This is a genomic window from Musicola keenii, from assembly GCF_014855505.1.
Lineage (GTDB): Bacteria > Pseudomonadota > Gammaproteobacteria > Enterobacterales > Enterobacteriaceae > Musicola > Musicola paradisiaca.
Genome location: NZ_JAAWVW010000011.1, coordinates 57,672 through 115,342, shown reverse-complemented (window position 1 = coordinate 115,342; position 57,671 = coordinate 57,672). Strand labels below are relative to the sequence as shown.

Genomic DNA, 57,671 nt, shown 5'->3' with positions numbered 1-57,671 from the left:
ACTGCGCCAGCCCCAGCGACGCCAGCAGCGGCAGTTCGGCGCTGCCGAGACGAACACCGGCTGGAAACACCTGCGCGCCTTGTTGAATGTCCTCGCCGAGGCGACGGATATTTTGGTTTGGCTTCACATCGTGGGTAATGCGGATATGACCGTTACTGTCTGCGGCGGTGTGTTCTTGCATCACGACTGCATCCGCTCCCGGTGGGATCGGCGCGCCGGTCATGATGCGGATGCAGGTACCGACAGGCCACTCGCCGGCAAAGGGAATACCGGCAAACGCCTTCCCGGCGACAGGCATCGGTTCGCCGCGCCAATCGCTGCGACGAATGGCGTAGCCGTCCATCGCCGAATTATCGAAGGGGGGAACATTCACCGGGGACGTGACCGGCACGGCGGTGATACGGCCTGCGGCTTGTGAAAGCGCCACTATTTCAGTCGCAGTAAGAGGGGAAACCTGCGCCTGCATTTTTTGCAGCGCCTGTTCCAGAGAAAGTAAGCCTGAAGTATCCATAACCGCTCCGTGATGTGATTCGGCTATACCTGTCATACGCAAGTCGCCGGCGTGTCGGCGGCATAATTCGGCTTATCGGTGGGGCTGGCGCGTGCGGCTGAAACATTGCATCGTTCAACACACAGGCGTGCGGCCCGGCCGCTCGAATGATTAAGGGTATGTACGGCATAGCACAATCGAATATGCCTGTAATGGTGTCGCATTATGGCAGAGATCGCCCCTTGGGAGAACGCGGCAGGAGATATCTGTGAGGGGAGTTGGCGCGGGTGAATAAAAAAAGCGCGGACGTTGCCGCGCTTCGAGAACCGAACGATCGTGATTAGAACGAGGTGCGTTTGTACTGGCGATACTGCGGGTGCCAGAAGTTGTGGGTAATCCCCTTGTTCAGCGCGTCTTCGGAGGTCAGTTCCGCCACGCCGGCCAATTGCGCCGCTTTGCCAACTTCCAGCGCGATGCGTTTGGAAACATCGTGGATCGTGCCGAGATCCGGCAGTAGCGCGCCTTCGCCATCCGCCGCCAGCGGAGAGCAGTCGGCCAGCGCGCGGCTGGCGGCCATCAGCATGCTGTCGGTAATGCGCTTAGCGCCCGATGCCAGCACACCCAGACCGATACCCGGGAAAATGTAGGAGTTGTTACACTGTGCGATCGGGTACACGCGGTCTTTGTATTTCACCGGGGGGAAGGGGCTGCCGCTGGCGACCAGCGCGGCGCCGTCGGTCCAGCGGATAACGTCTTCCGGACGCGCTTCGACGCGAGAGGTCGGGTTGGACAACGGCATCACGATCGGACGCGGGCAGTGACGGTGCATTTCACGGATGATCTCTTCCGTAAATAGACCCGGTTGGCCGGATACGCCGATCAGAATGGTCGGTTTGGCGTTGCGAATCACATCCATCAGTGAAATAGCGTCGCTGTTTATGTCCCATTTGCTGAGTTTTTCGCTCTTCTGCACCAGTTGGCTCTGGAAATCGAGCAGGTTCGGCAGTTTGTCGGTCAGCAGCCCAAAACGATCCACCATGAATACGCGGGCGCGGGCCTCTTCATCGCTCAGTCCTTCGGATTTCATCTGGGCGATGATCTGTTCGGCGATGCCGCAACCGGCGGAGCCGGCACCCAAGAAGGTGACAGTCTGGTCGCGCAGTTGGCTGCCGGCGGCGCGGCTGGCGGCGATCAAACTCCCCAGCGCCACGGCGGCGGTTCCCTGAATATCATCGTTGAAGCTGCAAATTTCGTCGCGATAGCGCTTCAGCAGCGGCATGGCGTTGCTCTGGGCGAAATCTTCGAACTGCAACAGGACGTTCGGCCAACGGCGTTTCACCGCCTGGATGAAATCATCGACAAACTCGTCATATTCCTCGCCGGTGATACGCGGATGATGCCAACCCATGTAAAGCGGGTCGTTCAGTCGCTGCGGGTTGTTGGTACCGACGTCCAGCACCACCGGCAGCGTATAGGCCGGGCTGATGCCGCCGCACGCGGTATACAGGGACAACTTACCGATAGGAATGCCCATACCGCCGATACCCTGGTCGCCCAGGCCAAGGATACGTTCGCCGTCAGTCACCACAATGACTTTTACATTCTGTTTAGTGGCATTCTGCAGCATGTCGTCGATGTGTTCGCGGTTCGGGTAGGAAATGAACAGACCACGCGCACGACGGTAGATATCAGAAAAGTTTTCGCACGCGGCACCCACTGTCGGCGTATAGATGATGGGCATCATCTCGCTCAGGTGGTTGGCCAGCAGGCGGTAAAACAGAGTTTCGTTGGTGTCCTGGATATTGCGCAGATAGACATGTTTTTCCATGTCGTTCTTAAATGACTCATATTGACGCCAGGCGCGTTCTGCCTGCTCTTCAATGGTCTCTACTGCTTTGGGCAACAGGCCATGAAGGTTGAAATGGTCGCGTTCTTCGTCACTGAAGGCGCTGCCTTTGTTCAGCAGGGGGAATTCGAGCAAAATGGGACCGGCGTAAGGGATATAGAGTGGACGTTTACTTTCGTATTCCAATTCCATGATTTTTTAACTCTTTTAGGTAGCGGAAACCTGTTGGCGAACCAACGCCGTGTATCGGTAGCGCGGATCTTAAAGTACCCAGCTGATATGTACAGGAAATGTTAATTAAAATAATTACACATGACTTGCATATCACGAAAATGTGGAAAGCGTCACAAATATTGCCCATTCCCGGCGGTTTAGCGGCAGGCTGACGGATGAACAACGGCGATCACCATCTTGTGGCGTCGCTATCTTGGGCGATGTTAGGCGGCCTTCCCCTGTTTGCGCACGGCGCAGGGTGAACGCGGCGGTAAGTCTGGCCAAATGGCCGATCGGCAGGCGTCAGCCCGATGTGTTGACCGCGGGCTGACGGGAAAGGCGACGTTACTCCGCCAAAACATGGCGGATGTCCTGACACCCCAACATAGCCAGCAGCGATTGCGTGGCACTCCACTGACTAATGGCGGCGCGGCGCGACTCCACCAGCACGGCCCGTTGTATTGCGTCATGGGACTCGCCGGACAAATTCATCAAATTGAGTGCGGACTGCAATGGCGGCAGGCTGGGATTAAACGCTGCGTTTTCTGCGTAACGCCCGGTATAGATACCACGCTCGCCCTGTAAGGCCACGCCGCTGAACGCCTGGCTATAAGGGGCGTGGCTGCGATTGGCAGCATCAAGCGCCGCGGCGGTCAGCGCATCGGATTCCGGCAGCGTCATGCCACGATCTACGCTATCCATCAGCAGTGTGCTGATGTTCAGATCGCGTGGGCCGAACGCATCGGGCAAATAATGGCCAAGGCTGGCCGGCGAACGGCCTGGAAGGCAAATGTTCAGCGTCGATGCGCTGTTGAGTTCGTTCATGAACTGACGGCAATGCCCGCACGGCGTGTAGTTGACGGTGACGCTCCGTAATGAAGTTTCATTCCGCAGCCAGGCGTGGGCTACCGCGCTTTGTTCGGCGTGCACGGTTTGTTGCAAGGGCGCGCCGGAGAACTCCATATTGGCGCCCCAGTACAATGCGCCGCTGTCCCCGAGCGCCACAGCACCGACCTTGAACGAGGAAATTGGCGTCAACGCACACGCCGCCGCCAAAGGGAGCAGCGCAAACGCCAGCGCATCAACGGTGATCCGGCATCGGCCGCAGAGATGGTTGACTTCGTCTGCGGTCAGCATGGCGGAAAAATCATCCCGCGCCAGCATCGGCGCCAATGTCGACTGTAACGGTTCAGACAGATGGGGGAATGCGCTCTGGAAACGTGCTTGCATGAGAACCCTCTTGGATGGTGACGACTGTGATACGAATGGTAGAAAGCGATTACGCTGTAATGTGTGATTTTTATCACTTTTCAAATGAAATGAGTGAAATGCAGGGAGTAAATGTGTGAAGCATTCCAGTTTTGTGCATCCATTCGTAGCCCCCGCACCGGTATTCCAACTGGCATCCGGCGTGCGGTATCGATAATCCGGCGAATGCCATCGATAAGGTGTGTGGAAACGCCTCTTGCGGGGGCGCTCCACGGTGGAGCATCAACCGAATAGCCGTATCAGCACCGGGAACAGGAAGGGCGCAATCAACGATGTCATGATGCCGCAGATAACCAACGCCAGAGAACTGAATGCGCCTTCCTGATAATCCACTTCTACACACCGCGAAGTGCCGAGGGCGTGCGACGCGGTGCCCATCGCCAGGCCGCGCGCGGCGGCGGTGCGAATATTCACCCGATTAAACAGCGTATGGCCCAGTACGGCGCCGAGAATACCGACGAAAACCACGCAGACTGCGCTGATGGCGGGAATGCCGCCGATGGTGCTGGCGACGGCCATGGCGATCGGCGTAGTGACGGATTTGGGCAGCACCGAAGCGGCGATTTCGCGCGTGGCGCCCAACCACAGCGCAATGGCCGTACCAGACACGATCGCCGCTACGCTACCGATAAAACATACGCTGATAATCGACTTCCAGCGGGCATGGATCTGGTGCAACTGTTCGTACAGGGGAAACGCCAACGCCACCACCGCCGGTTGCAGCAGGCTGTTGAGCACACTGCTGCCGGCGAAATAGTGCGAGTAGGGAATGTGCAGCATCAGCAGGATGGTGATGATCACCAGCATGGAAATCAGCAGCGGATTGAACAACGGCATTTTCAGTGTCATGGCGAGCCGGCGCGCCGCGAAAAACACCACCAGCGTCAACGGCAGCGACCACCAAATATTATTCAGCATGGTTGCTTCCTCCCGGTTTGGTGGATGTGTCAGGAATACGGCGATCGCGTTGCATCATCTGGGTCGTATAGCCGACCACCAGCATGACGATGATGGTGCTGATCAAGCAGGACACCACAATCGGGCCGAACTGACTGAGTAGCAGATCGTAGTAGTTCATCACGCCTACGCCGATGGGGACGAACAGCAGCGCCATATAGCGAATAAACAGATTGCAGCCGGGTTTGACCCAACGGGCCGGCAGGATCTGCGAGGCCAACAAGGCGAACAGTACCAACATGCCGATAATGCTGCCGGGGATGGCAATGGGCAGCAGCGCGGATACCGCGTTGCCGGCAAAAAGACAGAGATAGACCAGCGCGAAAGCGCGCAAATACTGCCAGCAAAGGGTGAATGCATTACGCATAGGACTGAAAACCCTGATTGAGCGAAGGGAAAGTATGATAACGCTACTCCTGTAGGTGTGCTATGCATCACAAAATACTTTCAGCGGATTCATGCAGACGTACAGTGTGTACGGGGGGCGAACGGTGCTCGTGGGCGCCAGGCGCTAGCGCAGTCGTGAGGTATCTCGGCGAGCGGTCTGGAAGGGGAGCAAACGCGCCGTTTGACACTGCCGACGCGCTTGCCCCGGCGTGAGACCCGCGATGCGTTTAAACCAGTGCCCGAAAGCATCTCCGCACGAAAAACCCAGATGAAGGGCGAGTGCATCGTTGTTGTACCCGGCATGTAACTGACGCCAGGCTTCGGATAGCAGCAGACGATCGTGCCATGCGCCAAATGACAAACCGGTCTGGCGCATAAACAGCCTGGACAAGGTACGCGCGGTTGCTCCTGCGTGTTTTCCCCAGCTATCCAGATTATGCCGCAGCGATGGCGTGGCGATCAGCGCATCGGTAATTTTCTTCAACCGCGGGTCGTCAGGTAACGGCAACGACAACGGGCTGGATGGGCTCTCCGCGATTTCTTCAAAAAGCAACTGCAATAACCGCTCGCGTCGCGCATCGGACAGTGCGGGATTGGGCGCAGCAAGCCGCTCGCACAGGCCGATAATCAAACATGACGCATCCATCAACTTCAGCGGGCAGGTTATCGCCTGACATTGGTCAGGCGTGGCATACACCACCAGAAGGTCGGCCTGGTGGGCGGTTTCTCCCCAATGCACCGTTTCCGGCGGGATCCAGATTGCCATCCCGGCCTTCAACAGCCAGCTGCTTTGCGACGAAAACCCCTGCAACAGGCCCTGCCGTACCAAGACGAATTGTCCTTGCGGGTGTCGATGAGGCTGATTCTCGTGCGCCGATAGCGTATCGATCGTTCTTTCCGTCAGCCCGGCGCGTGGGGTGCCGTATAGCGGATGGCTCATGGTTCAGTTCCTGTAGCGCGAATGCCGTCACGGGATGCTGGCATAAAATATCCCGGAATAATACCCAGTAACATCAACCCGGCCAGCAGCAGGAAGCACAGGGTGAAGCTGTATGAGGCGGACGTTTGTTGCTGCACGGCAGCCAGCAGATTGATACCCGCCGCCGACCCCAGATTACGCAGGAACTGGATCATGGAGGTCCAACTACCAAGCCGGTTGACGGGAGCGGCATTCTGGGCGAAAACCAGCGTTACGGTGGCGACCAGTCCAGTCCCGATACCAATAAGAAACAGGGCCGGGATAACAGCGAATAGATTCCCCGCAGATAAGATCGCTGCCAGCATGAGCGCGCCGGTCATCAGCAATACCATCCCGGCGATAGCCAACTTTCGATAACCCTGGGTGGTGAGCAGACGGCCGCACACGATCGAGCCGCATACCCAACTCATCGCGGCCACCATAATCAACAACCCGCCCGAAATGGGGGTGACGGCATGGCGTGCCAACGCCATCGGCAGCAGGGTGACGGTGGCATAAATAGCGGCGCTGGACAGGATCACCAGTACGACGACGGCAAGAAGATCGGCCCGCTGAAAGAAATCCACCGGAAGGGGGCTACGGTGAGGGGTACGCTGTAATTGCCGTTTCATGAGGATCCCGCCCACGCACAGACAGGCCAGCGGCAGCACTTGCGTATGACTGTGGTTTAGCGCTTGCAACACGCCAATCACCCCATATGAAAACATGGCCAGTACCACGTGAGCACCGGCATCGATGGGGTGACGCTGGAGAGGCCGGGCGGGTGCGTTAAGGGTGAAGAGTAACCCGAGGGCGAACAGGCCGATGGGAAGGTTAATCCAGAATACGCTGCGCCAGCCGAACGTTTGCGTCAGCACCCCGCCGATCAACGGGCCACTAATCGCGGCAATACCCCAGACGGCGCTGAGCATCCCTTGCATTTTTCCGCGTTGTTCGGCGCTAAACAGTTGTGCCAGCAAGGTATAGACCAATACGACCAGACCGCCCGCGCCGGCGCCTTGCAGGACGCGAGCGCCGACCAGCCAGTCGAGGTTGGGGCAACGCGCTGCCAAGGCGGATGCGGACAAAAACAGCAACAGAAAACCTTTCAGGGTGGCGGTAATGCCTAAGCGATCCGCATAGGCGCCCGCCAGCGGTGCAATCAGCGCCATGGGCAAGAGGAAACCGGACATCACCCAGGGCCAATTGCCGGAGGCGCCGATATCCAGCCGGATGGCCGGGAGGGCGGTACTGATAATGGTACTGTCCATGGCAGCCAGAAACAGTACCAATACGCTGGCGACGAGCGTTCGTCGGGCAGGGGAAAAAATAACGGCGGGCATAGCAGGAACTCCATAGTCGGTGACAAGACACCTACTATGCTAAATCGCCGGGTAGCGGGACTGAATGCTCGAAAAAGACATGTTCCGTATCAAAACGGACAACATCATAAGAACAGATCCTGATGTTTTGCGGTCACGGCATCGCGGATAGCGTCCGTCAGTTGTTGCAAGGCTTGCGGCGTGATCACAAACGGCGGCATCAGGTAAATCAGTCGACCAAAAGGGCGGATCCACACGCCGCGTTCGACAAAGAAGCGCTGGAGTTGCGCCATATTGACCGGACGATGCGTTTCCACCACGCCGATCGCTCCCAGAACTCGTACATCGGCCACCGTGTCGACGTCCGCCAGCGGCAGCAGCGCCTGTCGCAGTTGTGTTTCAATGGCGGCGACCTGTGCCTGCCAGCGGTTATCCGCTAACAATGACAGGCTGGCATTGGCGGCGGCGCAGGCCAGCGGATTGCCCATAAACGTGGGGCCGTGCATAAAGCAACCCGCTTCGCCGTTGCTGACCGTCTCGGCGACGGTGCGGGTCGTCAGTGTCGCCGATAGCGTCAGATAGCCGCCGGTCAGGGCTTTGCCGAGGCAGAGAATATCCGGCGTGATACCGGCGTGCTCACAGGCGAATAACCGGCCGGTGCGGCCAAACCCGGTGGCGATTTCATCGGCGATCAGCAGGATACCGTCGTGATCGCACAGGCGGCGCGCCTGTTGCAGATACGCCGGATGGTAGACGCGCATACCGCCCGCGCCCTGCACGATCGGCTCCAGGATGACGGCGGCGATATCGCCGCCGTGCTGCGCCAACAGGGTGCGCAACGGTTGGATATCCTGCGGATCCCAGTCAGCGTCGAAGCGGCAGGCTGGCGCGTCGGCGAACAGATGGTCGGGAAGATAGCCCTGATACAGGCGGTGCATCGAATTGTCCGGGTCGCACACCGACATGGCGCCGAAGGTGTCGCCGTGATAACCGTGGCGCAGGGTCAGAAAACGCTGACGCCGTTGCCCTCTGGCCTGCCAGTATTGCAGCGCCATTTTCATCGCCACTTCCACCGCGACGGAGCCGGAATCCGCCAGGAATACGCACTCCAGCGCAGCGGGCGTCATGGCGACCAGCCGACGGCACAGCGCCACCGCCGACGGATGAGTGATGCCGCCGAACATGACGTGGGACATGCGGCTGAGTTGGTCGCTCATCGCCTGATTAATGACCGGATGGTTGTAGCCGTGGATGGCCGCCCACCAGGACGACATACCGTCCACCAGCTGACGGCCATCTGCCAGCGCCAGTTGACAGTCCTTAGCGGCGACCACCGGGTAACAGGGCAGCGGCTGGGTCATGGAGGTATAGGGGTGCCAGATATGGCGCTGGTCGAAGCTCAGATCATCTGAATTCATGCGTTTGTAAACTAAATTGACTGTTATTTGGTTGACAGCATACCCGCGCAAATTACACTGGCAACACTTTTTCACCCGGAGTTGCCATGATGACCGAACGAAAACACTGGACGCTGGAGCAAGCGCAAGCCCTGTTTGATAAGCCCTTTTTGGCGCTGATGTTTGAAGCGCAGCAGGTGCATCGTCAACATTTCGATCCGCAGCAGGTTCAAGTGAGCACGCTGCTTTCCATCAAAACCGGCGCCTGTCCGGAAGACTGTAAATACTGTCCGCAGAGCGCCCGTTACCGCACTGGTATCGAAAACGAGCGCCTGATGCAGGTTGAGCAGGTACTGGATGCCGCCCGCCAGGCGAAAGCGGCGGGCTCGACTCGTTTCTGCATGGGGGCGGCGTGGAAAAATCCGCACGCGCGGGATATGCCCTATCTGGAGGCGATGGTGCGCGGTGTGAAGGCGATGGGGATGGAAACCTGCATGACGCTGGGGACGCTGCACGGCGATCAGGCTGCGCGGCTGGCATCGGCCGGGCTCGATTTCTACAACCACAATCTGGATACCTCGCCGGAGTTCTACGGCAACATCATCACCACCCGCACCTATCAGGAACGCTTGGATACGCTGGACAAAGTGCGCGATGCCGGCATCAAGGTGTGTTCCGGCGGCATCGTCGGGCTGGGTGAGACGGTGCGCGATCGCGCCGGCTTGCTGGTGCAGCTGGCTAACCTCCCCAAACCGCCGGAGAGCGTGCCGATCAACATGCTGGTCAAGGTGAAGGGAACGCCGCTGGAGAATAACGAAGAGGTGGATGCGTTCGACTTTATCCGCACTATCGCCGTGGCGCGTATCATGATGCCGACCTCGTTCGTGCGTTTGTCCGCCGGTCGCGAGCAAATGAGCGAACAGACACAGGCGATGTGCTTTATGGCCGGCGCCAACTCGATTTTTTATGGTTGCAAATTGCTGACGACGCCCAATCCACATGAAGACAAGGATCGGGTGCTATTTCGTAAGTTGGGGATCAACCCGCAGCAGACCGGCACCGAATACGGTGATAACCAACAGCGGCAGCAACTGGCGGAAACGCTACTGCACGCCGATACCGATTTGTACTACAACGCGGCGGTATAAATGGGCTGGCAGCAACGTATCGATCGGGCGCTGGCCCAGCGCCGGGCGGAGGATGCCTACCGCGTCCGGTTGCCGAACCGGGGCGGCGGTGGTCGCTGGCTGGAACATCAGGGGCGGCGCTACCTCAATTTTTCCAGCAATGACTATCTGGGGTTGAGTCACCATCCGGCGGTGATCCGCGCTTGGCAGCAAGGGGCGGAGCGTTACGGCGTCGGCAGCGGCGGCTCAGGACATGTGACCGGTTATACGCAGGCGCATCAGCAGTTGGAGCACCGGCTGGCGGAGTGGCTCGGTTATGAGCAGGCGTTGCTGATGATTTCCGGCTTCGCCGCCAATCAAGCCGTGGTGGCGGCGCTGGCGGGTGAGGGGGATCGCATTCTGGCGGATCGCCTTAGCCATGCATCCTTGCTGGAGGCCGCCACCCTGTCGCCGGCCACGCTGCGACGTTTTCAGCACAATCAGCCGCCATCGCTGGCGCAATTGCTGGAGAAACCGACGGACGGGCAAACGCTGGTGGTGACGGAGGGGATCTTCAGCATGGACGGCGACAGCGCGCCGCTGGCGGCATTGCACCGTCTCTGCTGTGCGCACGGGGCCTGGTTGATGGTGGACGACGCCCACGGCGTCGGGATCGTCGGCGACGAAGGGCGCGGTAGCAGCTGGCAGCAACAGGTGAAGCCGGAGTTGCTGATCGTCACGTTCGGCAAAGCATTCGGCGTCGGCGGCGCTGCGGTACTGTGCAGCCAGTCGGCGGCCGATTACCTGATCCAGTTTGCTCGTCATTTGATTTACAGCACGTCGATGCCGCCGGCGCAGGCTTGCGCGCTTGATGCCGCGCTGGCGGTGGTGCGCTGCGGCGACGATCGGCGTGCGCAGCTGTTGGATAATGTGCAACGTTTCCGCCGCGGTGCGGCGAGTCTGCCGTTGCGCCTGTTGGATGCGCCCGGCGCGATCCAACCGCTGGTGGTGGGCGACAATGCCCACTCGGTGGCGCTGGCGCAGCAGTTGCGCGACGCCGGGCTGTGGGTGAGCGCGATGCGGCCGCCTACCGTGCCGCCGGGTACGGCGCGACTGCGTATTACCTTGACCGCCGACCATCAACCGGAAGATATCGCGCGTTTGCTGGAGGTGTTGCATGACGCAGGTTGATGCGGAGCACAAACAGGCGATCGCCCGCGCATTCGGCCGGGCTGCCGTGGGTTACGATCGTTTTGCCGACGTGCAACGAGCAAGCGGCGAGCGGTTGATGACGCTGGTGGGGATGCGCGACGGCGACGACGTACTGGACGCCGGTTGCGGCACCGGATACTTCGGCCGTTGTTGGCAGTCGCTGGGTAAACGAGTCACCGCGCTGGATTTGTCGGCGGAGATGTTAGCGCAGGCAGAGCGGCAGCAGAGCGCAGCACGCTATGTCTTGGCGGATATCGAGTGTTTACCGTTGCCGTCTTGCTGCATGGATATCAGTTTCAGCAATATGGCGCTGCAGTGGTGTGACGATTTTGCCGGCGCGCTGGCGGAACTGTATCGCGTCACTCGGCCCGGCGGGATTATCGCGTTTTGCACGCTGGTGGACGGGACGCTGGCGGAGTTGGATGCCGCTTGGCGGCAGGTGGATGGTTCCCGTCGGATACGGCAATTTTTGTCGTTGGCGGATATCGTCGACGTGTGTCGTGGTTATCACGCCGAGGTGCGCTGCGAGCCGACGACGTGCTATTTCCCGGATGTGCTGAGTCTGATGCGTTCAGTGAAGGGGGTCGGCGCCACTTGGCGGGCGCAGGGGCGGGCCGCCGGGTACCTGAGCCGCACCCGGCTGACGGCGCTGGCGGCGAACTATTCCCGCCATGAACAGGGCTTTCCGTTGACCTATCAACGTTGTTTCGGCGTCATTCATCGTGACTGAATATTGGTTTGTGACCGGTACTGATACCGACGCGGGCAAAACCGTCGCCAGTGTGGCGTTACTGCAGGCGGCGCGCTGCGCCGGTTATCGCACGGCGGGCTATAAGCCGGTAGCGTCCGGCAGCGAACTCACGCCGCAGGGGGTTCGCAATCGCGATGCGTTGTTGTTGCAGGCCAACAGCAGCGTGACGCTACCTTATGAGGCGGTTAATCCGCTGACATTTATGGCGCCGACGTCGCCGCATATCGTCAGTGTGGAAGAGGGGCGTCCCATACATTTCGGCCGGCTCAGCGCCGGATTGCGGCAACTCGGGCAGCAGGCGGATTGGGTGCTGACCGAGGGGGCAGGGGGCTGGTTCACGCCGTTGTCGGAAACCGCGACGTTTGCCGACTGGGTGAGGCAGGAACAACTGCCGGTGATCTTGGTGGTGGGGGTGAAGCTGGGATGCATCAACCACGCCATGCTGACCGCGCAAGCGGTGGTGCAGGCCGGGTTGCCTCTGGCGGGGTGGATCGCCAACGATGTCGCGCCGCCCGGACGTTATCACCACGCCTATCTACAGACGTTGCAGCAGCGCATTCCTGCCCCTTTTCTGGGGGAAATCCCGCATTTATCCGAACCGGTTCAACAGGATATCGGATGTTACTTAAATATCGCTTTACTGAGCCGCGGATAGTGTTTCGGCGAAGTATCGCCATCTCCGGGGGATAAGTTGATATTGATAGAAAAAACCTGTTTGCAAAACTCAGTTCCTTGCACTGGTCAGTGTTTTTTCTTCTCGCTAAGTCTGTGTCATTTAGCTCTTTTTCTCATAACAATACTGGCTTCAATGGTGGAAATTTTGTCCTTGACTGGGTTGTCCACCGTGCGGGCGTGATCACACCGACTGACGCCAGTTCAGAGAGCGCGGGCGCTTGTGGGAGTTATCCACTATTTCTGTGGATAACTGTGTGCATTAGGGTTAGAAAAAACGCGCTAACCAAGAGCCGGCGCGGCTTGCGACTGGATCGACGTTAATCGATGCTTTTTTACAAAAGCATGTAATATCAATGAATTAATTAAAATCAAGCCGCTTTTTAAACTTCGGCGGCCGGTTGCATAAATTCCCGGCACTGGTACTCCCAGTTAATTTGCGATAGAGAAAATCTGGGGATAAATAACCTATTTTTTTCTGGATAAGTGTGCGGCGCTGTGCTAGCTGATGCGGCCGTTTCCCTGTCCTGGCAATGATAAGAACCCGTTACCTTGCCGTTTAATGAAACGTGGGATGCGGCACCCGTGTGGCGTGATACCGCGATAGGGGGGTAGCGCGCCGCCCGCGAACTGACATGCGCATAACGTGCCGCGGGCGTATATCATCCGATAATGTCTTGATGCTGGAGTTATATCCAGTATCATTTCGCTGGCAAAACCGCGGGGGATTTCCATAATATCCCTGAGCCGTCCGCTGGCGTTCCAGCTTTTCCTGCATCCGGGTATCCGTCATGAGTAAAGTGTTCAAACTGCATTCCGCCTTTCAACCGGCGGGCGATCAGCCTGAAGCCATTCGTCGGCTGGAAGAAGGGCTGGGCGACGGACTGGCGCATCAGACGCTGCTGGGTGTGACCGGTTCCGGCAAGACGTTCACCATCGCCAACGTGATTGCCGATCTCAACCGGCCTGCCATGATTCTGGCGCCCAACAAGACGCTGGCGGCCCAGTTGTACGGTGAGATGAAATCCTTCTTTCCGGAAAATGCGGTGGAGTATTTCGTTTCCTACTACGACTATTACCAACCGGAGGCTTACGTACCCAGTTCCGATACCTTTATCGAGAAGGACGCTTCGGTCAACGAGCATATCGAACAGATGCGGCTGTCGGCCACCAAGGCGCTGCTGGAGCGGCGCGATGTGGTGGTGGTGGCGTCGGTGTCGGCTATCTACGGCCTGGGCGATCCGGATTTGTATCTGAAGATGATGCTGCACCTGACGCAAGGCATGTTGATCGATCAGCGCGCTATCTTGCGGCGGCTGGCGGAATTGCAATACACCCGTAACGATCAGGCTTTCCAGCGCGGTACCTTCCGGGTGCGCGGCGAAGTGATCGATATCTTCCCGGCGGAGTCGGACGAGATTGCGCTGCGCGTCGAACTGTTTGACGAAGAAGTGGAACGCCTGTCGCTGTTCGACCCGCTGACCGGCCAATTAATACAGACGGTGCCGCGTTATACCATCTACCCTAAAACTCACTACGTCACTCCACGCGAGCGCATCCTGCAGGCGATGGAGGATATCAAGGTGGAGCTGGCGGAGCGGCGGCAGGTGCTGCTGGCCAACAACAAGCTGCTGGAAGAGCAACGCCTGGCTCAGCGCACCACTTTCGATCTGGAGATGATGAACGAACTGGGCTACTGCTCCGGCATCGAAAACTATTCCCGCTTTCTCTCCGGCCGCCAGCCGGGCGAGCCGCCGCCGACGCTGTTTGACTATCTGCCGGCGGACGGCCTGCTGGTGATCGACGAATCCCACGTCACCATTCCGCAACTGGGCGGGATGTACCGCGGCGACCGGGCGCGCAAGGAAACGCTGGTGGAGTACGGCTTTCGGCTGCCGTCGGCGCTGGATAACCGCCCAATGCGTTTTGAGGAATTTGAAGCGTTGGCGCCGCAGACCATTTACGTGTCGGCTACGCCGGGCAATTACGAGCTGGAGAAATCCGGCGGCGACGTCATCGACCAGGTGGTGCGCCCCACCGGCCTGCTGGACCCGGTGCTGGAAGTGCGTCCGGTGACGACGCAGGTGGATGATTTGCTATCGGAAATCCGCAAACGCTCGGCCATCAACGAACGGGTGCTGGTGACGACCTTGACCAAACGCATGGCGGAGGATTTGACCGAATATCTGGAGGAGCACGGCGAGCGTGTGCGCTATCTGCATTCGGATATCGATACCGTCGAGCGCATGGAGATTATCCGTGATCTGCGTCTGGGCGAGTTCGATGTGCTGGTGGGCATCAACCTGCTGCGTGAAGGGTTGGATATGCCGGAGGTGTCACTGGTGGCGATCCTGGATGCGGACAAAGAAGGTTTTTTGCGTTCCGAACGTTCGTTGATCCAGACCATCGGCCGCGCGGCGCGCAACCTTAACGGCAAGGCGATTTTGTACGCCGACCGGATTACGCCCTCGATGGAACGGGCAATGAATGAAACCCAACGTCGTCGCGAGAAGCAGCAAGCCTACAACGAGAAACACGGCATCGTGCCGCAAGGGCTTAACAAGAAGGTGACGGACATTTTGCAGATCGGCCAGCCGACCGGTCAGAAAGGCAAAGGCCGCAGCAAGAAAGCCGCCGAACCCGCTGCCGGGTATGCGCAACTGTCGCCCAAGGCGCTGGAGCAGAAGATGCGTGAACTGGAAAACCAGATGCTGGCCCACGCCCAGAATCTGGAGTTTGAGGAGGCCGCCCGTCTGCGCGATGAGCTCCATGCATTAAAAGAGCGGTTTATCGCGGCGTCCTGAGGTTAGCCGGGGGGCCCCGACCGACCCTGACATGTCTGCACATTGATGAACCGAAACCTGTGAGGTAATGATATGACTCCGTCGATTTCCGGTGTCGAAGTGTTGTTTGTGGCGGGCTTCGGCCCGATTGTTTCATCGCTTTCCGCCAGTCGCGCCTGCTATCTGGAATTGCTGAATCTGCCGCTGAAACCGATGCCCGGCAATGAGTCTTACCTGAATGCCGAGGATCTGGCGGGGGTGAAGCATTTCGCGCTATGGCCGCTGGAGCAGGCCAGCCAGTCCTGCTTCGGCAGCGAGCGCTGGCCGGCGGACTACCCGGTGCCGCAAGGTTGGCTGGAGCTGGAAGTGGTTGATCTTGACGCTGCCACGCAAACGCTGAAGCAACGGGGTTATCCGCTGTTGGTGGATAACCGGCTGGAGCCGTGGGGGCAAACCGTCACGCGCTTTCTCAGCCCGGAAGGGTTGTTGCTGGGGGTGACTCATACGCCCTGGCTGAGAGCGTGAACCTTCCCCAGTGACTGTACCGCCTGTTCCAGCGCCGCACGCAACAATGCACGATCGTGATGATGAGGAACGTCGTCGGCCGCCAGCGGGTGTCGCACGATAACGCGCTCCTCGACGCTGCGGGTGTTGACCTGCGGCGCGACCACGACTGCGTCGATAATCCGACGGCCGACGCGGCTTTCCATCATGTCCAGCTTTTGCGCCAGCGTCAGGTGGGTGGCGGCGTGGCTGATTTCAGTGCCCAGATTGCCGATATAGACCATCGGCGCCTGTGCACAGCGCAGCGCCTGGGTGAGATCATCAAGCAGTAGCAGCGGCATCAGGCTGGTTAGGAAACTGCCGGGGCCGATCAGAATCAGGTCGGCTTCAGCGATGGCGTGCAACGCTTCGCGGGTGGTGCGTACAACCGGGTCGAGCTTCAGCGCCTGCGGCAGTGCCGTCAGTTTATCGACTTCCACTTCGCCATACACGGTATTGCCGTGCTGATCGATAGCCGTCAGGTCGACCGATTGTTCCGACATCGGGATAAGAAATGAATCCACGTTGAGCAAATTGCGGATCAGGTTGATGGCTTCCAACGGGCGGACACTCAGGTTATCCATTGCCTTTAGCATCAGATTGCCCAGATTGTGCCCGGCCAGCTCGCCAGTGCCGCCAAAGCGGTACTCAAACATCGCGGAGGCGACGCTGGGGGTGGTGATGAGCTGATTGAGACAGTTACGGGTGTCGCCCCAGGCGATGCCGCCTTCCGCACGCCGGATGCGGCCGGTGGAGCCGCCGTTGTCGGTGGTGGTGACGATGCCGGTCAGGCGGCTGCCGAGAAAAGCCAGAGACGACATCACACGCCCCAGGCCGTGGCCGCCCCCTAACGCGACCACGCGGTCAAGATCCGACAGTGTGCGATTGCGCATAAACATCCTTACTGTTGCCCGAAAAAATAGCCCGAAAGAAATAGCCTGAAAAAAGTAGCGGATATATAGCACAACCAGCCGCACTGTGGCATCAGCACAAACGCAAATTTGCGTTTGCATGACGCACGCCACGATGGTGCAGATGTGTGTCATGCCATTTACGTTGCTGCGAAACGGTTTGATTTTTCGTCGCGTGGCGGTTGCGTTTCGGCGCGACGCGACGCCTTCTCACCGCCCTTAGCGGGCTGGTGATTTTATGGCGCGCTTGACTATAGGGAGTAGCGTCATACCCCTTTATTTCTGCCGGAAATGTGCGTTATTGCATGATATAGCGCAACGTTAACGTGACGCTTTGCGGTATGCTGGACAACGAAAATAGTGAATAAAATCCGATATATATAGTTTTATATAACGGTTTTGAGCTGACGAAGCGCCGTTTTTGGCGATAAACTTTATGCAGCAATCACGGTTGTGCTGTCGGTATGTAGACAGGCAATCAAACTCCTAGCCCTGGCGCCTAAGTTTCGTTGTCGCGAAATAGGGTTCCCCGGCCGTGGCCCACTGAGGCCACCAGGGTGCAAGGTAGAAATGCCGGCATCTCCCGTATTTGGAAAGGTGTTTATGGTGAGTCAACTGACCGATGCGTTTGCGCGCAAGTTTTTCTATTTGCGCCTGTCGATAACAGACGTCTGCAATTTTCGTTGTACCTACTGTCTGCCGAAGGGTTATCAACCCAATGGCAGTGCGTCTTCCCGTTTTTTGTCGCTGGACGAGATCCGCCGAATCAGCCGCGCTTTCGCCGAACTGGGCACCGAAAAAGTGCGCCTGACCGGCGGCGAGCCGTCGCTGCGTCGAGACTTCGTGGAGATCATCGCCGCGATCCGCGAAAACCCGGCTATCCATACGCTAGCGGTCACGACCAATGGTTATCGTCTGGCGCGCGACGTGGCACGTTGGCGCGAAGCGGGTTTGACCTCGCTGAATGTCAGCGTGGACAGTTTGGACGCCCGCCAATTCCACGCCATCACCGGTCAGGACAAATTTCGTCAAGTGATGGACGGTATCGACGCCGCTTTCGACTGCGGTTTCTCGCGGGTCAAAGTCAATACCGTATTAATGCGTGACATTAACGACAGTAGCCTGCACACCTTTCTGGCATGGATCCGCCAGCGCCCGATTCAACTGCGTTTTATTGAACTGATGGAGACCGGTGACGGCGGCGCGCTGTTTCGCCGTCACCACGTTTCCGGCGAGGTCATCCGCGAACGTCTGTTACAGCAGGGCTGGCAGCAGCAACCGCGTTCACGCAGCGACGGCCCGGCGCAGGTGTTCTCTCATCCGGATTATCTGGGGGAGGTGGGGCTGATCATGCCATACGAGAAAGATTTCTGTCAGAGCTGCAACCGGCTGCGGGTTTCCGCTGTGGGACAGCTCCATCTTTGCCTGTTCGGCGAGCAGGGGATCCCGCTGCGCGATTTGCTGCAGGAAGACGGTCAGGTTGAGGCGCTGAAAATGCGTATCGCCGGGGGCCTGACCCGTAAGCGCGAAACGCACTTCCTGCATCAGGGCGATAGCGGCATCACCCAGAATCTGTCTTTTATTGGCGGCTGACGTCGTCAGTCACGCATACGTTTAAGGAGTCAGCAATGAGCAAGGTTAGCAGCGAATTTGTGCCGTTACGGGCGGCGGTGATGACGGTGTCTGCACGCCGTACTGCGGCGGATGACACGTCCGGCGATTATCTGCGTCAGGCATTGCAGGATGCCGGGCATCAGGTGGTGGCCAGCGCCATCGTCAGCGAAAACCTGTATCAGATTCGTGCGCAGGTTTCCGCCTGGATCGCCAGTGATGATATTCATGTGGTGCTGATTAACGGCGGCACCGGTTTTACCGCGGGCGATCAGGTACCGGAAGCGATCCGGGTGCTGTTCGATCGTGAAATCGAGGGGTTCGGCGAGTTATTTCGCATGGTGTCTTATGAGGAAATCGGGACTGCTACCATCCAGTCGCGCGCGATTGCCGGGTTAGCCAATCAGACGGTGATTTTCGCCGTGCCGGGGTCGACCAAAGCCTGCCATACCGCCTGGGAACGCATTATCTGCGAGCAGTTGGATGCGCGCCAGAAACCCTGCAATCTCTATCCCCATTTGAAAAAGTAACCGAGCATGAGCCAACTGACGCATATCAATGCCGCCGGCGAGGCGGAAATGGTGGATGTTTCCGGCAAGAACGACAGCGTGCGCGAAGCTCGCGCCGAAGCCTTTGTCACGATGGCGCCGCAAACGCTGGCGATGATCGTTGAAGGCCGCCATCACAAGGGCGATGTTTTCGCCACCGCACGTATCGCCGGCATTCAGGCCGCTAAACGAACCTGGGAGCTGATCCCGCTGTGCCATCCGCTGTTGTTGAGTAAGGTTGCCGTGGAGTTAGAGGCCCAGCCGGAGCATAACCGGGTACGCATTGAGGCGTTGTGTCGCCTCACCGGCAAGACCGGCGTGGAAATGGAGGCGCTGACGGCGGCTTCCGTCGCGGCGCTGACTATTTACGATATGTGCAAGGCTGTGCAGAAAGATATGGTGATCGGCCCGGTACGTTTGCTGGCGAAGAGCGGCGGCAAATCCGGCGATTTTGTTGCGGAGGCGTCATGATCAATGTGCTGTTTTTCGCCCAGGTGCGGGAGTTGACGGGAACTGACCGGCTGTCGCTGCCGCCGGAGTATGCCGATGTGGCGGCGCTGCGACAGGCGTTGTGCGCCCGTGGTGAACGCTGGGCGCTGGCGCTGGAGGATGGGCGGTTGCTGGCGGCGGTAAACCAGTCGCTGGTGACGATGACGCATCCGCTGGCGGATGGCGACGAAGTGGCATTCTTTCCGCCAGTGACCGGGGGCTGATGGGATGGAAACACGTATTCGGGTAGGCGAGGCCGGGTTCAGCGTCGGTGAAGAATACCAATGGCTGTCGGCCTGTGAATCTGACGGCGCGGTTGTCACCTTTACCGGTAAGGTGCGTAATCACAATCTGGGGGACAGCGTGCAGGCGCTGACGCTGGAGCACTATCCCGGCATGACGGAAAAGGCGCTGGAGGAGATCGTCGCCGAGGCGCGGCAACGCTGGCCCTTACAGCGAGTCAGCCTGATTCACCGGATCGGTGCATTGTACCCTGGCGATGAAATCGTCTTTGTCGGCGTGAGCGGAGCACACCGGCATGCGGCGTTCGCGGCGGCGGAATTCATCATGGACTATCTTAAGACCCGCGCGCCGTTCTGGAAGCAAGAGGCGACGTCGACGGGCGATCGTTGGGTGGATGCTCGTGACAGCGATCGACAGGCTGCCGAACGCTGGTAATTCCCTTCGGCGGCAAATTGATTGCCGCCGCTACTTAATTGCGCTCTCACGTATGAGCAGAGCGATTCCAACGTGTTGTAAATCCAGTATTTCATCAAGAAATTGTTAAGAAATCGTCAGCAAAATCATTAATAAGAATCATTTTTATTTCCATTTTTCGTTCGGGATAATGGTCGCCGTTGATTTGAACCCAACCAATTCACTTTTAATGTCAGATAGTTATAAAAGGATAATGGTATGAAACGGCATATGGCTTCTCTGTTTTCCGTCACGCTGCTGGCGTCTGCTTTGATGATGGGGTTTTCTGGTAATGCGCAGGCGGAAGCTGACGGCATCGTGGTGTATAACGCGCAGCATGAAAATCTGGTCAAATCCTGGGCCGATGCCTTCACCCAGGAAACCGGCATTAAGGTAACGCTGCGCAACGGCGGCGATAGCGAATTGGGGAACCAACTGGTGCAAGAAGGCAGCGCGACGCCGGCGGATGTGTTTCTGACCGAAAACTCGCCGGCCATGGTGCTGGTGGATAACGCCCATCTGTTTGCGCCGGTGGATGCCGAAACACTCCGGCAGGTTGAACCGCAATACCGCCCGTCCCACGGCCGTTGGATCGGTATCGCCGCCCGTTCTACCGTGTTTGTTTACAACCCGGAGAAGATCAGCGAGGCACAGTTGCCGAAATCGCTGATGGATCTTGCTAAACCTGAATGGAAAGGCCGCTGGGCGGCGTCTCCGTCCGGTGCCGATTTTCAGGCTATCGTCAGCGCCATGCTGGCGTTGAAAGGCGAGCAGGAAACGCTGGCGTGGCTGAAGGCGATGAAAACCAACTTCACCGCCTATAAGGGCAACAGTACGGTGATGAAAGCCGTTAATGCCGGCCAGATCGACAGCGGTGTGATCTATCACTACTACCCGTTCGTCGACGGCGCTAAAACCGGCGAGAACAGCAAAAATGTCCGTTTGCACTATTTCAAAAACCAGGATCCGGGCGCCTTCGTCAGTATCTCCGGCGGCGGCGTACTGGCGGCCAGCAAGCACCCGCAGCAGGCTCAAACCTTTATCAAGTGGATCACCGGCAAGCAAGGGCAGGAACTGCTGCGTACCAATACCGCGTTTGAGTATGCCGTGGGCGTGAACGCCGAATCGAACCCAAAACTGGTGCCGCTGAAATCCCTGAACGCGCCGAAAGTGGACGCCGCGCAGTTAAACGGTAAAAAAGTGGTGGAATTGATGACCGAGGCGGGCCTGCTGTAATGACCACATGTCCGACGGGAGGCTCCGTTCGGTATGTCTGACGCGGAGCTGCAGGAAGTGCGCCGGGGGGCGCCGACGGTGCGCCGTCAGTCGCGGCAACGGCCGGAGCGCTGGATCGTAGCGGCTGCATTGGTGCTGTCTCTGCTGGCGCTGTTGCCGCTGGGGTTTGTGGTGGGCGTGACGCTTGAGACCGGCTGGGATAGCGTGCGTGCGCTGGTGTTTCGCCCCCGCGTCGGCGAGCTGGTGGTGAACACGGTGTTGCTGGTGGTGTGTACGTTACCGCTATGCGCGCTGTTGGGCGTGGCGCTGGCGTGGTTGACCGAGCGTACCGCGTTGCCGGGGCGTCAGCTTTGGTCGCTGTTGCTAACGGCGCCGCTGGCGGTGCCTGCTTTTGTACAAAGTTATGCTTGGATCAGCCTGCTGCCGGGAATGAACGGGCTCGCCGCCGGGGTGTTTTTGTCGGTGCTGGCCTATTTCCCGTTTATTTATCTGCCCGTCGCTGCGGTATTACGCCGCCTCGACCCCAGCCTGGAGGATGTCGCCACCTCGTTGGGATCCCGTCCGTGGGCGGTTTTCCGGCGGGTGGTGTTGCCGCAGCTGCGGTTGGCGGTATGGGGCGGGTCGCTATTGATCGCCCTGCACCTGCTGGCGGAGTACGGCCTGTACGCCATGATTCGCTTCGATACCTTCACCACCGCGATTTTCGAACAATACCAATCCACCTTTAACGGCCCGGCGGCCAATATGCTGGCCGGCGTGTTGGTGCTGTGCTGTCTTGGGTTGCTGGTGTTGGAAATGGGCACCCGCGGGCGCGCCCGTTATGCCCGTGTCGGTTCAGGCAGCGCCCGCAGTCAAACGTTGTGGCGGTTGGGGCCGATAACGCTGACATTGGGGCTGCTTTTGCCGCTGATGCTGGTATTGCTGGCGCTGGGCGTGCCTCTGATGACGTTGGGGCGCTGGCTGGCGCGCGGCGGTGCCGCAGTATGGCGTAATCCCGATCTGCTGCCTGCCTTGACGCAGACGCTATGGCTGGCGGTGGTCGGCGCCCTGTTGGTGACGTTGTGCGCCTTGCCGATGGCCTGGTTGTCGGTACGACATCCTTCCGGCGTCTATCGGGTACTGGAAAGCTGTAACTATGTCACCAGTTCGCTGCCCGGTATCGTGGTGGCGCTGGCGTTAGTGACGATGACCATCCATGCGCTGCGTCCTATCTATCAGACGGAAATAACGTTGCTACTGGCCTACGTGCTGATGTTCATGCCGCGTGCGCTGATTTCTCTGCGGGCGGGGATCGCCCAGGCGCCGGTGGAGCTAGAGAACGTAGCCCGTAGCCTGGGGTGTTCACCATCGCGGGCGCTGTGGCGCACTACGCTGCGCTTGGCCGCACCCGGCGCGGCCTCGGGCGCGGCGCTGGTCTTTCTGGCAGTGACTAATGAGCTGACGGCGACGTTGCTGTTGGCACCCAACGGCACCCGGACGCTGGCGACCGGCTTCTGGGCGCTGACCAGCGAGATCGATTACATGGCGGCGGCGCCTTACGCCTTGATTATGGTGGTGTTGTCATTGCCATTGACCTGGCTGTTTTATTCGCAATCCAAACGCACGGCAGGACTATGAATACTCTGGAACTTTTCGGTATCGGTAAATCGTTTGGCGCTACCCGTGTGCTGGACGCCATCGACCTGCGCGTCGCGCCCGGCAGTCGGACGGCGGTGGTGGGGCCGTCCGGTTCCGGCAAAACCACGCTGCTGCGTATTATCGCCGGGTTCGAAGCGCCGGATTGCGGCCGGCTTCGGTTGCAGGGCCGCATACTGGCGGACGATGCTGTCTGGGTGCCGGCGCATGAGCGCGGCATCGGTTTTGTGCCGCAGGATGGCGCGCTGTTTCCGCATTTTACCGTGGCGCAGAATATCAGCTTTGGGCTTGGCGGCAGCCGCCGGGAGAAACAGCGTCGGGTCGATGAGCTGATGGAGCGGGTTTCTCTTGATCGTCAACTGGCATCTCTGTGGCCGCATCAACTCTCCGGCGGACAACAGCAGCGGGTGGCGCTGGCGCGAGCACTCTCACAACGGCCGGCGTTGATGCTGTTGGATGAACCGTTTTCCGCGCTGGACACCGGGTTGCGCGCCGCCATGCGTCAATCGGTCGCGGCGCTGCTGGCGGAGTCGGACATCGCGTCCATTCTGGTGACGCACGATCAGGCGGAGGCATTGTCGTTTGCCGATCAGGTGGCGGTGATGCGACAGGGGCGTCTGGTTCAGGTCGGTTCGCCGCAGTGGCTCTATCAACAGCCGGCCGATGAAGAGACGGCGGCGTTTCTCGGCGATACATTGGTGGTGTCTGCCGAATTACAGAATGGCCTGGCAGCTTGTGTACTGGGCGACGTCCGCGTGAGCGACCGCTTACGCCGTGGCCCGGCACGCATCATGCTGCGGCCGGAACAGATAGACATTATGCCCGCGCCGCCGTTGACTCAGCCTCAGGCCGTGGTGACTGCCGTGGATTTCGCCGGTTTTGTGTCCACGCTGCGTGTGAGGGTGGCGCACAGCCAGCAGGAAATCGACATTAAAACCCGCAGTCGCGAGGGTATCGGCGTGGGGGCGCCGGTATGTCTGAATGTGGTGGGGCTGGCGCATATTCTTGATTGAGTGTCTGGGCGACAAGGCGCGTGGTCTGTGCGACGGTCAGCGTGTCGAATGCGCGTTTTGTGTTAAGCTGAACAACAGGCGGGCTGCGGCCCTTCTTCATATACACAACCCAACATACTCAACACAAAGGTAGCATCATGGATCGATTTTCACGTTCCAGCGGTTCCATCGTTCAGCAGGCCGGTACCAGCGTGCAGGCATTTATGGCGCAAGTGTACGGCTGGATGGCCTGCGGTCTGCTTCTGACGGCGTTTGTCGCCTGGTATGCCCCCCAGAACAGCGCGATTATGCAACTGGTGTTCGGCAGCAAGTTCACCTTTTTCGGTCTGGTGATTGTGCAACTCGGTCTGGTGTTTGTGCTGTCCGGCATGGTGCACCGGCTGAGCGGCGGTGTCGCTACCACGTTGTTCATGCTCTATTCGGCGCTGACCGGGCTGACGATTTCCAGCATTTTCCTGGTTTATACCGGTGACTCTATTGCCAGCACCTTCGTGATTACCGCCGGTACGTTCGGTGCGATGAGTGTGTATGGGTATACCACTAAACGCGATCTCACCGGGTTGGGCAGCATGCTGTTCATGGCATTGATCGGTATTCTGCTGGCAACGCTGGTGAATTTCTGGCTGAAGAGTTCCGGCCTGGCGCTGGCCATCAACTATATCGGCGTGCTGGTGTTTGTCGGGCTGACCGCCTATGACACCCAAAAGCTGAAATATCTGGGCGAGTCCTTGTCTCCTGACGATCGCGAAAACTTCCGCCGCTACTCGATTGTCGGCGCGCTGGATTTGTATCTGGACTTTATCAACCTGTTCCTGATGCTGTTGCGTCTGTTCGGCAACCGCCGCTAAGGCTCTACTTCCCTTACTGCACAAAAGCCCGTTGCGACGGGCTTTTGTTGATCTGATGGCTTTCCGTTTCTGACGTTCCTTTCCCATTTTCTCTGCGGCGTGTATATCCTTTTCCGGCTAAAGCTGCATGGTCGTCAGCAGCGTGGTGATGGTCAGGATACTGATCATAATGGATAGGGAATTGGCGAAGCTGGCCACCACCGCCAGATTACCGTTGAAGCGCGCAGTAAACAGCGGTGATAGCGATGACAGCGGCGCAAATACCACGACGGCCAGCACCTGACGAATCTCCAGCGGCAGCGGGGTGAAAAAATAGAACAGCGAGGCGAAGGCCGCCGCCGAGGTATAACGCAGCAGCAGAACGGTCAGCACATGCTTCAGTTGCGAACGGTCGATGTTGACTTCCAGCAGCATACCGATAATCAGCATCGCCACGAACGGGTTGGCGTTGCCGAGGGTGGAGACCAGCAGCGTAATCTGCGAGGGGAGATGCCATCCCATCAGCGCGGCGATCATCAGTAACACATAAACATCAAACGGCACCGATGAAAACAGCCGTTTAACGATGTTGAGCCAGCCTGAGCTTTTTCCCGTCGCGGCGGATGCCACGGCGAAACTGCCGCCAGTGCAGATCACCGAGTTGCCAGCGTCGAACAGACAGGTGGCGACAATACCGACCGGGCCGAGAAAACTCTGCACATACGGCAGGGTAAAACAGCCGATGTTGTAGCCGGGCGAGTTGATCATATAAAACGCTTTCAGCCCTTCAGGACGGCGGCGTCCGATAAGGTACCCCACGCCCAGCAGTACCAGATTGCACCCTAATCCCAACGCCACCAGGATCAGCAGCGAGTGATCGACTTTAAAACTGGCGAATCCGGTAATCACGGCGGCAGGCAGGGTGAAGTTCATCATCAGTTTGGAGAGTGCGCTGGCGCTTTGCTGTTGCAGAATGCCCCGCTGTTTAAGCTGATAGCCAATGACAATGACCAGAATGAATGAAAGCGCTTTTATAAGAACATCGACCATCATAACTCCCTGAAAAACACCACACTGTGTTTGCCCACGTTGTTTGGCTCAACGACAGCGATGCCGCTAACAGTACCACTCTCTGCCGTCAACGTAATGACAGATATCATGATAACCGCCCCTCCGGCGCAATCAATGCCCGCCATGACAGGAGGGAACCGTATGGGCCAGACATGGCGTGCGTCAGTGATTCACCCCGTTCGCGGCAACCCGGCATGTAGGGAACAGGGCACGGTTCGGTGGGGGGAGGCAAACAGCGGCGAATTTCAGTCGGTTCCAACATGGCCGGTACTACTGCGGCGGCTCCGGGATATCAATTTTTGTCAATTGGGGCGTATGGGCGGGCAGCCAACCGGCCAGCGCCGGGAAACGGCGCAGAAAATGAAATACCGCCACGTTCACCAGCAGCCGCCAGCCGTTTTTGCGCGGCACTTGCTGTTCTTCGACCCGCCGACTCTCTTCCTGTATCAATTGCCACAGGTTGTCGCGTAACTGTTGGTTGAAATCGCGATCATGGATAACCAGATTCGCTTCCAGATTCAGCGCCAGGCTGAGCGGATCCAGATTACTGGAGCCGACGGTGGCCCAGTAGTCGTCTTGCAGCGCTACTTTGCCGTGTAACGGTCGTTGCCGGTATTCGTAGACTTCAACGCCGGCGTCCACCAGATAGCGGTACAGCAGCCGGGCGCCGAAAAGAACGATGGGGATATCCGGTTGCCCCTGAATGATCAGCCGTACCTGCACGTTGCGCCGCACCGCGTTACGCATGGCGCGCAATAGCCGGTAGCCGGGGAAAAAATAGGCATTGGCGATAATGACCTCGTGCTTTGCCCGGCGCAGCATCTGCAGGTAGTGCTTTTCGATGTCGTGGCGGTGGGTGCGATTATCGCGCCAGATGAACAGCGCTTGCGCATTGCCGGGGGGTGGCAGCGTGGGGCGATGAAAACGGGGACGCCACCAGCGACGGGGTTCCTCGTCGCTGGCCAGCGCGGCCAGCACGTAACGATAGATATCGTCCACCACCGGGCCGCGTACTTTAACGGCATAATCCTGCTTGGCTGCGTTGCCGTAGCTGAGCAGGTGATCGGCAGAATAGTTGATGCCGCCGATCCAGGCGGTATCGCCATCGACGACCAGAATTTTGCGGTGCAGGCGGCGGAACAGATTCGTGCGCATGCCCAGTAGCCGCGGCCGCGGATCGTAGAAATGAAAACGCACGCCGGCTTTGATCAGCGGGCGCAGAAACTCTGTCGTCAAATCGTGGGAGCCGTAACCATCGGCGGTGACATCAATACTGACGCCGCGCTGCGCGGCGGCCAGCAGGGCGGCGTGCAGCCCCCATCCCACCTCATCCTCGAACAGAATGAATGTTTCCAGCACCACCCGGCTATGCGCCTGTCGAATCGCGTCGAAGGCGCTGGGGTAAAAATTGTCGCCGTTGACCAGCAGCTCGATTTGATTACCGTCACGCCATTCAGTTTTCACACATGGATCTCCACCGCCAGCGGTGCATGGTCGGAAAGGTGCGACCAGGGTTTGGGGCCTAACAGGGTTGGGGCGCTGGTGCGTACATTGCGCACATAAATCCGATCCAGCCGCAACAGCGGGAACCGGGCGGGAAAGGTGCGCGCCGGCTTGCCGTAGTGCTGGCTGAAGACTTCTTCCAGACTGGCGTAGCGGTTTAAGTCGGGGGTGGCTTGTTGCAGCCAGTCATTGAAGTCGCCCGCTACCACCAGCGGTACGTCCGGCGGGATGGTGTCCAGCAGGGTATGCAGCAGTTCCATCTGTTGACGCTGGCGGTGCGGTGACATGCCTAGATGGACGCAAACCACATGGAGGTGCAAATCGCGGTTCGGCACTTTCAGGACGCAATAGAGCAGGCCGCGTCGCTCATGCTCGGACAGCGAGATATCCAGATTGCGGTAGCTGAAAATGGGAAATCGCGACAACACCGCGTTGCCGTGGTCGCCTTCCGGGTACACCGCATTGCGGCCATAGGCGTAATCACTCCACATGGTTTCCGCCAGAAATTCGTAGTGCGGCGTATCGGGCCAGCTCTCCACATGTAGCGGATGGGTTTCGTGCCGCCCCTGAACTTCCTGCAAAAATACGACGTCGGCGGAGACTGAGCGCACCGCGTCACGCAACTCTGGCAGGATAAAACGGCGATTAAATGGGCTGAAGCCTTTATGCGTATTGATGGTCAGTACCGTGAAGGAGAAATCCGGTGCCTGTTCAGACATAGCGTCGTTCCTCGCTGTCAGTGTTATCGGGCTGGCTTCCTGAATGTCAGGTGGCCGCCTGGTTTTGTTGTTGAGCGATATTACAAGCGAACAGCTGTGCTATCCCGAAGGGGGTGACATGTCTTCCGGCGCGTCGAACTGACTTGGGCTAATCCCGTAAACCGCCAGACATGGCTTAAGTATAGCCTTGTCTGGGTAAAGATAAGCCTGACGAGCGGCGCTCATGCAGGGGGAATCATCACGGAGGGCGGCATTGCGCTGCGCGGTCATGCTGACCGGTTAAGCCCCTGCGCAAACGGGGCGGCAGGGATGGCGCCTTTCCGGACGCCGGAGTTTCCCCGCCGAACCCGGCTTAATGGCGCGGCATTACGCGCCAGGTGGCGGTTATCAGCCGATTTTGCGGCGAAACATGGCATAGGCGGCGCTGCCGGTAGTGGCGGTAATCACCAGCAGTGGCCACAGCCCTTGCCAGACCACGGCCAGGCCGGCGTCCTTCAGGTAAATCTGCTTGGTGATGGCGGTGAAATGGCGTACCGGATTGACCCACGTCAGGTCTTGCAACCATTCCGGCATGTTTTCCACCGGCGAGACATAACCGGAGAGCAAGATAGCCGGCATCACGAACACAAACACGCCGATAAAGGCCTGCTGCTGAGTGGCGCAAAGCGCGGAAATCAACAGCCCGAACCCGACCAGCGAGAAGCCGTAGATCAGCATGCTGAGATAGAACAGCAGCAGTGATCCGGAAAACGGGATGCGGTAGACGAAGATGCCGGCGGCCAGCACGATGGAGGCTTGTACCGTGGCGACAATCTGTGCGGGTACCGCCTTGCCGATAAAAATCTGCCAGGTGGCGAGCGGCGAAACCAACAGTTGTTCCAGCGTGCCCTGTTCCCGCTCTCTGGCTACCGACAACGAGGTCACGATCAATACGCCGATGGTGGTGATCAACGCCACCAGCGACGGCACCACAAACCACTTATAGTCGAGATTCGGGTTGTACCAGTGCCGTATCAACAGTTCGCTGGGGTTGCCGGCATCGCCGGTCAGTTCCTGCTGGTAGGTTTGCACGATCTGTTGTACGTAGTTGGCGGCGATCTGGGCGCTGTTGGAGTGCCGCCCGTCGAGAATCAGTTGCAATGATGTGGCGTCGCCGCGCGCCAGGTTGCGTGAAAACGCCGGCGGAAAACGGATCAGCAACAGGGCGCGCTGGTTGTCCAGCGTCGGGGCGATTTCCTGTGGGCTGTGCAGCCGTCGTACCTCGGAAAACGCACTGGCGCTGGCGAAGCGTTGGGTCAGTTCCACCGACGCCGGGCCGTTGTCTTCGCTGTAAACGGCGATGCGGGCGTGGGTGACTTCCAGCGTAGCGGCAAAGGGAAACAGCGTTACCTGAATCAGCACCGGTAGTACCAGAATGGCGCGTGTTTGCGGCTCTCGCAGCAGTGATTGCAGTTCCTTGCGGATGAGCGTCCAGAGTCGATACCACATGATCATTCCCTTTAATCCAGGCGTCGCCGTGTTTTCCAGGCCGTCAGGCCGATGAAAAACACCGCGGACACGATCAAAAACAGCAGGTTGATCAACAGCACGCTGCCGATGTTACCCGCCAGAAACAGCGTTTGTAGCGTGCTGACGAAATAACGGGCCGGGATCAGGTAGGATACCGCCTGCACCAGTGCCGGCATGCTGTTGATTTCAAAAATGAAGCCGGAAAGCATGACCGCTGGCAGGAACGCGGCGTTGAGGGCCACCATTGCGGCATTGAATTGGTTGCGGGTCAGGGTGGAGATCAATAACCCCATGCCGAGCGTACAGGCCAGAAACAGGCTGCTAAAACCGAACAGTAACCACAGCGAGCCGCGATAGGGGACATGCAGCACGAATACCGCTACCGCGACGCACAATACCATGGCGATCATGCCCAGCACATAGTAGGGGATCAGCTTGGTCAGCAGCAGTTCGGTGCGCGTCACCTGGGTGGACAGCAAGGCTTCCATGGTGCCGCGCTCCCATTCTCGGGCGATCACCAGCGAGGTCAGGATGGCGCCGATCACCGTCATGATGATGGTGATGGCGCCGGGAATGATGAAATGCTGGCTGATGGCGGCGGCGTTGAACCAGTAACGCGATTGCACGTCAATCAATTGGCTGAAATTCTCCCCGCGTTCCCGGGCCCGTTCCTGTTGCCAGACCAGCCATACCCCTTGCGCGTAGCCTTTGACGAAATTCGCGGTGTTGGGCTCGCTACCGTCGGTGATCACCTGGATTGGCGCGTTGTCCTCCGGGCGCGCCATGCGTGCGGCGAAGTCCGGCGGGATCACGATCAGGCCGCGGATCCGTCCTTCCTGCATCATGGCGATCAGTGCCGGGCGATTATCGCTGATGACCGGTTGGAGAAACGGCGATCCGGAAAAAGCCCGCGCCAGGCTGTTGGCGTCGTCGCTGCGTTGTTCCAGCAGCACGCCAACATGCAAACGGCTAGAGTCGAGATTGATGCCGTAACCGAAGATGAACAGCAGCAACAGCGGGATGACGAATGCGATCAACGCACTGCTGGGGTCGCGCAGAATCTGGCGCGTCTCTTTCAGGCATAGCGCACGCAACCGACGCCAGGAAAAACGGGTGCTATCCGGTGACATCCTGTTGCTCCTTATCATAGGCCTGCACCAGCGAGATGAAGGCTTGCTCCATGGTGGGATCCGGATGGTCTGCGTCGGCCGCTTGTTGTTTCAGGTCATCCGGCGTGCCGCTGGCGATAAGCCGGCCGCGGTACACCAGCCCGATCCGATCGCAGTATTCCGCTTCGTCCATGAAATGGGTCGTCACCATGACGGTGACGCCTTTGTCCACCATGCCATTGATGTGCTGCCAGAATTCCCGGCGGGTTAAGGGATCGACGCCGGAGGTCGGTTCATCCAGAAACAGGATATCCGGCTCGTGCATCAGGGCACAGGCTAACGCCAGACGCTGCTTGAAGCCGAGCGGTAGCGAATCGGGCGTTTGGCGATAGATGGGGGTGAAGTTGAACGCCTGCGTCATGCCCGCTATCTTTTGCTGCTGACGCTGCCCGGCGAGCCCATACACCCCGGAAAAGAAGCGCAGATTCTGTTCCACCGTCAGGTTGCCGTACAGTGAAAATTTCTGCGCCATATAGCCGAGATGCTGCCGCGCTTTGCCGGAGCTGGTTTTCAGATCCATGCCCAACACTAGCGCCTGCCCGGAGGTTGGCACCAACAAACCACACATCATGCGGAAGGTGGTGGACTTCCCGGCGCCGTTCGGCCCCAGCAGGCCGAAAATTTCCCCGCGTCGTACCTGAAAATTCACCTGATCGGTGGCGGCGAAGTCGCCGAATTTTTTGGTCAGATCGCGGGCTTCGATCACCGTCTCACCGCTGTGGGTATCGATTTGCGGCATGATTTTCGCCAGCGACGAGGCCTGCGTCGGCCCGCCGCCCAGCAGATCGATAAAAGCGTCTTCGAAACTCGGTTCAGTATCCCGTACCTGTGTCGGCGACAGGCCCAACGCCGACAGCAGGGCGGCGCGATCGGCGTCCGGCCGCAGAATCAGCCGGACATAACGCCCCTGAATCACGCCATCGCTGACTTGGGGTTGTCGCAGCGCCTGTTGCAACAACCGACGATGGCTACCGTCGGCATGGTCTATCAGTAGGCAGCGGCCGGCCATGCGACGGGTCAGGTCGGCGGGCGCGCCGCGATACAGCAGAGAGCCCTCGTTGAGCAGCAGGACATCGCGGCACTGCTCTGCTTCGTCCAGATAGGAGGTACTCCACAGGATCAGCATGCCGTCATTCGCCAACTCATGCACCATGCGCCACAGCTCACGGCGGGAGATGGGGTCGACGCCGACGCCCGGTTCATCCAGTAGCAGCACATCGGGTTGCCCCAGCAGGGTACAGGCCAGCCCCAGTTTCTGCTTCATGCCGCCAGAAAGTTTGCCGGCCAGCCGGCGGGTGAAACGGGTGAGATCGGTAAAGGCCAGCAGCCGCTCGAACGTGGCCTGCCGCAATGCGCCGGTAATGCCGCGTAAATCGGCATATAGCGTCAGGTTTTCCATCACCGTTAAATCTTCGTACAACCCGAATTTTTGCGGCATGTAGCCCAGGCGGGCATGCAGTTGGCGATCGTCGGCGATAGGATCCAGCCCCAACACCCGAAGACTGCCGGCGCTAGGCGTCAGCAACCCGGCCAGCATACGCATCAGCGTGGTCTTGCCGGCGCCGTCCGGGCCGACCAGACCCGTTACCGCGCCGCCGTGGATCTCGGCGGTCAGCCGGGCTACGGCGGGTCTCTCCATGCCGGTGAACCGTTTTTCCAGCGCCTCCAGTAGAATCAGCGCGCGGTCATTGCCCATGCGACGCGGTGTCCTGTGCCAGACGTAGCGTGACCGGCATACCTTGCCGCAGGCCGTCGTCTGCATCGCCGACGATAATTCGCAGCCGGTAGACCAGATCAGTACGCAGATCTTCGGTTTCCACGTTTTTGGGCGTGAATTCGGCGCTGGGCGAGACAAAACCGATTTTGCCGTGGTAGGGATGTGCGGGGCGTCCGTCGGTAAAGATCAATACCTCGTTGCCAGGGGCGGTGCGCCCCAGATTTTTTTCACTGACGTAAGCGCGGATCCAGACCGGATGGGTGAGTGAGAGGGTAAAAACGGTGCCGCCGGCGCTCAACATGCTGCCCGCCTCGGCGGCGCGGGTCAGAATGACGCCGGCCGAAGGGGCATGTAGCGCCGTATCCTGGAGATTCAGTTCAGCCTGTGCTTCGGCGGCCTGCGTCTGCGCCAGCGACGCTTCGGCGGCGGCGATTTCCTGCGGCCGGTTGCCGCGCTGGTACTGGGTGAATTTTTCTTTGGCGGCGTTCAGCGTAGCCAGCGCCTGATCCCGCGTGGCTTTGGCGTCTTCCAGTGTGTTGGCGGCGACGGTGCGCTGTTGCCACAGCCCCTGTTGGCGTTGGTAGAAGCGGTTGGCATAGTCATAGGCGGCTTGTGCCTGCGCCATCTGCGAGCGCACCTGTTCGATTTCCTCGCTGCGATAGCCTTCCCGCAGCAACGCCAGTTGAGCCTGTGCGCTGGCGACGTTGGCCTGCGCCTGCCGCAGCGCGTTTCGGTATGGCGCGTCATCCAGTTGGGCTAACGCCTGCCCCGGTTGGATGGTATCCCCCTCGTCTACATTGAGTGTCGCCAGACGCCCGCCGACGCGAAACCCCAAATGGACGCTGCGGATATCTACGTTACCGTACAGCGTCAGCGGCGTATCCTGCTGTCGTCGGTATTCCGTTACGCCATAACCGACAGCGGCGACGGCCAACAATGCAAGTGCCGTCAATAGCCCTGTTTTTTTGTTCATAGCTCTCCCGAATGTGTGTCGCGATAACGTTCCTGTTTTTGGGTTCCTGTTTTTGAAAAGGATAACTCGTTATGCACAATCCGCCGCATCATTCGTGCTGTCCGTGGCCCTGACGGCGGTGATGTATACCCGTCAGTCAAGTTGCAGGTGTGTTGGCTGTGTTACTCGGTCTATCAAAGGGCCAACGCTTGGCGTTGTTCAACACGCCAGCGTGTTGTCCTGCAACTCGAATTATTGGGGGTATAACGGCGGTTTTCTCCATCAAACAACAACATACTGATATGTATAGTAATGCCGGCCATTCTGCCGCATAAAGCGGCAAAGAAAATGTGATGCATAGATAAAAATTCCTCAAACAAGGGGTTTTCTGTTACTATCGCGGGCAGTTGATACTGTGCAGTTGGTGCCCATTCATCTGGGTTGGTGTGTTGTCTGGCAAACCGTCGGCAACGGCGTCGAACCCATCTGTTTTCGCCCTGAAAACCGCATACGCGGATAGCTGTTCAGGGCTGATCTGGAGTAGTTCTCTATTATGTCTTTTGAATCTCTCGGCCTGAGTGCCGATATTTTGCGCGCCGTGGAAGAGCAGGGGTACCGTGAGCCGACGCCGGTCCAGCGCCAGGCGATTCCCGTCGTGCTGGAAGGGCGTGACTTGATGGCCAGCGCCCAAACCGGAACCGGCAAGACCGCCGGCTTTACACTGCCGTTGCTGCAATTGTTGAACGATAACCCGCCGCAGACCAAAGGCCGTCGGCCGGTGCGGGCGCTGATCCTGACGCCGACGCGCGAACTGGCGGCGCAGATCGGTGAAAACGTGGAGGCGTACAGCCAATATCTGCGTCTGCGTTCGCTGGTGGTGTTCGGCGGCGTCAGCATTAACCCGCAGATGATGAAGCTGCGCGGCGGCGTCGATATCCTGATTGCTACGCCGGGCCGTCTGTTGGATCTGGAGCACCAGAACGCGGTCGATCTGTCGCATGTAAAAATACTGGTGCTGGATGAAGCCGATCGCATGCTGGACATGGGCTTTATCCACGATATTCGCCGGGTGCTGGCGAAACTGCCGGCCAAGCGGCAGAACCTGCTGTTTTCCGCCACCTTCTCCGACGAAATTAAAGAACTGGCCGGGAAGCTGCTGACCAATCCGGCATCCGTGGAAGTGGTGCGCCGCAATACGCCGTCGGAGCTGGTGACGCAGCATGTGCATCTGGTGGACAAAAAACGCAAGCGTGAACTGCTGTCGCACCTGATCGGCAAACACGACTGGCGGCAGGTGCTGGTTTTTACCCGTACTAAACACGGTGCCAACCATCTGGCGGAACAGTTGAATAAAGACGGTATTACCGCCGCCGCCATCCATGGCAACAAAAGCCAGGGAGCGCGTACCCGGGCGCTGGCCAATTTCAAGGATGGCGAAATCCGCGTGCTGGTCGCGACGGATATCGCGGCGCGCGGGCTGGATATCGACCAGTTGCCGCATGTGGTGAACTATGAGCTGCCGAACGTGCCGGAGGATTACGTCCATCGTATCGGTCGAACCGGGCGTGCCGCCTCCACCGGTGAGGCGCTATCGCTGGTCTGCGTGGATGAGCATAAATTGCTGCGGGATATCGAACGGTTGTTGAAGCGCGAGATTCCGCGCATAGCTATCCCTGGCTATGAGCCCGATCCCAGCATCAAGGCCGAACCGATCCAGAACGGTCGTCAAGGCGGACGGGGCGGACGCGGTGGAGCTCCGCGTCAAGGCGGGCGTTCGCAGGATGAGGGGGCACAGAGTCGGCCGCAAGGTGATCGTACTCGTCATCCGCGACGTGAAGGTTCGGTACGTCCGGCAGGCCAGCGTCCCGATGGGCAAACTGCCCGTCGTCGCCCGCCGCGTAAGCCAACCAGCGGCCAGTAACCCGCCATCGCCGTTCCGGCCACGACGCATGAGCGTGGAACGTGGCCGGAGCGGTCGAATCGCCGAAAGCGGCGTGGTCTTAGTGCTGTTCGACCACCTTAGCGATCGGTTGTGGTCGGTAAAACATCACCGCATTACCCACCAGAATCAATACCAGCCCCGCCACGGCATTGAGATGCCATTCATACCCCTCGTACAACGTGGATACCGACAGCGCCACCAGCGGAAACAGCAGGGTTGAATAGGCCGCCTGACTGGCGCCGATGCGGCCAACCAGGATGAAATAGGCGCCGAAGCCAATTATCGAGCCGAACACCGCCAGATAGAACAGCGAACCGAGATAGCGCAATGAGGTTTCCGGTTGAAAGTTGTAGCCCAGCGACCAGGCAAGCGCGCCCATCGCCAACGTGCTGTACAACATCCCCCAGCCGTTAGTGGTCATGACATCGCGGCCGAGTTGTTGATGGCGGGCGCTGATCATATTGCCCAGAGAGAAACAATAAGTACCGAGCAGGCTCAGGCCCACCCCCCAGAGTAGCTGTGGGCTGCCGCTGATGTGCAACAGATCGCGCCAGAACAGCAGCAGAATGCCGCACAGCCCTAACGGCGCGGCGAGCATCACATTGCGCGTTAGCCGCTGGCCGAAAAACAGCCGCGCATTGAAGGCATTGAACAGCACCGCCATGGAAAAAATGACGGATTCCAGTCCGCTGGGGATCCAGGCGACGGCATGATAGAAACAGAAAAAATTCATGCCGAAAACAGTTACGCCCTGCAGCATGCACAACAGATGGCCGGAGAGCGACAGCGGTTTTAACCGGCGAGTGAGGAGCAGGAACACCATCAACAGCGCGCTGGCGCAGGCGAAACGCCAGAAAATGGAGACTTCCGCCGGCACGGAACCCTGTTGCAGACTGATGGCGATCCAGGTAGTGCCCCAAATCAACACCACCGAGCAGTAAAGCAGACTATTCATTCATCGATTCCTTCATGACTTCCGAGCGCTAATTATCCGTGCTATCGGCGTTATTGGCTGTCAGGAACCTGCGGTGGGTGTCGGCATCTTGCGGTTTTGTCGCCAGGTGCCGGATGCTGCTGGCGATTTATCATAATGACTCAATTAATCATGTTGTTATTCGCATTCTGCGGATTGTTTTTCGGCTGATATTCATGAATCTTCCATGATGAGTAAACAAAAAGTCAAAAAATGACTATTTACATGGTCTGATTTTGGTCTTATAGTCTATCCATCATCAGGAGGTCACTATGAATCTGACACGACATGCCTACAAGCGTATGAGTGAGAGAAGCATCCAGCAGGCGGTAATTGATATTGCGCTGGATTTCGGAACCGAATCGGGCGATGGCGAGAAAATCATTCTGGATAAAAAAACCATCAGCGTGATGATGGGCACACTCTCCGATCTGTTAAAACATCTGGAAAAGTTGAAGAGCCGCGGCGGGTTGACCGTGGTCGAATTCAACGAGACGCTGATCACGGCGTATTACAACGATTCATTCAACGTGAAGAAGAGATATAAAACCCATGAAAAAAATTTCAATTGATGACGCTCAATTCGGCGATGAGATTATTAATAATACCGATTTTGCTAAACCTAAAATGAATATTAAGATTCATAAAGTGGATTTGGCGGTTTTTGATGAATTGACGAAACTGTATGATGATACACGTGCAAATGCCATCAATACGGTGATTGAGCATCTGGTGTATGCATTTTTTAAAAATGACGTTACCAATTTCGATACGCGATATTTGTTGGCTACGGAAGCAGATAAACTAAATCCTGAGTTGAACGAGAGGAACGCGCTTGAGAAAAGTTGGCTTTATGAAATTGACCCTGATCAGCATGCACGTCATTGGGTGAATCAGTATTTTCAGTATGAAAATGCGCATACACAAGAGCATGATGACGTTAAACGTATTCTGGCGAATAAAGATATAAAGTAAAAATCATGAAAAAACTTGCCGATGTGATTAATGAAAGACTGGTGAATAGCAATAGCGATGATTATGTCACCATCAGTTATCGTCCCAGTCATAAAATTGCTGCAATGATAGAAATCATGTGTGAAATCTATGGGAAAAACAAAGCCAACTTATTTTATGATGAAATCAGGGAATTGCTTGCTGAGTACCTGTTAACAACCAAAGAGCATGTGCCAATAGTTAAAAAAATTGCACAAGACTATGAAGCAAGTGACCTCGTTCGTTCGTCGTTAGGTGTGTTGATAGAAAAGGGGATTTTGTCTATTTCAGTGGAGGTGGACGAGGTCTACTCGCGCAGGCTTAACGACATGATGCAGGGCAGGGATCATGAATAACCCTTCGATAGCCAATCCTGAGAGATATTTTATTACTCAGGGGTCGTTTAAGAGCCTCACCTATCAGTTTCATGTCGTTTTTTCTGGCATCACGGTTGAGCTGTGCCATAAGTATTACGATAATGACAATCTAAGATTGTTATTAACGGATAATGATTTTATCCAGCTTTGGTTAACCCATGCATTGTTCACAGAGTTGGATAACCGATTTATTGAAGAAGCTAGAAAAAAACGCATCAACATGCATTTACTGTTTGACAGTCATTCGGCGCCTAAATATCACAAGTTTGCTGATTGCACTGCCATGCATAATGATTATATTAATTTTGAGATTCCGCCGGAAATTGAGAGTAAGGGCGCTCAGGCCATTTTGGCATGTAAACAGTTTGCGTATGAAAATCGGCATATTTTGAATAGTGATGAGCAGAAGTTTATTAACATGTTGACGGCTCGCTTTATGCTGGTCAACCCGCCCAAGAAACTCACCGGGAAAAATACCGGCCGGTATGAATTCACCGCTAAATCCCTAGAGGAAATTAAAGCTTTTATCGATGAAACGGTTGAGCGGGCGAAGGCGCTGATGAATGAAAACCGTGAGGTTTATAATAAAAGGTATAAGCCGGCGAAGCATCTCGACAGGGAATCCGATGACGTCAGATTGTGGTTGATGGAATTAAAACCGGCATTAATGATGGCGCTCTTCCACTATGGCATCAAGAAGTTTGGCCCGGCGGATTTCAGCTTTGAAAAATCCTTTCTGGAGACATGCCGTTTTGAGCCGTGCAGAATATGCTGTAAATAATGTGCTAAATAACCTCCCTATTTAATGCTCCGCAGTACGGAAAAAAATCGATGTGCCTGCAATGGGTATTGTGGAAGGTATATAGTGGATTAATCAACAAGCGATGGGCGGGGTTCGGCATGCAGCAGTATGAAGCCTTTGAGATGTTACAACATTACAAAACCCGGCTGCAGGATAGCGTGACGCTGGATAATGACGTGCAACTGGCCATTTGGCAGAACAGTCACGATCGGGTGACGTTGGAAAATACCCATCACCATACGTTCAGTATGTATGTCCAGGATGGTTATGAGAGTTATCACAAACGCCCCGACGGCTGGTTTAACGGCGGCGCGCCCGGTCGTTTCTGCCTGATGCCGCAGGAGAGCGTGTCGACCTGGGACATCCGCGGTAATCTGCATTTCGCTCATTTTTACTGTACCGATGATCACTTGCACCAACTGGCGGAAAAAACCTGGGATCGCAGCCCGGCATCCATCTGCCTTGATGAGCGCATTTTTATCGGAGATGCGCAGTTGGAAGCGCTGTATCGCCATTTTCTGCTGGCCGGCAACTGGCGCGATCCCGCCAACCGGATGATGCTGAGTTCCGCGTCTACGCTGGTGATGCTGCATGTGCTGCAACGTTATTCTCAATTGCGTTGGGCTGAGCCGAACGTGCGGGGTGGGCTGGCGCCCGCCGTGCTGCGACGGGTGCAAGCGCGGATCGACGCTGGTCCGGCGGAAGGGCTGACGATTGGCGATCTGGCGGCGGAAGCCGGGCTGAGCGAATTCCACTTTGCCCGCATGTTTCGCCAAAGCGTCGGGATGGCGCCGCATCAGTACGTGATGAAGCGCCGACTGGCGCAGGCAGAGGATCTGCTGCGCCATTCCCGGTTATCGATCACCGAGGTGGCGCTGGCCTGCGGTTTCAGCTCCGCCAGCCATTTCAGCCAGCGCTTCCGCGCCGAGTTCGGCGTCACCCCGTCGACGCTGCGTCGGCAATTATTGCGTTAACAACGGCTACGTTAACAACTACTGCGCTGAGGCGCTGGCGGCTGCCAGCAGGCACAGGCGCAGCGCGACCTCGTATGATTTGACGAACGACGGCACCGGCAGAAATTCGAAGCGCGAATGGAAGTTGTGCGCGCCGGTGAAGAAATTGGGCGTCAGAATCCCCTTGGCCGAGAGCGCGGCGCCATCGGTGCCGCCGCGCATCGGCGTCACTTTCGGTTCAATCGACAACTCCCGCATGGCGCCAAACAGCAGATCGATGGCGCGCCGGTCATCCCCTAACGCATTGCTGATATTGCTGTAAACATCGGTGACGGTGCAGTTGGCCTGCCCGGTAGGGTACTGCGCAGCGATTTGCGCCGTGACGTCGCGGATTTGCTGTTTGCGCGCCTCAAACCCGGCCAGATCGAAATCGCGGATCGAGGCTTTCAGCACCGCTTCGTTGGCGTTGGCATGGATGTCGTTGAACCAGATGTAACCTTCGCGGCCTTCCGTGTGTTCCGGCGTCTGGCGGCGATCGAAATGGGCGATAAAGTCGTGGGCCATCATCAGCGGGTTGACCAGCACGCCTTTGGCCGACATCGGGTGGGCGGTGACGCCGGTAAAGCGGATTTCCGCCGATGCGGCGTTGAAGTTTTCGTACACCACTTCGCCGAGTTCGCAGCAGTCGATGGTGTAGGCGAAATCCACCTCGAAACGCGCCAGATCCAGCGCTTTCGCGCCGCGCAGGCCGATCTCTTCGTCTGGTACGAACGCCACCAGAATATCGCCGTGCGGCTGGTCGTCCGTCAGGTTCTCCACCAGCGTCATCACCACGGTGACGGCCGCCTTGTTATCCGCCCCCAGCACGCTGGTGCCGTCGCCGACGATAATCTCCTGGCCGCGATAAGGCAGAATTTCCGGGTGTTCCGCCGTGCGCAGCCAGATATCCTGCGCGTGGTTGAGGCACAAATCTGAGCCGTCGAACGGCAGCACCTGTGGGTGGATATCCGGCGACAGCCCGACATCCACGGTATCGATATGGGTGATAAAACCGATGCGCGGCGCGCCCGGCGTGTTTCCCGGCTTGACGGCGGTGACGGTGGCATGCTCGTCGATCACCACATGCTGCAACCCTAACGCACGCAGTTCGTCTGCCAGCAACTGCGCCATGGTGGTTTGTCCGCGTGTGCTTGGCAAGGTCGCCGTCGCGGCATTGCTCTGGCTGGTCACGGCGAGATAACGGAAAAAACGGGTGGTCAACTGACTGGCCAGCGGCTGGGTCATAACGCTTCCTTATTTGTGGATTGTCTGGCAGATTCGCTATGGTGACAAAAGGTTTCCAATAAGAATCAGAGGCTTCGTTGTACGCAGCGACAGACCTTAAAGTCAACAAAAAGTGAGGATGGGGATGAAAAACGCGATAACACGCATCACGCTGGCGGCTCTGGCACTGGCGGTCAGCTCGGCGGTTTCCGCCAAAACCTTGGTGTACTGCTCTGAAGGTTCGCCGGAAAATTTTAACCCGCAGATCTATACCTCCGGCACTAGCGTGGATGCCAGCGCGGTGCCGATTTACAACCGGCTGGTGGATTTCAACGTCGGAACTACCGAACTGGTGCCGAGCCTGGCGGAAAGCTGGGACGTCAGCCCGGACGGCAAGGTATACACCTTTCATCTGCGTCACGGCGTGAAGTTCCAGAGCAATGCGTTGTTTACCCCAACGCGGGATTTCAACGCCGATGACGTGATTTTTTCCTTTATGCGTCAGAAAGATCCCAATCACCCGTACCATAAGGTGTCCAACGGGACGTACGCCAATTTTGAAAGCCTGTCGTTCGGCAAGCTGATCACCGCGATTGATCGGGTCGACGACTATACGGTGCGTTTCACCCTGAGCCATGCCGAAGCACCGTTCCTGGCGGATCTCGCCTGGTATTTCGCCTCGATCCTGTCGGCAGAATATGCCGATAATATGTTGAAGGCCGGCACGCCGGAGAAAGTGGATTTGGAGCCGATCGGTACCGGGCCGTTCCGTCTGGCGCAGTATCAGAAAGACTCCCGCATTCTGTTTCAGGCGTTCGACGGTTACTGGCAAGGGCGGGCGAAGCTTGATCGACTGGTATTCAGCATCACGCCGGATGCGTCGGTGCGTTACGCCAAGTTGCGCAAAAACGAGTGTCAGGTGATGCCGTTTCCCAATCCGGCGGAACTGCCGGACATGAAGAACAACAAAGACATTACGCTGATGCAGAAGGCCGGTCTGAATATCGGCTTCCTGGCGTTCAATACCCAGAAAGCGCCGTTTGATAACGTGAAAGTACGTCAGGCGTTGACCATGGCGATCAATAAACCGGCCATCATCGAGGCGGTATTCCAGGGTACCGGCACGGCGGCGAAAAACCTGTTGCCGCCCGGCGTATGGAGCGCCGCTGACGATGTGAAGGACTACGACTACGATCCGGAGAAAGCCAAAGCGCTCTTGAAAGAAGCCGGGCTAGCGGAAGGGACGGCCGTCGATCTGTGGGCGATGCCGGTGCAACGCCCGTACAACCCGAATGCCCGCCGTATGGCGGAGATGATTCAGGCGGACTGGGCGAAGGTGGGCGTGAAGGCCAATATCGTCAGTTACGAATGGGGGGAATACCTCAAACGGGTGAAAAGCGGTGAACATCAGGCCGCGCTGATGGGGTGGACGACCGCTACCGGCGATCCGGACAACTTCTTCGGCCCCTTATTCACCTGCACTTCGGCCAATGGCGGTTCCAACTCGTCCAAATGGTGCTATGCGCCGTTCGATAAACTCGTGACCGACGCGCGGGCCGAGCAGGATCATCAGAAGCGGGTGGAGATGTACCGTCAGGCGCAGTTCATCATGCATGAGCAGGCGCCGGCGGTGATGATCGCCCATTCCACCATTTTCGAACCGGTGCGCAAGGACGTCAGCGGTTACGAAATCGATCCGTTCGGTAAGCATATTTTCTATCAAGTCGACATCCGGCAATAACGCTCGGCTATATGACGGGAAAGCGCATGCTTTCCCGTCGTTTCTTTCTGTTTCCCATTGCGTTGTTTCTCCCGCCGACAGTACCATTGCCTGCCTTTTTGTGATGAGTCGAGCTATGCGCGTGTTACTGGCCCCGATGGAAGGGGTATTGGATTCCCTGGTCAGGGAATTGCTCACCGAAGTAAATGATTATGATCTTTGCATCACCGAATTTTTACGGGTGGTGGATCAACGCCTGCCGGTAAAGGCGTTCTACCGCCTCTGCCCAGAACTGCGCCACGGCAGCCGCACGTCGTCAGGGACGCGGGTGCGGGTGCAGTTATTAGGGCAATACCCGCAATGGCTGGCAGAGAATGCTGAACGGGCGGTGTCTCTGGGATCTTGGGGTGTGGATCTGAATTGCGGCTGCCCGTCGAAGATGGTGAACGGCAGCGGCGGCGGTGCAACACTGCTGAAAGATCCCGAATTGATCTATCAGGCGGCGAAAGCGATGCGGGAGGCGGTGCCGGCGGCGCTGCCGGTAACGGTGAAGATCCGGCTGGGCTGGGATTCCAGTACGCGGCGTTTTGAGATTGCCGATGCGGTGCAGCAGGCGGGGGCGACGGAGCTGGTGGTTCACGGCCGTACCAAAGAAGAGGGTTATCAGGCCGAGCGCATCAACTGGGCCGCCATCGGGGAAATCCGCCGCCGTTTAACGATCCCGGTGATCGCCAACGGCGAAATCTGGGACTGGCAGAGCGCGCAGGATTGTCTGGCCGCTACCGGGTGCGATGCAGTGATGCTCGGGCGCGGTGCGTTGAATGTGCCCAACCTAAGCAGGGTGATTAAATACCGCGAGGCGCGTATGCCGTGGGGGGACGTGGTTCGGTTGTTGCAGAAGTACGTGCGGCTGGAGAAGCAGGGGGATACCGGCCTGTATCATGTCGCTCGCATTAAGCAGTGGCTGGGGTATCTGCGCAAAGAGTACGCCGAGGCCGGTGATCTGTTTAGCCAGGTTCGGGCTTTGACGACCTCATCGGCCATCGCCCAGGTGATTGAACACTATCGGCGAGACGAGACCGTGCCAGAAGAGCGATAGGTCGCCCGGTATACGAACTCAAGTTTGGGGGAGTATGCTGTATGGGTTGGCTACAACCAGAAGGGATGACCCATGCTATCCGGTTTTAATCATTTAACGCTTTCGGTGTGCGATCTACCGCGTAGCATCCGGTTTTATCATCAGCTCCTGCAATTTCGTCTCGAAGCCGAGTGGGCGCGCGGGGCTTACCTGTCGTTACCGGGATTTTGGCTGTGTCTGACGTTGGAACCTGAACGTGACGAACTCTCCACCGGTTATACCCATTATGCCTTTAGTATCGAGAAAGCGGACTTTCCTTCGTTTTGCCAGCGATTGCGTCAGGCTGGCGTGGTGGAGTGGAAGGACAATCGCAGCGAGGGCGACTCTCTTTATTTTCTGGATCCCGATGCTCATCAATTGGAAGTGCATGTCGGCGATTTGCGCTCAAGGCTGGCCGGCTGTCGTCAGGCGCCTTATGACGACATGACCATTTATACATGAAAGAAATATTTACAGATAATTCGGTACAGTGTTGCAAAAATGTGTGTGGTGGATTGAATTATTACTTTTTCGTATCTATACATGGTTAGCAGGATGACACATTTTTGCAGATAATAGGCGGGGAGCATATGTCGGTTGATTCCGGATGAATATGTCTCTTAATTCCTGGTTGGCCAGGCCCTTTTTTATCGGGAAAGTGATTGCTGGGGGTGTTTTTTTCGCTGTCATGGTGTATAGCGAGAACGGCAACCATTCACTGGATGCATCTCGACAAATAAACATTATCGGAAAGTGTCGTTTATTTTATAGTCTGGTGAGGGAAAGATGGCGGATTCATTATTGGGAACTTTTTTTTATTTTGCAGGGTATTTGTTAAACACCTTCTCTTTTTCGCTGTCATGGTGCAGCATCTTTCTGATGCGCTGGCTTTGCCATCTCTTAAGTTCATGGAGTCGCCGTAGCGTGGGAATGTTGACATCCCCCGGGAGCGTACAACAATAAGCACACCGTGTGGCGTGGCCATTGTCGAAGACAGAAGCACCACTGTTGCCCGCTGTCATTTCAATGGGTAGACCCGTCATAGTTCGACCTGCAGGCGCGTTGGCCGCCTTCATGCATCTCCTGACTTACCTATGTAAGCGTCTGGAGAGTCGCTCGATTGTCGCCTGCCTGTCACTCGAATTATTTCGGGGATAACGCGGCCACTGCGTTGTGAGAAAACATAACGGGATAATTGATGCGGGATGAAGAATTAACCGGTAACGACACGGCCTTATTTTTCATCGGATATATCATCGTCATTATCTGTATGTTTCGAAAAATAAACACGTTACGCATACGTAACACGATTTCTACTTGCTGAATATTTATTTTTTATCTTTTTTGAACTTGGTGTGATTTTTTATCGGCGGTAGAAAAACAGCGGAGAGAGAAAATAAAAGTGGTCGAGCATTTTAAAGGGAAGTATGAAGTTGAATTGAAATTTCGTATTCAGGATATAGTCGCGTTTCGTGAGAAATTATTCAGTCATCATCCCGAATCATTCGTATTCGAAAATAGGGAATACGATATCTATTATGATACGGCTGACAAATCGCTAAGCGGGCAGAATATCAGTATGATTCTGCGCCATATGGCGCCGTCGGGCATCAAGCTCTGGATCGTAAAAGGGCCTAAAGCCGGGCGTTGCGAAGCGGTCAACGTCGAGTCGTTTGATCGGGCGGACGGTATGCTGAAAACCCTGGGATATCAACCCACCTTCGAAATCAATAAAACCCGGAGCATTTACTTTCTGGGGATTTTTCATATCACGCTGGATCATATCGATGCGCTGGGACACTACGTGGAAATATCCTGCATGACTGAAGAGGAGGAAGAGTTAGGCATGTTGGGTGAAAAATGCCAGGAGTGCGCGCTGCGTCTTGGGCTGCTGATGGACAATATTGAAACCCGATCCTATCGGCAACTGCTGGGTTATTGATGGCGGTATGCGGGCGAGCCCCTGGCAGGGAGAGGATAATTCCTGCTACAGCAAGATGTTATGCCCATTTTGCCATGGCGTGGCTGTCAAACTTTGTCACAAAGCTTTCCGGTGCGCCGGATGCGTCAAAAGGCAGAGGCCACTATAATACTTCGGTTTTCGGTTTCTCTTTAACAGTAGACTGTTTAAGTTATTGATAATGAATAAAAAATTTCGTTTTTCTATCCTGAGCTTGTTACTGTTGTCCGCGCCGGCGCTGGTTTCTTCTCATGCTATGGCGCAAACCTCCACCACACAGCATGCCGCTGCCCGGCAGGAAATCGCTTCCGGTAGCGCAATGGTGGTTGATTTACGCAATAACGAGGTGCTGTATTCCACCAATCCGGATGTTGTCGTCCCGATCGCCTCCGTCACCAAGCTGATGACGGCGATGGTCGTGCTGGATGCCAATCAGCCGATGGATGAACGGATTTCCGTGGATATCAGCCAGACGGCGGAAATGAAAGGGGTCTATTCTCGTGTCCGTCTGGGTAGTGAGATCAGCCGTCACGACATGCTACTGCTGGCATTGATGTCGTCGGAAAACCGGGCCGCAGCCAGTCTGGCGCATCATTATCGCGGCGGTTATCAAGCGTTTATCGCCGCCATGAACGCCAAGGCCAAGGCGCTGGGTATGACCCATACCCGGTATGTGGAACCGACCGGGCTGTCGATCCACAACGTTTCCACCGCACGGGATCTCACCAAACTGTTGATTGCGTCGAAGCAGTATCCGCTGTTGAGCCAGCTCAGTACCACGCAGGAAAAAACCGCGACCTTCACCAACCCGTCGTACAGCCTGCCGTTTCGCAACACCAACCACCTGATTTACCGCTCCGACTGGAACATTCAGCTTACCAAGACGGGATTTACCAACCAGGCAGGTCATTGCCTGGTGATGCGCACCGTCATCAACCAACGCCCGGTGGCGCTGGTGGTGCTGGATGCATTCGGCAAGTTCACCCACTTTGCTGATGCCAACCGGCTGCGCAACTGGCTGGAAACCGGCCGGGTCAGCCCGGTGCCGGCAGCGGCGTTAAGCTATAAAAAACAGAAAGGGCTGGCCGAGCGTCAGCCAGGCGGTATGTCGGTCACTGCCGTTGATTAATCGACGGACGAGAGGATGGGCACGGCGTGCCTGACGTACCAATAAAACGGGCTGCCATAAGGCGGCCCGTTTTTGCATGGATAGGCTGTCGTTTGATATGAGCCTGATTTGCGGTTGACGATGGTCGATCAGGAGGCGCGCAGATCCTGCGTAATAGTCCCGAAGGCGGTGGTTTCCTGCTCGTGTGCGTCTTCCCGCCAGGTTTCCGTCAGCGCCTGGTTCAGCCATGCCTGCATGGCGGGCTGCGCCAGCATCAGTTGGAAGTACGCCTGCGCCGCGCCGTTGAGCGGCAGAGCGTAGGTTTTGAAACGGAAGATAACCGGCGCATAGAACGCATCCACCGCACTGAAATTAGCACCGGCCAGGAACGGCCCGCCGAACCGGGAGATCCCTTCCTGCCAGAGCTGGACGACGCGATCGATATCCGCCTGCAGCGCGGGCGTGATGGTGTTTAACTGTACCTGCACGCCGCAATTCATCGGGCATTGGTTACGCAATGCACTAAAACCGGAATGCATCTCAGCGGCGGCGCAGCGTGCCCAGGCGCGCGCCGTATTGTCCTGCGGCCATATGTCATCATGGCGTTCTGCCAGATATTCGGTGATAGCCAGCGAATCCCACACGGTGATCCCGCCATCCACCAGACAAGGTACCTTGCCGGTAGGGGAAAATGCCTTAAAGGCGGGTTGCGTCGGGCCAGGGGCAAAGGGAACCAGCGTTTCAACAAAAGGAATATGAAGTGAGGTCATCAGAACCCAGGGGCGCAGTGACCAGGATGAATAATTCTTGTTGGCGATGTAGAGCTGATACATGGTGTTACCTCCGGTAAATAGCGGTTAGATGTACCACGAAACATGACGCATATCACCTGTAGCGCTAACCCTATTGTATGTGTCGGTTTGACTGGGGCGCGCCCGATATCCTCATGCACGGCTACTGCGTGTGCGCGCCGCGTGATTTGCCACGCCTGCCGTGGGGCCGGGCGCAGAGCGGTTCGACCTACGCCGCATATAGTCTGATGTCGTACTGCCTGATGCTGGCGGTGGCAGGATAGGCGTTAAACATCATGCCAGCAGCACCTGGCCGCAGGCCGCCTGCAACGCGGGCAGATCGGCGTGGTCGGCGGCGACAGCATCGGTGATCAGGGTATCGATGCGGGTGGGGGGCGCGTAGACGACGCGACTGGTGACGCCCAGTTTACTGTGATCCGCCAGAATGATGCAGTGCCTGGCGTGGTTTGCCATCGCGGCGGCGATAGCCGCTTCCTGATGGGAAAAACTGCTGGCGCCGGATTGACTGGTGACGCCGACCGGCGAGAGTAGCGCCGCATCGGCGCGGTAGCGCTGGATTTCGCCGACGGTTAACGCACCGGCGGTGGCCTGCGCCGCTGATCCCATATGCCCGCCTAGCAGAATCACTTCGTGTTGCAGGCGTTCGTCGCCGTCGCCGGTGCTCAGTTTCAGCGCGACCGGGAGACTGTTGGTGATGATCGTCATCGCCGGTAGCGGCAGCAGTTCACTGGCCAGTAGCGTCGTGGTGCTGCCGGCGTCAATAAACAGCGTCTGGCCAGCTTGTAACTGTTGCACCGCCAGCCGGGCGATCGCCAGTTTTTCCTTTTCCCGCACGGTATTGCGTACCGCCAGCGGCGGCTCCGGCTCCGGCCCGGTGGCGACCACGCCGCCGTGAACGCGCCGTAACGTGCCTTCCGCTTCCAACTTGAGGATGTCTCGCCTGACGGTTTCACGGGAAACGCCAAGGTGTTGAATCAGTTGTTCGGTAGTGACCCGGTTAAGCGTCGAGATCAGCAATCGGATGCGGTGCAAACGGGTTTCTTCAAGCATGTGTTTATCTCATGTTCGGTGTATGGCGTCAGGACATGGCCGGGAGAGCATTATAGCGGCCTCTGGCGAAGGAATCAGTTGGCGCTCGGTTATTCCTGTCTGTGTAGTTTTGTGTAATTAAGCATGGCGTGGGTGCACGCATTGCCCATGTGCACATTCGTTGTCGCCAGCGTCAGAATAACTTTTTTGTGTTCGGATAGTATACATATTCCCTATGAAACTTAGGATTGCCCGTCAGGATTGAGTCTGGCACCAAGGCGCATGCTCGGCACGTTCGCGGTTTTTACACCGCGTCGGATTAGTGCGTATTTTTGTATTTGTGTATTTTGTTGCTTTTGTGTAGGGTGTAATCATGACCGCATCCCGGTGCCGATAGACCATATTGCCGCCATGCGGTTGGTTTAGGGTAAGGGCGAGGCGATGCCGGAGTGGATCGTGGTACAGCCGTTTCCTGCCCCCAATGCTCAACGCGGAATCGAACGGTATTGGGCCGCGTCGGACACTTTTTACTTTTCATTCGGGAGTCATCATGGCGACACGTTCAACCATCATGGATACCAACAGCTTTCGGGCGGAGCACGCCGCGGCGCTGACGGCAGACATTCGCGCGCTGACGGATAAACGCAGCCGGGTTTTGGGCGATTCCTATCGTCTGTTCTATCGTAATCCGGTGCATCTGGTGCGCGGTGAGCAGCAATATCTGTGGGATGCGGCGGGCGATAAGTATCTGGATGTCTACAACAACGTAGCCAGCATCGGCCACTGCCACCCGGCAGTGATTGACGCGGTGCATACGCAGATGTGTCAGCTCAATACCCATACTCGTTATCTGCATGAGCGCATTCTGAATTACACCGAAGATCTGCTGACGCTGGTACCGCCCGAGATCACCAAGGCGATGTACATGTGCACCGGCTCTGAAGCTAACGATCTGGCGATGCGCGTCGCGCGGGCCTACAGCGGCGGCACCGGCATCATTGTGACCCGCGAGGCCTATCACGGCACCAGCGATCTGACTTCCGGCGCGTCGCCGGCGCTGGGCAGCGGCCAACCGCTCGCCGCCACCACCCGTTTGGTGCCGGCGCCCGACCGTTATCGGGTGGATGCGCCGGATCTGGGCGCCTGGTTCGCCAACGAGATCCAGAAGCAAATTGACGATATGGCTGCCCACGGCATCAAGTTCGCCGGTTTTCTGGCCGACTCTATCTTCTCGTCCGACGGCGTATTGCCGGGGCCGGTCGGGTATTTGCAGGCGGCGGTGGATGTGGTGCACGCCAACGGCGGTATTTTCATCGCCGACGAAGTGCAGCCGGGTTTTGCTCGCACCGGCGAAGCCTTCTGGGGTTTTGCCCGTCATGGCGTGGTGCCGGATGTGATCACCATGGGTAAACCGATGGGCAACGGTATACCGGTGTCGGCGCTGCTGGCGCGGCCGGAAGTGCTGGCGGCGTTCAGCGATGAAATTCCCTATTTCAATACCTTCGGCGGCAATCCGGTGGCGATGGCGGCGGCACAGGCGGTGCTGAATGTCATCCGCGAAGAGCAATTGCAGGAGCACAGCCGCGTGGTGGGCGCCAAATTGCTTAACGAACTGTCCGGGCTGATGGCCAGACACCCCAGCATCGGCGATGTGCGCGGCGCCGGGCTGTTTATCGGTTTCGAACTGGTGAACGACCGCGAGAGTAAAACGCCGGATAAACCACTGGCGCTGAACGTGATTGAACATCTGCGCGAAGACCGGGTGCTGACTTCCGTCGCCGGGCCGTATGGCAATGTGCTGAAGCTGCGTCCGACGCTGGCGTTCCAGGAGCACGATATCGACTGGCTGGTCGGTGCGCTCGACCGGGCGTTGACTGCATTGGCCCCGCGATAAAACCCACCGCACGCTATCGCCCGACTCTGTTGGGGGCCGCGTGCGTTGCCTTCTGACTGATCGTCCTTCTCGTCGACTATCCCTTGGTTTGATGCGCCATTACCTCTCCGACACCGCTGGCCGTTTCATCGGCGGCGTCGGCAATAGGTTTCGCGTGGCGGGCGAGTTGTCTTGCCGTGCTGAAAACATTTCTGTGCTGAAAACATTGCCGTGCTGAACATTGCCGCATGCGCACCGGTACGCCAACGACCGAGGCACATATTCCGTCAAGGTTTGGTCAGGTTTCTGACGATTCTTTGTGATGAATGGCGTTTGTTCTGCGTCACATCCGTACCGGAAAAAATACGATATCCGTTTTGCCACCGTAGGTTTTGTGGCAAATTAGCCGCCTTGTCTTGTCACCATCAGGCAGACCGTCACTTCTTGACCGACGGCTGCACACAGGGATTTACAACCATCCATGAAATGGCTTACTTCACTGACGCTTGCTGTCGGTTTGGCATGCAGCCCGGTCTGGGCGAACCATGTCGATGGCACGCCGCCGGCGGCCACGCTGACATCCCAACAACAGCGCGATGCCTTCGTTAACGATCTGCTTAAAAAAATGACGCTGGAAGAAAAAATCGGGCAGTTACGGTTGATCAGCGTCGGCCCGGACAACCCGAAACACGCGATTCGCGAGATGATTCGCAATGGACAGGTCGGTGGGATTTTCAACACCGTCACCCGCCCTGACATTCGGGTGATGCAGGACCAGGTGATGCAACTCAGTCGTCTGAAAATACCGCTGTTTTTTGCTTACGACGTGGTGCACGGTCAGCGCACCGTGTTCCCGATCGGGCTGGGTCTGGCCTCGTCCTGGGACATGGATACAGTAGAAACATCAGCACGTATTGCGGCGTATGAAGCGACGGAAGACGGCCTGAACATGACCTGGGCACCGATGGTGGATATCACCCGCGATCCGCGCTGGGGCCGGGTATCTGAAGGGTTCGGCGAGGACACCTACCTCACCAGCGAAATCGCCCGGGTGATGGTAAAAGGTTTTCAGGGGGATGACCTGACCGGTCGCCATTCCCTGATGACCAGCGTCAAGCACTTCGCGCTGTACGGCGCGGCGGAAGGCGGACGCGACTATAACACCGTGGACATGAGCCCGCAGCGCATGTTCCAGGATTATATGCCGCCGTACAAAGCAGCGATCGACGCCGGCAGCTACGGGGTGATGGCGTCGCTTAATTCGATCAACGGCGTACCCGCTACCGCCAACCGCTGGTTGCTGAAGGATGTACTACGCGACCAGTGGCACTTTAAAGGCATCACCATCAGCGATCATGGCGCCATCAAGGAGTTGATTAAGCACGGCGTCGCCGCCGACCCCAGCGATGCGTCGCGTATCGCAGTGCATGCGGGTATCGGCATGAGTATGAGCGACGAGTATTTCGAGCGTTATTTGCCGGATCTGGTCAAGCGTGGCGCAGTCAATATTAAGGATATTGAAGATGCCTGCCGCCAGGTGCTGAACATGAAGTACGACATGGGGCTGTTCCAGGATCCGTATCGCCATCTCGGCCCGGTCGGTTCCGATCCGCTGGATACCAATGCCGAAAGCCGCCTACACCGTGCTGAAGCGCGTGACGTGGCGCGCCGTAGCCTGGTGCTGTTGAAAAACCGGCTGAATATTCTGCCGTTGGCGAAATCCGGCACGATTGCCGTCGTCGGGCCGCTGGCGGACAGCAAACGCGACATTATCGGCAGTTGGTCGGCCGCCGGGCGTCCGGCACAGGCGGTGACGGTGTACGAAGGGATCCGTAAGGCGGTGGGATATAACGCCCGTGTTTATTACGCCAAGGGTTCCAACGTCACCAACCACCACGGGTTGATTAAATTCCTGAACGAATACGATGAATCGGTCATGGTGGATCCGCGCTCGCCGCAGGCGATGATCGACGAAGCGGTGGACGCGGCGAAAAAATCCGATGTGGTGATCGCCGTGGTGGGCGAATCCCAGGGGATGGCGCATGAAGCCTCCAGCCGCGCCAAAATCACCATTCCGCCGGAGCAAAAGGCGCTGATTGCTGCGTTGAAAACCACCGGCAAGCCGCTGGTGCTGGTGCTGATGAACGGTCGTCCGCTGGATCTAAGCCGTGAAGATCAGCAGGCCAACGCCATTCTGGAAACCTGGTTCAGCGGCACCGAAGGGGGCAACGCCATCGCCGATGTGTTGTTCGGCGACTACAACCCGTCCGGCAAACTGCCGATGACCTTCCCGCGCTCGGTGGGGCAAATCCCGATGTACTACAACCACCTGCCGACGGGGCGTCCGTATTCCGCAGAGGCCCCCAACAAGTACACTTCGCACTACTTCGACGAGGCCAACGGGCCGCTGTATCCGTTCGGTTATGGCCTGAGCTACACCACTTTCGCGGTGTCGGACGTGGTGCTCTCGAGCCCGACCATGAAACGCAACGGCTCGGTGAACGCATCGGTGACAGTGACCAATACCGGCAAACGCGCCGGGGAGACGGTGGTTCAGCTCTACCTGCACGATGTGGTGGCGTCTGTCAGCCGTCCGGTGAAGGAGTTGCGCGGTTTCCGCAAGGTGATGTTACAGCCAGGAGAAAGCCAGCAAGTCAGCTTTACGATCACGCCGCAGGCGCTGATGTTCTACAACCAGCAAATGCAGCAGGTGGTAGAGCCCGGCCAGTTTGACGTGATGATCGGGCTGGATTCCCAGCGGGTGAAACACGGCAGCTTTACGCTGCAATAAGTGACATGCAGCTCTGATGGCGTTGGCCTCAGGGCCGTTTGACGGCCTGAACCTTCCGGGTTCAGGCGCCGTGAACGATGATGATATACCCCACCAATGCCATGCCGCCGATGCACCCCAGCGCGCACAGCGCGAACAGGCCGATCATACCCAGTTTCTTGATGTTCATTCGGTTATCCTTTTACGGGACTCTGCTTGGTGGCGGCGATTATGCCTGCCTCAGCCGAGACACGCCAGCGCGCGATTGAACAACAGCGCCAGTCCGAACAACAGCAGAATAGCGCCGGACAGACGGGTCAGCCCGAACAGCAATGGGCGCAGCCGTTGCTGTAGCGGATGCCAGCCGACCAGCGCCGCGACCAGTAAATCCCACAGCAATACCGCCAGAAACATCCATCCGCCCACCAGCCATTGCTGACCTGCGGATACCGGGCCGAGAATCGATGCCATCAGGCTGATATAAAACAACATATTTTTCGGATTCAATAACGCCGAGCCGAACCCCATCAGGCACTGGCGGCCAAAGCCGGGGCAGGGCGCAGACTCACCCTGGGAAGGTAGCGATGCCATGACCGGGGCCCGGAGCAGTTTGATGCCGATGAAGGTCAGATAGCACGCCCCCGCCAGTTCAAGGGCGATGAACAGCCCGCCGTCCGGCCGCAGCCCCTGCCAGCCTAACGATGCCAGTGCGATATAGACGGCGTTGCCGGCTGCGATCCCCAGACAGATCCCCGCGCTTCCCCGTAATCGATGGCGAATAGCGTAGGCCAGTATCAGGAAAAAATCCGCGCCGGGGCTGAGCAGGGCGGCGAAGTGCGCGGCGGCCAACGCCGCAAAATGTTCGGGAAACAATAAGGATGACATGCATAACCTCCGTGAATTCGGGAGGCGCATTGTGGGCAGCCCGGCGCGTTATGTATTGCAGGAAAGTGATCGTCCCTGACGGTATTGGCCCGGCGTGGCGGCGGTGTATTGCAAAAAAGTGCGGTGGAAATGGCTCTGGTCGCAAAAACCGCTGGCATAGCCGGTATCCGCCAACTCCGCCCCTTGCTTGATCAAGGATTTGGCGTATTCGATACGCATATTGTTAAGGTAGGCCAGCGGCGTAATGCCGGTATCTCGTCGGAACTGGCGCAACACCGTTTCCCGCCGCAGGTCGAGCTCGGTCGCCAGGGTGGTTAACGGCGGCGCGGCAAGCAGGTCGGCGGATAGGCGTTGCTGAACGTAGCGGGTGGTCGGGCTATAGGGCATCGTCGGCGCGACCGGACGGCAATAATGCATAAACAAGGTGTCGGTCAGCCGCCGTAGTTCTGTTTCCGCCTGCGGCAATTGCCCCTGATGGAGGTGGTGGATCAGGCGAAGAATGCGGGTATAACTGTCCGGGTGATTAATAGTGACAACGTCACAGGAAAAATCGGATACCGGCTGCCCCCATAGTGCGGCTAACCGTTGCAGGCACCAGGCTTTGTCCAGATACAGCATGTGATAGCTCCGGTGTTGCCCCGGCAACGGGTTGCAACTGTGCGCGGTGTCCGGCTCGATGAGCACCAACTCGCCGGCGTTGAGCAGATAGTCGACGTCGCGGTAATGGCAGCAGGTGACGCCCTCCAGCATGCAGCCGAGGGAAAGCTGCGGGTGTTGATGGGGGTGGTAAGGTTGCTGGCTGTGCCAAGTCGAGCGGCATTCCAGCCACGGCAGGCGGGGGGAGAACCAGTAACGTTGATGCGGCAGACGGATGGCGGCCATGGCGATAACAGTCCGGGTGGCAAATCACGGCCCTCAGCCTACTCGCCGGATCGCCGATTGTCGAGGCGGATCCCGTCATCCGGGCTGACGTCGCCGCCCGACTGTGGGACAATGCCGGACAGATTGAAGGACAGTGAAACGGCATGACCCTTACCCCCGCACTTAAGCAGCAAATCGGCCAGTGGTACAAGGCGCTGCAACAGCATATCCCGGATTTTGTCTCCCGCGCGCCGCAGCGCCAGATGGTTGCCGAAGTGGCGAAAGCGCTGGCGGGTGATTACCCGCGCCATTTGGCGATCGAAGCGCCGACCGGCGTGGGCAAAACCCTGTCGTACCTGATTCCCGGCATTGCCATCGGCCGTGACACCTTGAAAACGCTGGTGGTGAGTACCGCCAACGTGGCGTTGCAGGATCAGATTTTCAGCAAGGATTTGCCGCTGTTGCGTCAGTTCATCCCCGATCTGAAGTTCACCGCCGCGTTTGGCCGTGGTCGCTATGTCTGCCCGCGCAATTTGGCGGCGATGAGCACCGACGTGTCGTCGCAGGGCGACCTACTGCTGTTTATGGATGAGCATCTCCCCTCCAGCAAAGAAGAACAGGCCACCAGCGCTCGGCTGCAACTGGCGTTGCAAAGCTATCAGTGGGACGGGTTACGGGATCACAGTCAGGAGTCGATCGGCGATGCGCTCTGGAGCCGTTTGAGTACCGACAAGGCGAATTGCCTCGGGCGCAACTGTTTTCACTACCGTGAGTGCCCGTTTTTTCTGGCCCGGCGCGAGATCGACGACGCAGACGTGGTGGTCACTAACCATGCGTTGGTGCTGGCGGCAATGGAGAGTGACGCCGTGCTGCCAGACCCGAAAAACCTGCTGCTGGTGTTGGACGAAGGCCACCATATCCCGGAGGTGGCGCGTGATGCGTTGGAAATGGCCGGCGACGTCACGACGGCGGCGGCGCAGCACCAGCTCGATCAGCTGATGCAACTGGTGGCGCTGTGTCTGGGGCAGTTCCCGCCCTCTTCGCCGCCGCGCATGATGCAGCCGGATCGGCTGGCGGAGCACTGCGGCGAAATACGCGAACAGTTGCAATCCTTCGAACGCATGTGTGCGTTGTTCTTACCTGCGGCGACGCCGGAGGCGGATTACCGTTTCCCAATGGGGCACTTGCCGGAGGAGATGCGCGAAGTCTGTTCCCGGTTGTTTAAATTGCAGGACAGCTTGCGTGGTCTGGCGGAGTACATCCTCAATGATCTGGGCGAAAAAACTGCCAAACACGATGTGGTGAAACTGCATCAGACCATGCTGCGCATGAGTCGGCTGCTCGGTTACTTCGAGGCGCAGAGCAAATTGTGGCGGCTGGCGGCGCTGGAGCAGGCCTCCAACGCCCCGGTTTCCAAATGGATTGTGCGCGAACGGCGGGAGGGCGTGCCACATCTCTATCTGCATTGTGCCGGGATCCGTGTGTGCGATCAGCTGGATCGGCTGCTGTGGCGCAACCTGTCGCATGTGGTGGTGACGTCGGCCACGCTGCGCTCCCTTAACCGGTTCGACCGCCTTAAAGAGCTGTCCGGGCTGGATGAGCAGGAGGGGGATACCTTCGTGGCGCTGGATTCGCCCTTCCACCACCGCGAGCAAGGCAAATTGGTGATCCCGCAAATGCGTTACGAACCCTTGATAACGCATGAAGCGGAACACATTGCCGAAATGGCGCGGTTTTTCCGTGCAGAACTGAAGCGGGAGCAGTTTCGCGGCATGCTGGTGCTGTTCGCCAGCCAACGGGCGATGCAGTTGTTTTTGACCCAGGTACCGGATCTGCGCCTGATGTTGCTGGTGCAGGGCGACCAGCCCCGTTACCGGTTGGTGGAGTTGCACCGCCAGCGGATTAATGAGGGGCAAACCAGCGTGTTGGTCGGGTTGCAATCCTTCTCCGAAGGGCTGGATTTGAAAGGGGAACTGCTGTCGCAGGTGCACATCCACAAAATTGCTTTTCCGCCGGTGGACAGCCCGGTCATTCTCACCGAAGGCGAGTGGCTGAAGGCGCAGAAGCGTCACCCGTTCGTGGTGCAAAGCCTGCCGAGCGCATCGTTCAGCCTGATTCAGCAGGTCGGGCGCCTTATTCGCAGCCATCAGTGCTTTGGCGAGGTCGTGATTTATGATCGACGCCTGTTGACCAAAAGCTACGGCGCACGTTTGCTGGAGGCGTTGCCGGTCTTCCCTATCGAACAGCGGCCGATGCCGGAAGCTAGCCCTGCATCGGCTGATGACGATGCGGCGCGCAGCCAGCAATAACCGCTATCTCTCACTGGCGACGTTCGGCACCGCCTGACGCTCGTGACAGCATGCTTGGCGCATGGTTGTCGACCAGGCGCACATAATTCCTCTAGTCTGTCTGGCGTAACCGGTTTCACTTGTCGGGAAACGTGCTATGTTCGCTGCTATCTGAACAGAACGTGCAAACAGTGGGGCTGCATCATGGATTACACGCTTATCATTAAAGAGGTGGGGCGCGGTAAGAATCACGCCCGCGATCTGGATCAGGACACCGCCCGTGAGCTTTACCGCGCGATGTTGGATCGTCAGGTGCCGGAACTGGAACTGGGTGGATTGCTGATTGCGTTTCGCATCAAGGGGGAGTCGGAAGCAGAGATGCTCGGCTTTTATCAAGCGATGCGTGAACGGACGTTGTGCCTGCAGGCGCCGG

Annotated in this window: 52 protein-coding genes and 1 riboswitch (2 of these 53 cut by a window edge); of the genes, 30 read left to right on the top strand and 22 right to left on the bottom strand. The window is 57.8% G+C overall.

Annotated features, from left to right (window positions below):
• The 8 genes from moeA to bioA form a co-directional block, all read right to left on the bottom strand.
• Positions 1-511 carry the 5' end (the start) of a molybdopterin molybdotransferase MoeA gene (gene moeA / locus HEP82_RS13155; RefSeq protein WP_192458499.1) on the bottom strand. Its footprint begins 722 nt before the window's first position, so the window shows 511 of its 1,233 coding nt (coding positions 1-511); the start codon lies at positions 509-511; its stop codon lies off the left edge, out of view.
• Between the two features lie 319 nt (positions 512-830).
• Positions 831-2,528: an NAD-dependent malic enzyme gene (locus tag HEP82_RS13150; protein WP_192458498.1), complete on the bottom strand. Its 1,698-nt coding sequence runs from the start codon at positions 2,526-2,528 to the stop codon at positions 831-833.
• Between the two features lie 366 nt (positions 2,529-2,894).
• Positions 2,895-3,779 carry a cytidine deaminase gene (gene cdd, locus HEP82_RS13145; RefSeq protein WP_192458497.1) on the bottom strand — a complete coding sequence of 295 codons (885 nt, stop codon included), beginning with the start codon at positions 3,777-3,779 and terminating at the stop codon, positions 2,895-2,897.
• A 261-nt stretch (positions 3,780-4,040) separates the two neighbouring features.
• Positions 4,041-4,736, bottom strand: coding sequence for a CidB/LrgB family autolysis modulator (locus tag HEP82_RS13140; RefSeq protein WP_192458496.1), 696 nt, complete (start codon positions 4,734-4,736; stop codon positions 4,041-4,043).
• On the bottom strand, positions 4,726-5,142 hold the full coding sequence (locus tag HEP82_RS13135; protein WP_192458495.1) for a CidA/LrgA family protein: 417 nt from the start codon (positions 5,140-5,142) through the stop codon (positions 4,726-4,728). Before HEP82_RS13135 ends, HEP82_RS13140 begins: the two co-directional genes overlap by 11 nt.
• Before the next feature lie 144 nt (positions 5,143-5,286).
• Positions 5,287-6,102, bottom strand: coding sequence for an AraC family transcriptional regulator (locus tag HEP82_RS13130; RefSeq protein ID WP_192458494.1), 816 nt, complete (start codon positions 6,100-6,102; stop codon positions 5,287-5,289).
• Positions 6,099-7,463 (bottom strand): MFS transporter, encoded by a 1,365-nt coding sequence (locus HEP82_RS13125; protein ID WP_192458493.1) that lies wholly within the window; start codon positions 7,461-7,463, stop codon positions 6,099-6,101. The genes HEP82_RS13130 and HEP82_RS13125 overlap by 4 nt, the downstream gene beginning before the upstream one ends.
• 104 nt (positions 7,464-7,567) lie before the next feature.
• Positions 7,568-8,860, bottom strand: a complete 1,293-nt coding sequence (bioA, locus tag HEP82_RS13120) for an adenosylmethionine--8-amino-7-oxononanoate transaminase (RefSeq protein ID WP_192458492.1) — start codon at positions 8,858-8,860, stop codon at positions 7,568-7,570.
• Between the two features lie 89 nt (positions 8,861-8,949).
• Here bioA and bioB point away from each other — a divergent pair, with 89 nt between their 5' ends.
• From bioB to HEP82_RS13090, 6 genes are all read left to right on the top strand, one after another.
• Positions 8,950-9,987: a biotin synthase BioB gene (gene bioB, locus HEP82_RS13115; RefSeq protein WP_192458514.1), complete on the top strand. Its 1,038-nt coding sequence runs from the start codon at positions 8,950-8,952 to the stop codon at positions 9,985-9,987.
• Positions 9,988-11,136, top strand: coding sequence for an 8-amino-7-oxononanoate synthase (bioF, locus tag HEP82_RS13110; protein ID WP_192458491.1), 1,149 nt, complete (start codon positions 9,988-9,990; stop codon positions 11,134-11,136).
• Positions 11,123-11,887: a malonyl-ACP O-methyltransferase BioC gene (bioC, locus tag HEP82_RS13105; RefSeq protein ID WP_192458490.1), complete on the top strand. Its 765-nt coding sequence runs from the start codon at positions 11,123-11,125 to the stop codon at positions 11,885-11,887. The genes bioF and bioC overlap by 14 nt, the downstream gene beginning before the upstream one ends.
• Positions 11,880-12,563 (top strand): dethiobiotin synthase, encoded by a 684-nt coding sequence (bioD, locus tag HEP82_RS13100; protein ID WP_192458489.1) that lies wholly within the window; start codon positions 11,880-11,882, stop codon positions 12,561-12,563. Before bioC ends, bioD begins: the two co-directional genes overlap by 8 nt.
• 808 nt (positions 12,564-13,371) lie before the next feature.
• Positions 13,372-15,384, top strand: coding sequence for an excinuclease ABC subunit UvrB (gene uvrB, locus HEP82_RS13095; RefSeq protein WP_192458488.1), 2,013 nt, complete (start codon positions 13,372-13,374; stop codon positions 15,382-15,384).
• A 72-nt stretch (positions 15,385-15,456) separates the two neighbouring features.
• Positions 15,457-15,888, top strand: coding sequence for a VOC family protein (locus HEP82_RS13090; RefSeq protein ID WP_192458487.1), 432 nt, complete (start codon positions 15,457-15,459; stop codon positions 15,886-15,888).
• On the opposite strand, the gene yvcK is transcribed toward HEP82_RS13090, so the two are convergent.
• The gene (yvcK, locus tag HEP82_RS13085; protein ID WP_192458486.1) at positions 15,864-16,799 is read right to left on the bottom strand and encodes a uridine diphosphate-N-acetylglucosamine-binding protein YvcK; all 936 of its coding nucleotides are present in this window, start codon (positions 16,797-16,799) and stop codon (positions 15,864-15,866) included. The two genes, HEP82_RS13090 and yvcK, sit on opposite strands and share 25 nt — an antisense overlap.
• A 489-nt stretch (positions 16,800-17,288) precedes the next feature.
• Positions 17,289-17,433: riboswitch (molybdenum cofactor riboswitch) on the top strand.
• Here yvcK and moaA point away from each other — a divergent pair.
• From moaA to HEP82_RS13040, 9 genes are all read left to right on the top strand, one after another.
• On the top strand, positions 17,421-18,410 hold the full coding sequence (gene moaA / locus HEP82_RS13080; RefSeq protein WP_192458485.1) for a GTP 3',8-cyclase MoaA: 990 nt from the start codon (positions 17,421-17,423) through the stop codon (positions 18,408-18,410). Its footprint overlaps the riboswitch before it by 13 nt.
• Before the next feature lie 35 nt (positions 18,411-18,445).
• Positions 18,446-18,958: a molybdenum cofactor biosynthesis protein B gene (gene moaB, locus HEP82_RS13075; protein WP_192458484.1), complete on the top strand. Its 513-nt coding sequence runs from the start codon at positions 18,446-18,448 to the stop codon at positions 18,956-18,958.
• 6 nt (positions 18,959-18,964) lie between these two features.
• Positions 18,965-19,447 (top strand): cyclic pyranopterin monophosphate synthase MoaC, encoded by a 483-nt coding sequence (gene moaC / locus HEP82_RS13070; protein ID WP_015854122.1) that lies wholly within the window; start codon positions 18,965-18,967, stop codon positions 19,445-19,447.
• The gene (gene moaD / locus HEP82_RS13065) at positions 19,444-19,689 is read left to right on the top strand and encodes a molybdopterin synthase sulfur carrier subunit (RefSeq protein WP_192458483.1); all 246 of its coding nucleotides are present in this window, start codon (positions 19,444-19,446) and stop codon (positions 19,687-19,689) included. Before moaC ends, moaD begins: the two co-directional genes overlap by 4 nt.
• A 4-nt stretch (positions 19,690-19,693) precedes the next feature.
• Positions 19,694-20,143: a molybdopterin synthase catalytic subunit MoaE gene (gene moaE, locus HEP82_RS13060; protein WP_192458482.1), complete on the top strand. Its 450-nt coding sequence runs from the start codon at positions 19,694-19,696 to the stop codon at positions 20,141-20,143.
• Positions 20,144-20,434: 291 nt separating this feature from the next.
• Positions 20,435-21,397: an iron ABC transporter substrate-binding protein gene (locus HEP82_RS13055; RefSeq protein WP_407938288.1), complete on the top strand. Its 963-nt coding sequence runs from the start codon at positions 20,435-20,437 to the stop codon at positions 21,395-21,397.
• A 33-nt stretch (positions 21,398-21,430) separates the two neighbouring features.
• On the top strand, positions 21,431-23,014 hold the full coding sequence (locus HEP82_RS13050; protein WP_192458480.1) for an ABC transporter permease: 1,584 nt from the start codon (positions 21,431-21,433) through the stop codon (positions 23,012-23,014).
• On the top strand, positions 23,011-24,045 hold the full coding sequence (locus tag HEP82_RS13045) for an ABC transporter ATP-binding protein (protein ID WP_192458479.1): 1,035 nt from the start codon (positions 23,011-23,013) through the stop codon (positions 24,043-24,045). Before HEP82_RS13050 ends, HEP82_RS13045 begins: the two co-directional genes overlap by 4 nt.
• Positions 24,046-24,182: 137 nt before the next feature.
• Positions 24,183-24,893, top strand: a complete 711-nt coding sequence (locus tag HEP82_RS13040) for a Bax inhibitor-1/YccA family protein (RefSeq protein WP_192458478.1) — start codon at positions 24,183-24,185, stop codon at positions 24,891-24,893.
• Positions 24,894-25,010: 117 nt separating this feature from the next.
• Here the strand turns inward: HEP82_RS13040 and HEP82_RS13035 are convergent, their stop codons facing one another.
• The 7 genes from HEP82_RS13035 to hlyD form a co-directional block, all read right to left on the bottom strand.
• On the bottom strand, positions 25,011-25,922 hold the full coding sequence (locus HEP82_RS13035; protein WP_192458477.1) for an AEC family transporter: 912 nt from the start codon (positions 25,920-25,922) through the stop codon (positions 25,011-25,013).
• A gap of 291 nt (positions 25,923-26,213) precedes the next feature.
• Complete coding sequence (clsB, locus tag HEP82_RS13030; RefSeq protein WP_192458476.1) at positions 26,214-27,407, bottom strand: cardiolipin synthase ClsB; 1,194 nt, start codon at positions 27,405-27,407, stop codon at positions 26,214-26,216.
• On the bottom strand, positions 27,404-28,165 hold the full coding sequence (locus tag HEP82_RS13025) for an endonuclease/exonuclease/phosphatase family protein (protein ID WP_192458475.1): 762 nt from the start codon (positions 28,163-28,165) through the stop codon (positions 27,404-27,406). The genes clsB and HEP82_RS13025 overlap by 4 nt, the downstream gene beginning before the upstream one ends.
• 387 nt (positions 28,166-28,552) lie before the next feature.
• On the bottom strand, positions 28,553-29,653 hold the full coding sequence (locus HEP82_RS13020; RefSeq protein WP_192458474.1) for an ABC transporter permease: 1,101 nt from the start codon (positions 29,651-29,653) through the stop codon (positions 28,553-28,555).
• Between the two features lie 11 nt (positions 29,654-29,664).
• Positions 29,665-30,804: an ABC transporter permease gene (locus HEP82_RS13015; RefSeq protein ID WP_015854111.1), complete on the bottom strand. Its 1,140-nt coding sequence runs from the start codon at positions 30,802-30,804 to the stop codon at positions 29,665-29,667.
• Positions 30,791-32,539: an ATP-binding cassette domain-containing protein gene (locus HEP82_RS13010; RefSeq protein ID WP_192458472.1), complete on the bottom strand. Its 1,749-nt coding sequence runs from the start codon at positions 32,537-32,539 to the stop codon at positions 30,791-30,793. Before HEP82_RS13010 ends, HEP82_RS13015 begins: the two co-directional genes overlap by 14 nt.
• A complete protein-coding gene (hlyD, locus tag HEP82_RS13005; protein ID WP_192458471.1) occupies positions 32,529-33,533 on the bottom strand; it encodes a secretion protein HlyD in 1,005 nt (334 codons plus the stop codon). The genes HEP82_RS13010 and hlyD overlap by 11 nt, the downstream gene beginning before the upstream one ends.
• Positions 33,534-34,065: 532 nt before the next feature.
• Between hlyD and rhlE the strand changes: the two genes are divergently transcribed.
• Complete coding sequence (gene rhlE, locus HEP82_RS13000) at positions 34,066-35,433, top strand: ATP-dependent RNA helicase RhlE (protein WP_192458470.1); 1,368 nt, start codon at positions 34,066-34,068, stop codon at positions 35,431-35,433.
• A gap of 79 nt (positions 35,434-35,512) precedes the next feature.
• On the opposite strand, the gene HEP82_RS12995 is transcribed toward rhlE, so the two are convergent.
• Positions 35,513-36,409, bottom strand: a complete 897-nt coding sequence (locus tag HEP82_RS12995) for a DMT family transporter (RefSeq protein WP_192458469.1) — start codon at positions 36,407-36,409, stop codon at positions 35,513-35,515.
• 290 nt (positions 36,410-36,699) lie between these two features.
• Between HEP82_RS12995 and HEP82_RS12990 the strand changes: the two genes are divergently transcribed.
• The 5 genes from HEP82_RS12990 to HEP82_RS12970 all read left to right on the top strand — a co-directional run bounded on the left by HEP82_RS12990 (position 36,700) and on the right by HEP82_RS12970 (position 39,573).
• Positions 36,700-36,999: a DUF4258 domain-containing protein gene (locus HEP82_RS12990; RefSeq protein WP_192458468.1), complete on the top strand. Its 300-nt coding sequence runs from the start codon at positions 36,700-36,702 to the stop codon at positions 36,997-36,999.
• A complete protein-coding gene (locus HEP82_RS12985) occupies positions 36,980-37,402 on the top strand; it encodes a hypothetical protein (protein ID WP_192458467.1) in 423 nt (140 codons plus the stop codon). Before HEP82_RS12990 ends, HEP82_RS12985 begins: the two co-directional genes overlap by 20 nt.
• 5 nt (positions 37,403-37,407) lie before the next feature.
• Positions 37,408-37,776, top strand: a complete 369-nt coding sequence (locus HEP82_RS12980; protein WP_192458466.1) for a hypothetical protein — start codon at positions 37,408-37,410, stop codon at positions 37,774-37,776.
• On the top strand, positions 37,769-38,578 hold the full coding sequence (locus HEP82_RS12975) for a hypothetical protein (protein WP_192458465.1): 810 nt from the start codon (positions 37,769-37,771) through the stop codon (positions 38,576-38,578). Before HEP82_RS12980 ends, HEP82_RS12975 begins: the two co-directional genes overlap by 8 nt.
• Positions 38,579-38,697: 119 nt before the next feature.
• Positions 38,698-39,573 carry a helix-turn-helix domain-containing protein gene (locus HEP82_RS12970; protein ID WP_192458464.1) on the top strand — a complete coding sequence of 292 codons (876 nt, stop codon included), beginning with the start codon at positions 38,698-38,700 and terminating at the stop codon, positions 39,571-39,573.
• 18 nt (positions 39,574-39,591) lie between these two features.
• Here the strand turns inward: HEP82_RS12970 and pepT are convergent, their stop codons facing one another.
• On the bottom strand, positions 39,592-40,836 hold the full coding sequence (gene pepT / locus HEP82_RS12965) for a peptidase T (protein WP_192458463.1): 1,245 nt from the start codon (positions 40,834-40,836) through the stop codon (positions 39,592-39,594).
• Between the two features lie 124 nt (positions 40,837-40,960).
• Between pepT and HEP82_RS12960 the strand changes: the two genes are divergently transcribed.
• The 5 genes from HEP82_RS12960 to pbpG all read left to right on the top strand — a co-directional run bounded on the left by HEP82_RS12960 (position 40,961) and on the right by pbpG (position 46,741).
• Positions 40,961-42,556, top strand: a complete 1,596-nt coding sequence (locus HEP82_RS12960) for an ABC transporter substrate-binding protein (RefSeq protein ID WP_192458462.1) — start codon at positions 40,961-40,963, stop codon at positions 42,554-42,556.
• A gap of 115 nt (positions 42,557-42,671) precedes the next feature.
• A complete protein-coding gene (dusC, locus tag HEP82_RS12955) occupies positions 42,672-43,634 on the top strand; it encodes a tRNA dihydrouridine(16) synthase DusC (protein ID WP_192458461.1) in 963 nt (320 codons plus the stop codon).
• 72 nt (positions 43,635-43,706) lie between these two features.
• A complete protein-coding gene (locus tag HEP82_RS12950) occupies positions 43,707-44,114 on the top strand; it encodes a VOC family protein (RefSeq protein WP_192458460.1) in 408 nt (135 codons plus the stop codon).
• A gap of 940 nt (positions 44,115-45,054) precedes the next feature.
• Positions 45,055-45,594, top strand: coding sequence for a class IV adenylate cyclase (gene cyaB / locus HEP82_RS12945; protein WP_192458459.1), 540 nt, complete (start codon positions 45,055-45,057; stop codon positions 45,592-45,594).
• Between the two features lie 199 nt (positions 45,595-45,793).
• On the top strand, positions 45,794-46,741 hold the full coding sequence (gene pbpG, locus HEP82_RS12940; RefSeq protein WP_192458458.1) for a D-alanyl-D-alanine endopeptidase: 948 nt from the start codon (positions 45,794-45,796) through the stop codon (positions 46,739-46,741).
• A 128-nt stretch (positions 46,742-46,869) separates the two neighbouring features.
• On the opposite strand, the gene HEP82_RS12935 is transcribed toward pbpG, so the two are convergent.
• Positions 46,870-47,553, bottom strand: coding sequence for a glutathione S-transferase family protein (locus HEP82_RS12935; protein ID WP_192458457.1), 684 nt, complete (start codon positions 47,551-47,553; stop codon positions 46,870-46,872).
• Between the two features lie 252 nt (positions 47,554-47,805).
• Positions 47,806-48,582 carry a DeoR/GlpR family DNA-binding transcription regulator gene (locus HEP82_RS12930; protein ID WP_192458456.1) on the bottom strand — a complete coding sequence of 259 codons (777 nt, stop codon included), beginning with the start codon at positions 48,580-48,582 and terminating at the stop codon, positions 47,806-47,808.
• A 529-nt stretch (positions 48,583-49,111) separates the two neighbouring features.
• Between HEP82_RS12930 and HEP82_RS12925 the strand changes: the two genes are divergently transcribed.
• Positions 49,112-50,455: an aspartate aminotransferase family protein gene (locus HEP82_RS12925; protein WP_192458455.1), complete on the top strand. Its 1,344-nt coding sequence runs from the start codon at positions 49,112-49,114 to the stop codon at positions 50,453-50,455.
• A gap of 460 nt (positions 50,456-50,915) precedes the next feature.
• Positions 50,916-53,225, top strand: a complete 2,310-nt coding sequence (bglX, locus tag HEP82_RS12920) for a beta-glucosidase BglX (protein ID WP_192458454.1) — start codon at positions 50,916-50,918, stop codon at positions 53,223-53,225.
• A 219-nt stretch (positions 53,226-53,444) separates the two neighbouring features.
• Here the strand turns inward: bglX and HEP82_RS12915 are convergent, their stop codons facing one another.
• Positions 53,445-54,089: a LysE family translocator gene (locus tag HEP82_RS12915; RefSeq protein ID WP_192458453.1), complete on the bottom strand. Its 645-nt coding sequence runs from the start codon at positions 54,087-54,089 to the stop codon at positions 53,445-53,447.
• Between the two features lie 48 nt (positions 54,090-54,137).
• Positions 54,138-54,971 (bottom strand): AraC family transcriptional regulator, encoded by an 834-nt coding sequence (locus HEP82_RS12910; RefSeq protein ID WP_192458452.1) that lies wholly within the window; start codon positions 54,969-54,971, stop codon positions 54,138-54,140.
• Between the two features lie 143 nt (positions 54,972-55,114).
• Here HEP82_RS12910 and dinG point away from each other — a divergent pair, with 143 nt between their 5' ends.
• Both dinG and ybiB read left to right on the top strand, forming a co-directional pair.
• Positions 55,115-57,259 carry an ATP-dependent DNA helicase DinG gene (gene dinG, locus HEP82_RS12905; protein ID WP_192458451.1) on the top strand — a complete coding sequence of 715 codons (2,145 nt, stop codon included), beginning with the start codon at positions 55,115-55,117 and terminating at the stop codon, positions 57,257-57,259.
• A gap of 183 nt (positions 57,260-57,442) precedes the next feature.
• Positions 57,443-57,671, top strand: partial view of a DNA-binding protein YbiB gene (ybiB, locus tag HEP82_RS12900; RefSeq protein ID WP_192458450.1) — the 5' end (the start) only. It continues 740 nt past the right edge of the window; 229 of the gene's 969 nt are visible here — the first part of the coding sequence; it begins with the start codon at positions 57,443-57,445; its stop codon lies off the right edge, out of view.

Coding starts and splice junctions, on each gene's coding strand:
- HEP82_RS13150 (WP_192458498.1), bottom strand. CDS start 2,528: ATGGAATTGGAATACGAAAGTAAACGTCCACTCTATATCCCTTACGCC.
- cdd (WP_192458497.1), bottom strand. CDS start 3,779: ATGCAAGCACGTTTCCAGAGCGCATTCCCCCATCTGTCTGAACCGTTA.
- HEP82_RS13140 (WP_192458496.1), bottom strand. CDS start 4,736: ATGCTGAATAATATTTGGTGGTCGCTGCCGTTGACGCTGGTGGTGTTT.
- HEP82_RS13135 (WP_192458495.1), bottom strand. CDS start 5,142: ATGCGTAATGCATTCACCCTTTGCTGGCAGTATTTGCGCGCTTTCGCG.
- HEP82_RS13130 (WP_192458494.1), bottom strand. CDS start 6,102: ATGAGCCATCCGCTATACGGCACCCCACGCGCCGGGCTGACGGAAAGA.
- HEP82_RS13125 (WP_192458493.1), bottom strand. CDS start 7,463: ATGCCCGCCGTTATTTTTTCCCCTGCCCGACGAACGCTCGTCGCCAGC.
- bioA (WP_192458492.1), bottom strand. CDS start 8,860: ATGAATTCAGATGATCTGAGCTTCGACCAGCGCCATATCTGGCACCCC.
- bioB (WP_192458514.1), top strand. CDS start 8,950: ATGACCGAACGAAAACACTGGACGCTGGAGCAAGCGCAAGCCCTGTTT.
- bioF (WP_192458491.1), top strand. CDS start 9,988: ATGGGCTGGCAGCAACGTATCGATCGGGCGCTGGCCCAGCGCCGGGCG.
- bioC (WP_192458490.1), top strand. CDS start 11,123: ATGACGCAGGTTGATGCGGAGCACAAACAGGCGATCGCCCGCGCATTC.
- uvrB (WP_192458488.1), top strand. CDS start 13,372: ATGAGTAAAGTGTTCAAACTGCATTCCGCCTTTCAACCGGCGGGCGAT.
- HEP82_RS13090 (WP_192458487.1), top strand. CDS start 15,457: ATGACTCCGTCGATTTCCGGTGTCGAAGTGTTGTTTGTGGCGGGCTTC.
- yvcK (WP_192458486.1), bottom strand. CDS start 16,799: ATGCGCAATCGCACACTGTCGGATCTTGACCGCGTGGTCGCGTTAGGG.
- moaA (WP_192458485.1), top strand. CDS start 17,421: ATGGTGAGTCAACTGACCGATGCGTTTGCGCGCAAGTTTTTCTATTTG.
- moaB (WP_192458484.1), top strand. CDS start 18,446: ATGAGCAAGGTTAGCAGCGAATTTGTGCCGTTACGGGCGGCGGTGATG.
- moaC (WP_015854122.1), top strand. CDS start 18,965: ATGAGCCAACTGACGCATATCAATGCCGCCGGCGAGGCGGAAATGGTG.
- moaD (WP_192458483.1), top strand. CDS start 19,444: ATGATCAATGTGCTGTTTTTCGCCCAGGTGCGGGAGTTGACGGGAACT.
- moaE (WP_192458482.1), top strand. CDS start 19,694: ATGGAAACACGTATTCGGGTAGGCGAGGCCGGGTTCAGCGTCGGTGAA.
- HEP82_RS13055 (WP_407938288.1), top strand. CDS start 20,435: ATGATGGGGTTTTCTGGTAATGCGCAGGCGGAAGCTGACGGCATCGTG.
- HEP82_RS13050 (WP_192458480.1), top strand. CDS start 21,431: ATGTCTGACGCGGAGCTGCAGGAAGTGCGCCGGGGGGCGCCGACGGTG.
- HEP82_RS13045 (WP_192458479.1), top strand. CDS start 23,011: ATGAATACTCTGGAACTTTTCGGTATCGGTAAATCGTTTGGCGCTACC.
- HEP82_RS13040 (WP_192458478.1), top strand. CDS start 24,183: ATGGATCGATTTTCACGTTCCAGCGGTTCCATCGTTCAGCAGGCCGGT.
- HEP82_RS13035 (WP_192458477.1), bottom strand. CDS start 25,922: ATGGTCGATGTTCTTATAAAAGCGCTTTCATTCATTCTGGTCATTGTC.
- HEP82_RS13025 (WP_192458475.1), bottom strand. CDS start 28,165: ATGTCTGAACAGGCACCGGATTTCTCCTTCACGGTACTGACCATCAAT.
- HEP82_RS13020 (WP_192458474.1), bottom strand. CDS start 29,653: ATGTGGTATCGACTCTGGACGCTCATCCGCAAGGAACTGCAATCACTG.
- HEP82_RS13015 (WP_015854111.1), bottom strand. CDS start 30,804: ATGTCACCGGATAGCACCCGTTTTTCCTGGCGTCGGTTGCGTGCGCTA.
- HEP82_RS13010 (WP_192458472.1), bottom strand. CDS start 32,539: ATGGGCAATGACCGCGCGCTGATTCTACTGGAGGCGCTGGAAAAACGG.
- hlyD (WP_192458471.1), bottom strand. CDS start 33,533: ATGAACAAAAAAACAGGGCTATTGACGGCACTTGCATTGTTGGCCGTC.
- rhlE (WP_192458470.1), top strand. CDS start 34,066: ATGTCTTTTGAATCTCTCGGCCTGAGTGCCGATATTTTGCGCGCCGTG.
- HEP82_RS12995 (WP_192458469.1), bottom strand. CDS start 36,409: ATGAATAGTCTGCTTTACTGCTCGGTGGTGTTGATTTGGGGCACTACC.
- HEP82_RS12990 (WP_192458468.1), top strand. CDS start 36,700: ATGAATCTGACACGACATGCCTACAAGCGTATGAGTGAGAGAAGCATC.
- HEP82_RS12985 (WP_192458467.1), top strand. CDS start 36,980: ATGAAAAAAATTTCAATTGATGACGCTCAATTCGGCGATGAGATTATT.
- HEP82_RS12980 (WP_192458466.1), top strand. CDS start 37,408: ATGAAAAAACTTGCCGATGTGATTAATGAAAGACTGGTGAATAGCAAT.
- HEP82_RS12975 (WP_192458465.1), top strand. CDS start 37,769: ATGAATAACCCTTCGATAGCCAATCCTGAGAGATATTTTATTACTCAG.
- HEP82_RS12970 (WP_192458464.1), top strand. CDS start 38,698: ATGCAGCAGTATGAAGCCTTTGAGATGTTACAACATTACAAAACCCGG.
- pepT (WP_192458463.1), bottom strand. CDS start 40,836: ATGACCCAGCCGCTGGCCAGTCAGTTGACCACCCGTTTTTTCCGTTAT.
- HEP82_RS12960 (WP_192458462.1), top strand. CDS start 40,961: ATGAAAAACGCGATAACACGCATCACGCTGGCGGCTCTGGCACTGGCG.
- dusC (WP_192458461.1), top strand. CDS start 42,672: ATGCGCGTGTTACTGGCCCCGATGGAAGGGGTATTGGATTCCCTGGTC.
- HEP82_RS12950 (WP_192458460.1), top strand. CDS start 43,707: ATGCTATCCGGTTTTAATCATTTAACGCTTTCGGTGTGCGATCTACCG.
- pbpG (WP_192458458.1), top strand. CDS start 45,794: ATGAATAAAAAATTTCGTTTTTCTATCCTGAGCTTGTTACTGTTGTCC.
- HEP82_RS12935 (WP_192458457.1), bottom strand. CDS start 47,553: ATGTATCAGCTCTACATCGCCAACAAGAATTATTCATCCTGGTCACTG.
- HEP82_RS12930 (WP_192458456.1), bottom strand. CDS start 48,582: ATGCTTGAAGAAACCCGTTTGCACCGCATCCGATTGCTGATCTCGACG.
- HEP82_RS12925 (WP_192458455.1), top strand. CDS start 49,112: ATGGCGACACGTTCAACCATCATGGATACCAACAGCTTTCGGGCGGAG.
- bglX (WP_192458454.1), top strand. CDS start 50,916: ATGAAATGGCTTACTTCACTGACGCTTGCTGTCGGTTTGGCATGCAGC.
- HEP82_RS12915 (WP_192458453.1), bottom strand. CDS start 54,089: ATGTCATCCTTATTGTTTCCCGAACATTTTGCGGCGTTGGCCGCCGCG.
- HEP82_RS12910 (WP_192458452.1), bottom strand. CDS start 54,971: ATGGCCGCCATCCGTCTGCCGCATCAACGTTACTGGTTCTCCCCCCGC.
- dinG (WP_192458451.1), top strand. CDS start 55,115: ATGACCCTTACCCCCGCACTTAAGCAGCAAATCGGCCAGTGGTACAAG.